Source organism: Gordonia amicalis NBRC 100051 = JCM 11271 (assembly GCF_000332995.1).
GTDB lineage: Bacteria > Actinomycetota > Actinomycetes > Mycobacteriales > Mycobacteriaceae > Gordonia > Gordonia amicalis.
On sequence record NZ_BANS01000027.1, the window covers coordinates 1 to 56,941 of the forward strand.

Genomic DNA, 56,941 nt, shown 5'->3' on the forward strand with positions numbered 1-56,941 from the left:
TCGCATGGGTTCGGCGATCCGGAGGCGGTGGGTCATGAACTGGATGACGCTGCGGTGCCCGGTCTTTCGGGGTAGGTCACGTTCGGTGGCTTCGGCGACCTGACGGTCCCCGGCAAAACTCAGTCGCGCGATGGCACGTTCGGTCTCGGCGGCGACATCGACCAGTTCGGCATCCGAGCATTGCGTCAGATCGACGGTCTGTAGTTCGGCGGTGATCCGATGGAGTTCACTCACCAGTTCCTTTGCGCGCGAGGGCGGGCCGTCGGCGACACCGGACTCGGAGATTTCGGTCAAGACGGTCACCCCCCGGAAGCCGTTGATACGAATGTATGTTCGACTGTACGCGCAATCACGCTGCCGTGCAACGGCTATCGCCGCCATTCCGGCCATCCCGCATTGTCGGTGGGGTCTGGTATGGGCTCCCCGTCCGGGTCGGAGGTGTCCGACCGGTGGCTCGAGAAATTGGCCCTTACGGTATACCGGTAGGGGGTATATTGTCGACGGCATGAGTGCAACGATGACCCATTCCGGGCGTGAAGCGAAGATGCACGAAGGTCACCAGCATGCTGGTGGCGAACACGGCGGTCACGCCGACCATGTCGGGCAGTTCCGCCGACTGTTCTGGATCATGCTGGTCCTCGCGGTACCGACGGTGGCATTCAACGAGATGTTCGCCCATCTGATCGGCTACTCGTTACCGCATCACGGGTGGGTCATGTGGATCTCACCGGTGCTGGGCTCAGTCATCTATCTCTGGGGCGGTCGCCCGTTCCTCATGGGCGCGGTCGGGGAGATGCGTTCCCGCGCCCCGGGGATGATGCTGCTGATCGGGCTGGCCATCACCGTCGCGTTCGTGGCGTCGTGGGGTGCGAGTCTGGACCTGCTGTCCGCCGAGCTGAACTTCTGGTGGGAGTTGGCGCTCCTCGTCGTGATCATGCTGCTGGGGCATTGGGTCGAGATGCGTGCGCTGGCACAGACGACATCGGCTCTTGACTCGCTGGCCGCGTTGCTACCCGACGAGGCAGAGAAGGTCGACGGCGCCGGAACGGTCGCCGTCGCCGTCGGCGAGCTGGTGGTGGGCGATGTGGTGCTGGTCCGGCCGGGCGCTTCCATCCCGGCCGATGGTGAGATCCTCGACGGTGCCGCCGACATCGACGAGTCGATGATCACCGGTGAGTCGCGCCCGGTGCGACGATCGGTCGGGGAGCACGTGGTCGCCGGCACGGTAGCCACCGATTCGGCGGTTCGGGTGCAGGTCACCGCAATCGGTGACGACACGGCGCTGGCCGGGATCGAACGGCTCGTCGCTCTGGCCCAGGCCTCGTCGTCGCGTGCCCAACGACTTGCCGATCGCGCCGCCGGGTGGCTTTTCTGGTTCGCCGGCGCCGCGGCTGCTGCCACCGCCGTGGTCTGGACCGCGGTCGGAATGCCGGACTCGGCGGTCGTGCGTGTCATCACGGTGCTCGTCATCGCCTGTCCACACGCGCTGGGTCTTGCCATCCCCCTGGTGGTGTCGATCGCGACAGAGCGTGCCGCGCGTGGGGGAGTGCTGATCTCCGACCGGCTCGCCCTCGAGAGCATGCGGTCGGTCGACGCCGTCCTGTTCGACAAGACCGGGACCTTGACCCGCGGAACCCCGACGGTCCGTGGCGTCGAACCCGCCGACGGCCGCACGGCCGACGAGGTCCTGGCGCTGGCCGCGTCGGCGGAGGCCGACAGTGAGCATCCGCTCGCTGTCGCGATCGTCAAGGCCGCACGAGATCGGGGACTGAACGTCTCGCCGGCACAGGATTTCGCTTCGTCACCGGCCGTGGGTGTCTCGGCACGAGTGAACGGAGTCGTCGTGGCGGTCGGCGGGCCGAGGCTGCTCGACAGTTACGCGGCCGTGGAACTCCCGGTCGCCGGGACCTGGCGGAACGACGGGGCGATCATCCTGCACGTCGTCGCCGACGGTGAGGTTGTCGGCGCCCTCGCGCTGACCGACGAGGTGCGTCCGGAATCGCGTGACGCCGTCGACGGCCTGCGTCGGCGTGGGATCGAGGCGGTGATGGTCACCGGGGACGCCCGTGCCGTGGCCGACGACGTGGCTCGCCAGCTGGGGATCGAGCGCGTCTACGCGGGTGTCCGGCCCGAGGACAAGGCCGAGAAGGTGGCCGAATTGCAGCGCGAGGGCAAGCGGGTCGCGATGGTCGGGGACGGGGTGAACGACGCTCCGGCGCTCGCGCAGGCTGACGTGGGTATCACCATCGGCGCGGGTACCGACGTCGCCATCGCCTCCGCGGGTGTGATCCTGGCGTCCTCGGACCCGCGGTCGGTGCTGTCGGTGATCGAACTGTCGCGGGCGAGCTACCGGAAGATGGTGCAGAACCTGTGGTGGGCGGCCGGGTACAACCTGATCTCGGTTCCGCTCGCCGCAGGCGTGCTCGCGCCGGTCGGATTCGTGCTGCCGATGGGCGTCGGCGCGATCCTGATGTCGTTGTCGACGGTCGTCGTCGCGCTCAACGCTCAATTGCTACGCCGACTCGATCTGTCCCCAGGTGGGCAACCGTCCCGGTGAACTGCGACTGAATGAACTGACCGAGCGCTTCCTCTGAGCCCGGACCTGCTGTCCACCGGCGGGATCCGGGCCCTTCGTCGTCGGCCGGGATGGCTCCGACCGCCGGTTTGCCATCCGAAATGGCGAGATTACTCGAGTGATGCCACTCACATGGGGACATTTGTCCAAGGTGCGCACCCGTTTGTTCGGTGATGAGACCCGTTGTGTGGCAGTGGGTTTCGATTTCGTATATGACAGCGGCCGTTTCGGATGCCGAAACTGCAGTTGTCGATTCCTGGAATCGTGCCGCAAGACGCGCAAATTGATATTTGCTGGCCGGTGACACGACGAGAAATAGGAGGTTGAAAATGTCTCGTCTTCGGGCACCCGCCCCGTTCCTGCTCATCGATGCGAAGATTTGTGACATCCACTCATGAATTGCAGCGTCCCTACCCACGCCACACCTCAATCATGTGGCACATCGGCAAATGTGTCGCGGCGTCGTCGAGGCGGCACCATCAAACAATTGTCGTCGGCCTTGATCGGGGTGACCATGACCGCGAGCGTCGTGGTGACCGGATTCGGCGGCGTCGGCGTCGGCGCTGCGATCGCGTCGCCGACCGTTCCCACTTTCAATCTGTTCATTCCCGGGACATGGGAAACGGATGCTGCTGCTGATCCGACCCGCGCCACCGGCGCGCTGGCGGCGGTCGCCGACTCGATCTCGCGCCGGCACGGCGACTCGGCCACCATCTACTTCCTGCCGTACATGGCGCGCGCCTTCGACAACGGCCGGACATACGGTGACAGCAAGGCCACGGCGATCGCGAATGCATCGCGAGTGCTAGCCGACCGTGCGGAGGCCGACCCGGATCTGAAGTTCACGATCAGTGGCTACAGCCAGGGTGCCGACGCCGCCGGCGACCTGGCCGAGGCCATCGGCAATGGTGAAGGACCGATCCCTGCCGACAGGGTTCTTGCCGTCGGTCTCCTGGCCGACCCGGGTAACGGAACCGCCGGTCAGAAGACGGTCGGCCCGACGGCTCGCGGCACGGGGATCGCCGACCCGCGCCCGAGAGGGATGGGGGACCTGTCCGGCAGGGTGACGAGTATCTGTGCCCCGGCCGACCTGTACTGCTCGATAGACAAGCGACGTCATCCCGGCCTGGGGAAGATCGGCACGGTTCTCAGCGAGGGGGCGGAGGAGGTTGCGGACGCGGTCGAGACCGCCATCGACGTCATCGGCACGATCACGAAGATCGACTACGCCGCGCTCGGGGCCGAGATCGGCCGATTGCCGCAGCTCATCGGGATGGGAGACCTCCGTCAGGCCCACCGGGTGGCGGGCCGTCTGAACACTCGGATGCGTCCGTTCGTCAAGCTCGCGGACATGGTGGACTACGCGCGAACGGCACGGGTCCTCGACCTCATCCCGGACCGGACCGGTCTCGCGAAGGTCGGCGCCTCGATCTGCCGGGTGCTCGATCGCGTCGACATCGTGCGTGCCGCGGACCTCGTCGGCGAGGTTCAGGAGCTCACCTGGACTGCGGCAGGGGCGGTGGGGGCACGAGTCGGTGCCGCGTCGCTGCCCACATCCGAGGTCTCGGTCGAGGAGGTCCTGGGCCTGGGGAAGAAGTTGGTGTCGCTGGTCTCGGACTCGTCGGTCGAGGCATCCGGCAACGGGGTGGGCGAAGAGGAATCGGGCACCGGGGTGTTGTCCGAGCTGATCTCGCCCCACTTCAGGGATCTCGGCAAGGAGCTGGCCGAGATCCTCACGAAGCAGGCCATCACGGACCCGGCGTCGTTGATCCGTGACGCCGTCACGGCGAAGGACTTCTACTCGGGCAACGCGCACACGAACTACGCGAAGTTCGTCGTGGACGAGGTCGGTCGCAGCGCGATCGGTTGGCTCGGGGTATGGCTCGCCGAGGCCATCGACAAGGCCGGCTCGAGGTCGGAAGCCGGTTCCCGGTAGGGGTCAGCACGAGTCGGCGGCGTCTGCACGGGCCCTACTGCCCGATTCTTCGAGGGCCTTTGTCGCGAGCTCACACTGATCGCCCACCTGGATGACAACGGCCATTGTCGGTTTCCATCGGTCGTTGTCATTATTGCAATGATTGTTGTCGCAAATTTCGGGCCACTAACGAACTGGGTCGAATGTCCATTGGGTGATTAGTTCAAACGATCTACAAAAAGGGCGACAGATGTATTCAGAATAGTGGAACGAATGACCTAGATGCGGTGATCGAATTCACGTCGCTAATGTCGAGAAACCGGCAATAACAATCGCCAGAAGATCTAAATTACTCCTCGGTAGCAATAGGCTGCCCCCCGCAGAACGATGGACGGAAGATGACTGACAACCAGACCCCCACCAGTGCCCCTCTGACCGACGAGCGCAACCGAAAGAACCGCAAGCGCAAGGCCATCCTCGCCTCGGGCGCGGTCCTCGGCGTCGGCGCCGTGGTCACCCTCGCCGCGTGGAACGACACCGTGTTCAGCAACGGGACCTTCGGTATCGGCGACACCGCCTGGAACGTGCAGGGCAGCGTCAACGGGACGGACTTCCTGGAGTACGAGACCAGCCCCGGTGGCACCGTCGCGTTCACTGTCGACCCCGCGGTCGACGCGTCGAACCTGATGCCCGGACAGACCGCGAAGGGCAAGTTCTGGCTGAAGGAGACCAAGGGCAATCTGGATGCCACGATCACGATCCAGCCGACTGTGGTCGATCCCGCTGCCAACTCCCTCGCTGCTGCCCTCCGGGTGACCATCACCGCCGACGGTGTGCCCGTGGTCTCGAATCAGGCGCTCAGCGCCTCGGGAACTGCGACACCGTTTGTCATCGTCGCAGGTGACACCGCTGAGCTCGAGTTCCAGGTGACCCTGCCGGCGAATGCCAACCCGAACGCGATCACCAACACGACCACTCAGGCGATCTGGGAGATGAAGGCACAGAGCGCGGAAGCCTGATGAGCTGCCTCGATCCGGTGGCGTGGCGATCCTTCCCACCCCGACTCGTCGCCGGATCGAGGCTTTCGTCCGTCCCGTAGTTGTGTTGCCCGCCAACGAATCCTGGCCCCGAGACCTCAGAGAGACGGCCCGATGACGACCACCGCGAAGCCCGGCACCGACGAGTCCGAGACGTACACGTCGGGGATTCGGGATTCGTGGACCGCGACCGCACCGAGGCGGATCGGGACACCCGATTCGATCGCGGCCTGGCCATCGACTCCTCGGATGTTCATCCCCGCGTCGGACGCGGTCACCCAGCCGCTTCACCTCGTCACACCCCCGGCGACAGCGGTCCCGGGGGAGCCTGCCGAAACACCGGTCGCCGCATCCGTTCCCCGGTCCGGCGCGCACTCGGCGATCGCCAAGCTCGGAGATTGGGTGCTGAACATCCTCGCGGTCTTCGGCGTGCTGTGCATCGCGCTGACCATCCTCGCCTTCGTCGGCAATTACACGATCATCCTGTTCAAGACCGGCTCGATGGATCCGACGATCCCGCAGGGGTCGGTCGCTGTCGTCCACGAGATTCCGGCCACCGAGGTGAAGGTCGGCGACGTCATCACCGTCGATCGTGAACCCGGCCTGAAGCCGATCACCCACCGCGTCATCGCGGTAGAGCAACTGGGCGGCGGCGAGGCGCTCATCTCGATGCAGGGCGACGCCAATCCCAATCCTGATCCGGAGCCGTACCGCGAGAGCACGGTGCGCAAAGTCGTCTGGCACATACCGGGTCTCGCGAAGCAGGTCGTCTGGTTGTCGAATCCCTACGTTCTGGGCGGCATCACCCTGGGCGCCGCGCTCCTCGTGCTGTGGGCGTTCTGGCCGAGAGCCGAGACCGCTCGACGCAGACACTGACCGGCACCTCACCGGCACACCACAACCACGGAAACACAACGGCGTATGAGCATGCATCTCACCAAGCGCAGCAAGATCCTTGTCGCCACCGTCGGCGTCGTCGCGATCCTCGGCGTCATCGCGCAGGCCACCGGCGTGCTGGCCGCGTGGAACGACAAGGTCTGGGGGAACTCGAGTTTCACGCGGGCTGCCAATCTCGAGGGGTATGCCCGGTCGACGACCGCACACGCATACACCAATCGTGCGATCACCAGTGGCGAGTTCACGGCGACGAACGCCACCCACACCCACGTGAATCCCGGCTCCACCCTGATTCCCAGCGCGACCGGCTGGACCCATGCCTCGAGTACCGGAATCCTGCTGCTGGGAACGGTGGCGGCGGACGGCCGGTCGTCGGCGACGTACACGATGAACGGCAGTGTCGTGACGGCCACCGCTGCGTCGAACGCCAAGAACATCGAGCTCTTCCCGACCGGCTTTGCCTCTGTGCTGAACACCGACAACAGCCAGTATTCGGCCTCGGTGAGCTGCTCGTCCAGCAACTGGGGCGGGACCGTCTCCACCAATGCAGTGGCCCCGGCCGGAGGCAACTTCCGGGTCGGGCTCACCAACTCCTACGCTGTTCCGGCCGCGAACCAGACCACCACCATCGATTCGCTCGCCGTCGGGTTTCGAGTGCAGGGAACCCTCAAGAGCGTGGTGACCACTACCGCGAAACATGCACTGTCCACCCTGATCCTCGACGTGGACATCAAGACCGCGATCACACAGGCCACCGTGTGGACGGTCACTGTGCAGTTCGTCCGCGCCGAGTGCGGCATCGGTGAACCGCTTCCGAGCGCCGGCGTCCAGACTGCGGCGGCACGGATAGCCCGCCTCGCCCCGAGTTCGTCGAGCACAGCGCCCTCGGAGTCGGCGGTGAGTTCCAGTGCGGAGAGTTCGGAACCGGCGAGTCCCGACAGTGAATCTGCGTCCTCGGGGTCGGAGAGTTCCTCGGCAGCCGACTCGGAGTCCAAGGGTTCTTCGTCGGCGACACCCTCCGCCGGCGAGAGTGCAGATGCCCCGGTTCTGAAGGAGGGGCCGACGACACCGACCGACGTCGACGTAGGGAGTAGTTTCCCGGTGATCGCCACCGACGGCACCGATCTCGGTACGGCGACCTTCCAGAAGATAGAGTCCACCGCACCGTCGGACGGGGCCCGGGCGACGATCGCGGTCAAGATGACGGTCACGACATCCGACGCCGAGGGCGACGGACGGTTGTCGTCGATCGCCTGGGACGACTTCGCCCCGCTGGTCGGGGGAGTGCAACAGGCGGCCGGAGAAGCCGCTGCCGAGGGGCCGCCGCTACCGGCGCAACTCGAGCCGGGTGGGACCTACACCGGATGGGTGGCGTTCACGGTGCCGAGCGCTGCGGGTAGCGCCATCTGGAAGGTCTCGGGCACATCGGGATTCACGTTCGTCCTGCCGGAGCCCACGGTCCCGGTGACGTCGACGACCTCGCAGCCCGCACCCGTTGCCGAGGCACCGGAGACGGGCGCACCGGAAACGAGTGAGCCGGCCGCCGACGCACCGGAGGCCGACGCGTCCGTGCCCGAGGACTCCGACCCGGTACCCACCCCGGAGAAGACCAGCTCAGGGTCGGGTTTCGACGATTCGTCGGCCTCTTCCGGAAGTGAGTAGCCCGCCTCTGATCCCGTTGTGTCTTTGCCCGCCAAGCGGGCCGAAACACAACGGGATTCGCTATCACAATGAGTTGTCTCCAGGATGGTCTGTCTGCACCAACCCGGCGAGAGCGCTTGCCAGATAGTCGTCTTCGGCCTCGTTGCCGGGCAGGTCGAGTGCGCGTCGGTAGGCGTCGGCCGCACCGTCATGGTCGTCCAGCTCTTCGAGCGTGAGCGCGCGTGCGACGTGGAACGGGCGATACCGGTCGAGAGCGGGGTTCGACGCCAGGCGGTCGAGCATCGCCAGTCCGCGCGTCGGACCGAACGCCCGGCCGACGGCGACGGCTCGTCCCACCCGCACAACCGGTCCCGGGTCGTGGGTTTCCAGCATGCGATACAGAACCGCGATCTGCGCCCAGTCGGTAGCGTCTGAGGTCGCCGCCTCGGCGTGGACCGCAGCGATTGCCGCCTGGACCGTGTACGCGCCCGCGCCCCGTTCTGCGGCAGCCGATTCCGCCAGCATCGTTCCTTCCTCGATGAGCCGTGCATCCCATCGGGTCCGGTCCTGGTCGGACAACGGAATCGGACGACCCGAAGGCTCCACCCGTGCCGGCCGCCGCGACTCGGTGAGCAACAGCAGCGCGAGCAGCCCGGACGTCTCGGCGCGGGGGAGTAGGCCATGCAGAGTCCGCGCGAGCGAGATGGCCTCGACGGTGATGTCGTCGCGGATGTGCTCGCTGCCCGTGGACCGTGCGTAGCCTTCCGAATACGTCAGGTACACAACTCGTAAGACGCCACCGAGTCGTTCAGGTAGGTCATCGGGACGCGGCGGATGGAAGGGGACACCGAGTGTTCTGATCCGGTTCTTCGCGCGCACCAGCCGTTGCTGTGCGGTGGGAACCGGGATCAGGAGTGCGTGCGCGACCTCGGGTGTGGTGAGACCGGCGACGAATCGCAACATGAGAGCGATCCGATCGTCGACCCGCAGCACCGGGTGGGTGTAGGCGAAGAACATGCCGAGGCGTTCGTCGGGTAGTGGCATCGGCACGGTGTCGGCCGGGTCACCGAAGTCGGCCGGAATGGGTGCGCGATCCGAATCGGTCTGCAGCTGCGCGAGTTTCCCGGCGAGCACGTTCTCCCGCCGCAAGGCGTCGAGCACCCGACGTTTGGCAGTCGTCGTCAGCCACGCCTCCGGCGACTCGGGGACGCCGGTCCGCGGCCAGGTCACCAACGCCTGTGCCAGAGCATCCTGCAAGGCGTCCTCGGCACGATCGAGGTCGCCGAATCTCTTGGTGAGAGTGGCGATGACGCGCGTGCGGACGTCGCGGTCGACAGCGGCCACCGCTCGACGGGTCACGAACTCCGCGCCCGTCGAGCGGTCCGATGGTCCGGTCACGGCTCAGTACGGTGCGAGCGGCCGGATCTCCACGTGCCCTCCCGGCGCCGAACCAGGGCTTCGACGGGCCCAGTCGATCGCCTCATCGATGTCGGCGACGTCGATGACGTACACGCCGCCGACGAACTCGCGCACCTCGGCGAACGGACCGGACGATGCCACGACACGTTCGCCGCTCCCATCCGTGTGCACGACTGCGCGTTCGTCCTCGAGGGCGAACGAGCTGACCACGACGCCGGCCTTGGTGATCTCCTCGTCGAAGGCGAAGAACTCTTCGGGCGTGGCGCCGCCGTCCTCGCCGCACGCCGGGGCGTCGACATGTCCCATGAGCAGCAGTGCGTACTTCATCGTTCCTCCAGTCATCTGCCGCCGGACCGGAGTGGCCCGACACCATGGTGACGTACGGATGACTCGGATATCGACAGCCGCAGACAACTGGTTATCCCGACGGACTGGCTCCCGACGCGGTGACCTGTGAAACGAAAAGTGGGAGGTCCGAAAACGGACCTCCCACTCGTCGGGGTGGATGACGGGACTCGAACCCGCGACAGCCAGGATCACAACCTGGTGCTCTACCAACTGAACTACATCCACCATCGGCGCCGGAAACCTGGGCTTTCACCCGGGCCTCAGAGCCAAGAACACTCTAGCGGGTCGATGCCTCAGAACTCCAATCGGTTTTCTGACCTGGGCTTTCAGGTGGGCCCGAGGTCCTTGACGATGTTCGCCAACGCGTCGACGTCGGGGCCGGGCGTCGGCACGAACGCCGCCGCGCGGTAGTAACGGAGCTCGCGGATCGACTCGCGGATGTCGGCGAGTGCGCGGTGGGCGAGGCCCTTCTCGGGCTGGCCGAAGTACACGCGCGGGTACCAGCGGCGGCACAGTTCCTTGATGGAACTGACGTCGACCATCCGATAGTGCAGGTAGGCGTCGAGTTCGGGCATGTCGCGGGCGATGAAACCGCGGTCGGTGGCGATCGAGTTGCCGGCCAGCGGGACGGCTCCGGGCGTCGTCACGTGTTTGCGGATGTAGTCGAGGACCATCTTCTCGGCCTCGGCGAGAGTGACGGTGGACTTGCGTACCTCGTCGGTGAGGCCGGAGTCCGCATGCATCTTGGTCACGACGTCGGGCATCGACGCGAGAGCCTCGTCGTCGGCGTGGATGACGACGTCGACGCCGTCACCCAGGATGTTGAGGTCACCGTCGGTGACCAGGGCCGCGATCTCGATCAGCTTGTCCGATTCGAGTCGGAGGCCGGTCATCTCGCAATCTATCCACACCAGTTTGTCCTGCACCCGACAACCTTAGCCAACCGTCACGACAAGCCCGCGTGAGACGCGGAACAGCGAACCGACCCGGGCTATCGTGTCCCTCGTGACCGAAGCCCTCAGCCCTGCTCAGACGATCGCCGCCGGCTACGCCTTCACCTCGACCGCGCTCGAACTGGGGACGGTGTCGGTGGACGGTCAGGTCGATCCCACCGCCTCGGTCCGCATCCCGCTCGCGATGATGAACCGGCACGGCCTGGTCGCCGGGGCCACGGGTACCGGCAAGACGAAAACGCTGCAGTTGCTGGCCGAACAGCTCTCCGCCAACGGGGTGCCCGTGGTGATGGCCGACATCAAGGGCGACCTGTCGGGACTGAGTCGCGAGGGCGTCAGCAGCGACAAGATCGTCGAACGCGCACAGCAGACCGGCGATGCCTGGCGGCCGGCCTCCCATCCGGTGGAATTCGTCTCGCTCGGGTCCACCGGCATCGGTGTGCCCATCCGGGCGACGATCACGTCGTTCGGTCCGATCCTGCTCTCGAAGGTGTTGGGACTCAACGACACCCAGGAGTCCACTCTCGGGCTCATCTTCCATTGGGCGGACAAGAAGGGCCTGCCGCTGCTCGACCTGAAGGATCTGCGGTCGGTCATCGCCTTCCTCACCGGCGACGAGGGCAAGGCGGAGCTGAAGAACATCGGCGGGGTCTCCCGCCAGACCGCGGGCGTGATCCTGCGTGCGCTCACCAATCTCGAGGCCGACGGCGGCGACACCTTCTTCGGTGAGCCCGAGGTGGAACCCGCCGACCTGATCCGGCTCGCGGCCGACGGCCGCGGCATCATCACGCTTTTCGAACTCGGTGCGCAGGCCGCCCGTCCGGCGCTCTTCTCGACGTTTCTCATGTGGATTCTGGCCGACCTCTTCGAGTTCCTGCCGGAGGTCGGCGACCTCGACAAGCCGAAGCTGGTCTTCATCTTCGACGAGTCGCATCTGCTGTTCGACGACGCGTCCAAGGCGTTCGACGACCAGGTCGTGCAGACGGTGAAGCTGATCCGTTCGAAGGGCGTGGGCGTGTTCTTCTGCTCTCAGCTGCCCACCGACATCCCCAACGAGGTGCTCTCGCAGCTCGGCGCCCGTATCCAGCATGCGTTGCGCGCCTTCACCCCTGACGATCAGAAGGCGCTGAGGAAGACGGTCAAGACCTATCCGGTGTCGGAGATCTACCAGCTCGAGCAGGTCCTCACGTCGCTGGGTACGGGCGAGGCCGTGGTGACGGTGTTGTCGGAGAAGGGTGCGCCGACGCCGGTCGCGTGGACGGTGGTGCGCCCGCCGCGTTCGTCGATGGATGCCATCGGGGCGGAGGCGATCACGGCTGCGGCCACGACGAGTCCGTTGTACGCCAAGTACGGGCAGTCGATAGATCGCGAGTCGGCCTACGAGATGCTCGCCGCGAACACCCTGTCACCCGGGGAGTCCGCCGACGCGCCGGCCCCCGTGCCGGTACCGTCACCCGCCCCTGCACCGAAACGGGCTCCGGCACCGACACAGGCACCGAAGCCGGCACCCGAGGAGCCGGACATCATCACCGAGGTGCTGACCAGCAAGCCGGTCCAGAGCTTCCTCCGTTCGGCGGCCAGTGCCGCGGGACGCGAGTTCAGTCGCGCGATCTTCGGTACGGGTCGACGTCGCCGGCGGTGAGGAGTCTCGCTACTCGGCGCTGAACTTCCGGTAGAAACCGCCGACGATGGGCGCGACCACGGCGCGCGGGGTGTACCCACCGGCGACCGACATCGCCTTGGACAGCGTTCCCGGCACGACACGCATCTTGTTGTGCGCCAACGCGTCCAGGCTCATCTCCGCGACCTTGGCCGACGAGTGCCAGAGGAAATCGGGGACGACCTTGTCCACGATCGACGCCTCGTCGGGCGACGGGGTGTGAGTCCGGACGGGTCCTGGCGCGAGAAGCGTGACGTGGACGCCCTGCGCGGAGACCTCGCCGCGCAACGACTCGCTGAAGGTGTTCACGAAGGCCTTCGACGCCGCATAGGTGGCGTTGTTGGGGATCGGCATGTTGCCGGCTGCCGAGCCCACCATGAGAATGCCGCCGGAACCGCGCTTGACCATTTGGGGGAGCACCGCGAGGGTCAGGTCGTGAACGGCGTTGACGTTCAGCAGGACCTGGGCCCGTTCGTATTCGGCGTCGAGGTCGGCGACGGGGCCGAAGGTGGCGATGCCGGCGTTGTTGCACAGGATCGAGATCTCGCGGCCGGCGAATTCCGCGGCGAGGACCGCGACATTGGTGGGGTCGGACAGATCGACGGCGCGGACCTCGACGGCCACCTGATGCGCTGTGCGCAGCTCGCCGGCGAGTTCTTCGAGGAGGTCGCCGCGACGGGCGACGAGGATGACCGAATGGCCGCGGGCGGCCAGTGCCCGGGCGAGCTCGCGGCCGATGCCCGACGAGGCTCCGGTGACGACGGCGCGGGCGTTTGCTGAAGGCGGCGGTACCGGCATGGGGCAATCGTAGCCGTCGCTGTGCTCCGGCCCGGAAAGCCGGAGCACAGCGACGTCGATGTCGTGCGAGGTCAGTCGATACCGGCGGCGACCTCGGTGCCCTGCCGGATCGCGCGCTTGGCGTCGAGCTCGCCCGCGTAGTCGGCCCCGCCGATCACATGGGTCGTGACCCCGGCGAGGGTCAGCGGATCGATGAGCTCGCGCACCGATTCCTGGCCGGCGCAGATCACCACGTTGTCGACCTCGAGGACCCGGGTCTCCTTCACGTTGCCCTCGTCGTCGCGGAAGCTGAGGTGTAGTCCCTGGTCGTCGAGCTTGTCGTAGGTTGCGCCGCTGATCTGCTCGACGCCCTTCATCTTCATCGTGGCGCGGTGCACCCAGCCGGTCGTCTTGCCGAGCGTCTTGCCCTGCTTACCGGACTTGCGCTGCACCATGTAGACCTGACGCACGGCGGGCAGGGGACGGGGCTTGGTGACGAAACCGGGCTTCTCCGGATCGTCGGTGACGCCCCATTCCTGTTCCCATTCCTTCAGATTCAGCGTCGGCGACTCGTCGGTGGTGAGGAATTCGCTGACGTCGAAGCCGATACCGCCGGCACCGATGACGGCGACGCGCTTGCCGATCTCGCGGTGGCCGAGCACGGCGTCGGCGTAGGACATCGCCATGGGGTGGTCGACGCCGGGGAAGTTCGGGATACGCGGCACGACGCCGGTGGCGACGATGACGTCGTCGAATTTCTCGGCGATGATCGTGTCCGCGTCGACCCGGGTGTTGAGTCGGACGTCGACGCCGAGGACCTCGAGTTTGCGGGTGAAGTAGCGGATCGTCTCGTTGAACTCCTCCTTGCCCGGGATGCGGGCGGCGATGGAGAACTGGCCGCCGATGGACTTGCCGCCCTCGAAGAGAGTCACCTTGTGGCCGCGTTCGGCGCTCGCCACGGCGGCCGACAGGCCGGCCGGTCCGGCGCCGACGACGGCCACCCGCTTGGCCTTGCGGGTCGGGCTGAGGATCAGCGTGGTCTCACGCCCGGCGCGCGGATTGACCAGGCACGACACCTTCTTGCCGACGAAGGCGTGGTCGAGGCAGGCCTGGTTGCAGCCGATGCAGGTGTTGATCTCGTCGGCGCGTCCCTCGCGGGCCTTGTTCGCCAGATGCGGGTCGGCGAGGAACGGGCGGGCCATCTGGATGGCGTCGACGCGGCCGTTGCCGAGGATCTCCTCGGCGAACTCTGCGGTGTTGATGCGGTTGGCGGCGATCAGCGGGATGGACACCTCGTCGCGGAGACGCTCGGTGAACTTCACGAATGCGCCACGCGGGACCGAGGTCACGATGGTGGGGACCTGTGCCTCGTGCCAGCCGATGTCGGTGTTGATCGCGTCGACGCCGAACTCCTCGGCCTTGCGTGCCATGAGGGCGATCTCGTCCCAGGTCTGTCCCTTGCGGATCAGGTCGGCGACGGACTGGCGCAGGATGATCGGGAAGTCGCGGGGAACCTGACGCCGGATCTCCTTGATGACCTCGACCAGGAAGCGCTGCCGGTTCTCGGTGTTGCCGCCCCACTTGTCGGTGCGGTCATTGGTGTGGGGGCAGAGGAACTGGTTGATCAGGTAGCCCTCGCCGCCCATGATCTCGATCGCGTCGTATCCGGCCTTGCGCGCCAGCTTCGCCGACTGGCCGAAGGACTTGATCACATGCCGAATGATCGGCTCGGTCATGCGCAGGTGCTTGAACGGGTGGATCGGCGAGGGCTCCTTGCCCGGCGCGACCTTGAAAGGGGTGTACCCGTAGCGTCCGGCGTGGATGAGCTGCATGGCGATCTTGCCGCCCTCGTCGTGCACCGCCTTGGTGACGCGCTGGTGACGCTTCCAGTCGACGACGTTGGTCATCTTGCCGCCGGCGAAGGCGAGCAGACCGGTGCGGCTGGTGCCGAAACCGCCGGTGATGATCAGTCCCGCACCACCTTTGGCGCGCTCGGCGAAATAGGCGGCCAGTTTGTCGGTGTCCCAGAGCCGATCCTCGAGACCGGTGTGCATCGACCCCATCACGAGACGGTTCTCGATGGTCATGCCGCCGATCTGGAGCGGGGTGAACAGATGCGGATAATGCGGATTGGGTTGTGCCGTGTGGGCTGACATGGCGCGACCTTTCATCTCGGTGTCGTCGTATCGCTTCGGGTGGGTGTTGCTTTCGTGCAGTTGCCGTCGGGTGACGTGATCACCTGCCGGCGAGTTCGCGTTCGAGTGCGGGGATGACCTCGTCACACCACTCGATGTAGCTCTCCTCCTGGCGGATGCCGCCGCGCAAGACGAGGTACCGGTGCAGCTTGCGGCCCGTGAGGGTATCGGGCTCGGGGTAGTAGTCCGCCTGGAAACCCTTGTACAGCTTCAGCAGCGCGAGGTGTTCGTCGCGGTGTGCCTTGAACTCGCCGATGATGGCGGCGAGGTCGCCGAACTCCGCGGCGCGAAGCTTCACGCCGATGTCGCTGCGCAACGGTTGCCGGGGAGTGGGACTCATCGCCCACTGCGCCAACGCATCCCGGCCGGCGTCGGAGATGGTGTAGACCTTCTTGTCCGGACGGCCGTCCTGGCTGATCGACTCGACGCTGACCAGTCCGTCGTCGAGGAGCTTTTTGAGCGTCCGGTAGATCTGCTGGTGGGTGGCCGACCAGAAGTAGCCGATGGACCGGTCGAATTGCTGACCGATCTCGTAACCCGTGCCGGGCCGCTCAGCCAGCGACACGAGGATCGCATGTTCGAGCGCCATGTGGGCACGCTAACACTGCAACAGTGCACTATGCAACAAGGTGTATATGAGTCTTGTTGCATATGCGCGGGGGGCGTGGCCGGGGTGAGGAGAGCGGGCGAGCCGTGAGTACCGCAAACTATTGCGCATGACCGAACCGGGGACGAGATCCCAGAACTTGCTGTCGTGGACGCTCACGACGAACACCGTGGTGGCACCGGAGGAACGCCTGACGTGGCCGCGGACCGTGAGCATCGGACTGCAGCATGTGGTCGCGATGTTCGGCGCGACCTTCCTGGTGCCGGTGCTGACCGGGTTCCCGCCGTCGACGACCCTGTTCTTCTCGGGTGTCGGCACCATCCTCTTCCTGCTGATCACCCGCAACCGGCTGCCCAGCTACCTCGGCTCGAGCTTCGCGATCATCGCCCCGGTCACGGCCGCGGTCGCCTCCGACGGTGCGTCGTCGGCTCTCGGTGGCCTCGTCGCCGTCGGCGCTCTACTCGTCATCATCGGCCTGATCAGCCACTTCGCCGGTGTGAAGTGGATCGAGACGCTGATGCCGCCGGTGGTCACCGGCACGATCGTCGCATTGATCGGACTCAATCTCGCTCCGGCCGCGAAGAACAATTTCGTCGCCGACCCCGTCCTCGCGACCATCGTGCTCGTCCTGCTCGTGGCGTCGGCGGTGCTGTTCCGCGGGTTGCTGGGTCGTCTCGCGATCTTCCTCAGCGTCGCCGTCGGTTATCTGCTGGCACTCCTGCTCGACTGGGTCGACTCCGACAACGACTACATCGACACCTCGGGGATCGGCGACGCCGCGTGGATCGGCCTGCCCGACTTCCAGACCCCGACCCTCGACCTCGGCGTGCTGCCGCTGTTCCTGCCCGTGGTCCTGGTGCTCGTCGTCGAGAACATCGGTCACGTGAAGTCGGTCGCGATGATGACCGGCAAGGACTACGACGACACGATGGGCCGTGCGCTCGCCGCCGACGGTCTGGCAACGATGCTCGCGGGCAGCGGTGGCGGGTCGGCGACGACCACCTACGCCGAGAACATCGGCGTGATGTCGGCGACCAAGGTGTATTCGACGGCGGCCTACTGGGTGGCCGGTGCGGCCGCGATCCTGCTCGGCCTCTCGCCGAAGATCGGTGCCGTGATCGCCGCCATCCCGCCGGGCGTCCTGGGCGGCGTCACCACCGCGCTCTACGGTCTGGTCGGCATCATCGGCGTCCAGATCTGGGTGACCAACAAGGTCGACTTCTCCAAGCCCATCAACCAGTTCACCGCCGCGATTCCGCTCATCATCGGCATCGCCGACTACACCTGGCAGATCGGCGATCTGGTGTTCGCGGGGATCTCGCTGGGTTCGGTGGCCGCACTGGTGATCTATCACTCCATGCGGATCATCGGTGGCTGGCGGGGGACGGTGGTTCCCGACAAGAGCTGATCGACCGATGGACGGCGGTCACCACGGGAGTCGCAGTGGTATGTCGGGGATGGGGCCCGGCAGGTCCACGTCGCCGTCGGCGCGGTCGTTGAGCAGATACAGCCACCACAGCGGGGCGAACGCGGCACCGGGTGGAGGTGGCGGGAGCTCGGGCACATCGGGCTTTCGCGGGACATAGAGCTCGGGCGGTTGACCGGTGATGACCTTCACCATGTTCCGGAAGGCCGTCGAGTCCGGGTCGTTCCAGTAGCCGCCATGTGTCTTGACCCCGCTGTCATACCGGCGGCCGTCGATCTCGACGGTGCCGGTGTCCAACCGCCGCACGCCGGGTGCGGAATCGGGGTCGGAGCCATGTGGATTGCCGGGTAGGGATTGCGCATAGTGGATCGGATCGCCCGGGAAGGTCAGTGAATAACGTTCGACGCCGCCCGGGTGGGGCAGATCGTGCACTCCGGTGCCGGCCGACGACGCATAGATGACGCGATCCGGTGTCAGTCCGAGTTGTTCGGCCGTGCCGACGACCGATCCGCCGTACGAGTGGCCTATGTAGGTGGTGCTCGCCCCGGGCGCATGGTGGGCGATCTCGGCGTCGAGTTCGGATCCGAACAGTGCGAGCCGATGCGCCATGGCGGCGGCGAAGGCCGGACTCGTGGCGGCGCGAAGATCTCTCGGCAGATCACCGTCGAGGTAGAGGAACACCGGCCCGTTGGTCTGGGCGGCGAGTTCGGCTGCGGCACGACGGTTGTCGCCGCCGGCGGTGTCGACGGTGGTGCCCGTTCCCGGGACGTACGTGGCGACGTTCCTGATACCGGGACGCAGAGATCCGATCATCTCGACGGTGCGACCCCGCGGTGTGTTCACGAAGGTCACGAACTGCCGCTCGACCAGGCCGTCGTCACCGGCGTGAGGCACCGGAGCGGTCGGATCGCTTGTCTGCGTCAACATGTCTCGCAGCGTTCGCGCTCGACGGCCCTCGCCCCGGCCGGCCTGGATCTCGTCGACGAGGGCGTTGCGGATGTTGATCTCGTTGGCCTGAATGCGGAGGTCGAAGGGAACGCCCGGAAGGTTGCCCATGACATGTGGATTCGCCTGCACCAGGCGGCGAACGTCGTCGGGTGCCATTCGTTCGAGAACGGTGCGGATCTGGGAGGGCGTCAAGCTCTCGAGGGTGCGTACCGCGGCGTCGGCGTCCATCGTTCGGTTGCCGGGCAGGGTGACCTCGGGTTGGCCGTCGACCATCGATGCGAGATCGGCGGCGAACCCGACGAGTCGGGCGCCGTAGCGTTCGTCGAGGGTGTCGATCGTGGTGAGTCCCGAGTCGATGCTGTCGGTGAGCTCGGCGGCGGTCAGGTCGCGAAGGGGATCGGGATGGGTGACGGTCCCGTCGTCGGCGACGAGGAACCCGTCATCGGTCGCGGCGTCGACGAGTCGCAGGACGTGATCGCGGGCGTGGGTGAGATCGGTCCCGGCGTCGGAGGCCTCGTCGGCGATCATCTGCAGGACGTTGCGGACCTCGCCGGCGTGATCGTGCTCCTGCCAGATCCGTCGATGTGCGGCGTCGTGGGTTCGGCCACGCCAAGCCGCGGCGGAATCGAACCTCGCGACGGCGCGGTCGAGTCCGGTGTCGAGGGTCTCGGCGGTGACTGCGGCCGCCGTTCCCGCGTCGCAGAAGGACTGCGGGTCCCACCTGCGTAACGCCGAGATCGTCGGGCGCATCAGCGATTCCGGAGCGAGTCGAGCTTCGACGCGGCTCGGGTGTCGGTGGTGATCGTCGTCGACACGAAGGCGTCGAGGATCTCGCTCATCGCGATCAGACGGTTTCCGATCGACTCGGCGGCGCGTCGTGCGGGTTCGGCCGTGTCGCGAAGTGCATGCGCGACCCGACTCGACGAGCCCCGGGCGTCGCCGATGGCCGCGGTGTCGATCGCGTGGACGGCGATGCCGTTGGCGCGCCACGAGGTGACGACTCCCTCGATCTCGGCCGGCGACACCCCGAAAGTGTCGTCGGGCGTCCGGTTTCCGCGGTCGGGCGATGGAATCCGAAGTGGGAGAGTGGGAATGGTGAACGGGAGCGTCATGATCCTCCGTGGCGTGATCCTCGAGGACTGCGACCACCCGGAGAGGTGGTGCGATTCTTGGACGCGCGGCGCGCCTCGCCGGTTCCGAAAAGGGTTTCGCCGCGAAAGTGTCCGGGGGCTACGTTTGGGGACACTCAGCCACACCGGACGGGAGACACCGATGCCGCAGCAGGCCTGGCGTACGAGAGCGGAGCGGGCTGACGACGTCGCCCGCGTCCACGAGATCAACGCCGACGCCTTCGAGAGGCCGGAGGAGGCCGAGCTGGTCGACGTACTGCGAGCCGACCCGGCGTGGATCGACGGACTGTCCATGGTCTCCGTCGACGACGACGATCGACCGGTCGGCTACGCACTGTTGACGCGGTGTCACATCGGTCACGCCCCGGCGCTCTGCCTCGCGCCCTGCTCGGTGGTCACTGCGCACCAGCGCACGGGTGCCGGTTCGGCAACGATCATCGCGGCCCTCGACGCCGCGCGTGCGATGGGGGAGAGCACCGTCGTTGTGCTCGGTCACGCTGACTACTACCCGCGTTTCGGCTTCCGACGAGCCGTCGACCACGGCGTCCGGCTGAGCATCGAGGTGCCCGAAGAGGCCCTGATGGTGCTCAGCCTCGACGGCAGCGACGTCCCGTCCGGGACGGTCCGCTACGCGGCTCCGTTCGGACTCTGAGCGACCCCTGGTAGTGCAGAGAAGGTAGTACGAAAAGAGCAGTTAACAGACTGTTTTCGGGGACTATTGTCAGATTCGTGCCCCTGCACGACGTCGATCCGGCGATGAAACGGAGCTTCGTCTACCGGGCCAACGAGCGATTCGGACGGTCACGGTGGGGCAGAGGCTATGCCCTCCGCTACGGCCACCGGCTCGATCCGCACATCTATCGAGCCACCGGGGGGCGCTATTTGTGGATCATCGGCGCGATGGCCACCGCTCCGCTCGTGACCACCGGCGCCAGGTCGGGGCTGAGGAGAGAGGTTCAGCTCGCGTACTTCCACGACGGGCCGGACGTCATCCTCATCGCGTCGAACGGCGGCGGGGACAGGCATCCGCACTGGTATCACAACCTGAAGGCACACCCGGAGTGCGAGCTCGGAGACGAGAGATTCCGCGCTGCCGAAGTCATCGACACCGACGAACGCGATCGCCTCTTCGGACTCGCCGACCGTGTCTTCTCCGGCTACACCGAGTACCGGGTGAAGGCTGCATCGATCGGCCGTCAGATTCCGATCTTCCGGCTCGAGCCGCGCTGACATCCGCACGGAGGACGTGACTCCGACCGGAGGTCGGCACAAATGTGATGGTGCCCCCGGCAGGACTCGAACCTGCGACCTAGGGATTAGAAGGCCCTTGCTCTATCCACCTGAGCTACGGAGGCTGACCGGCGCACGTGGCGTCGGGCACATGGAGTTTACGACATGACTCCACACCCGCTGCAGGTGTGCCGCACACCACGGCGTCACCAGGTCGGACGGTGTGTCATCCGTGCCCGGACCTACAGTTGAGTAATGACCCGCACGTCGACGTCCGCCTCGCCGGATCAGAATCGCGACGCGATGAACGAACCGCGCGGCGTCGTCTCCGCGGTCCTCTGGGCGTTGGGATGGCTCGCCGCGATCGTGGCCGTCGCCGTCACCGCCGTGTCCGCGTCCACCGCCCTCAAGCTGACCGGCGTCCCCGACCCGGGGCCGCTCACGACCTACGGTCTTCCGACGCTCACGGCGATCGGTGAGTTCGCGGCCGCGATCGCCCTTGGGTGTGCAGTGTTCGCCGCGTTCTTCGTGCCACCGCAGTCCGACCACGTGCTCGACGTCGGCGGCTATCGCGCCATCCGGATCGCAGCCTCATCGGCACTGGTGTGGTCGGTGTGCGCGCTGCTGCTGATGCCGCTCTCGGCGTCGGAGGTCAGCGGGTCGCCGCTGTCGGAGGCGATCAAACCGGCCAACCTGATCAATGCATACGGCCAGGTCGCCGAGGTGCGCACCTGGTTCTGGACGGCGGTGTTCGCCCTGGTCGCCGCAGTCATCGCGCGGATGGTCCTCAAGTGGGGTCCGACGGTCGCGGTCATCGTGTTCATGATCTTCAGCCTGATGCCGTCGGCGCTCGCCGGGCACTCGTCGTCGGGCGGCAACCACGACATCGCCACCAACAGCCTCATCCTGCACCTGGTCGGGGCGACGCTGTGGCTCGGTGGTCTCGCCGCCGTCGTGGTCTATGCGCTCGCGTCGGGCCGTTGGCGTGCACTGGCTGTTCGACGCTTCTCCCGGGTCGCCTTCTGGTGCATCATCGTCGTCGGCCTCAGCGGCGTGATCAACGCCGCTGTCCGCGTGCCCCTCGATCAGCTCTTCTCCGACACCTACGGTCAGCTCGTCCTCGCCAAGGTCGCGGCGCTCGTCGTGCTCGGAGCTCTCGGTGCGTGGCACCGCCGCGTGACCATCGCGCAGCTCGAATTGGAGGAACGGCCCTCGCTGTTGGTGCGGTTCGGACTCGTGGAGTTGGCCGTCTTCGCGGCCACCTTCGGTCTGGCGGTAGGCCTGAGCCGGACCCCGCCGCCGGCCCTGGACACTGCGAACGTCTCCGCGGTCGAGAACACCATCGGCTACGACATCGACAGTCCGCCGACCTTCGCCCGGTTCTTCACCGACTGGCGTTTCGACCTCATCTTCGGTCTCGCCGCCATCGTCCTGGCACTCGTGTACATCCGCGGCGTCGTGCGGTTGAAGCGCCGCGGCGACGACTGGCCGATCGGCCGCACCTTCGCGTGGCTCCTCGGATGTCTGCTGCTTCTCCTGGCGACCTCGTCGGGTCTCGGTCGATACGGCCCGGCGATGTTCAGCATCCACATGATCGCCCACATGCTGATGTCGATGATGATCCCCGTGCTGCTGGTCCTGGGCGGTCCGGTGACCCTGGCACTCCGCGCGCTGCCACCCGCCGGCCGCGGCAACCCACCCGGGCCGCGCGAGTGGATTCAGGCAGGTGTCCACTCGGCGCCGTCGCGCATCCTCACGCACCCGCTGATTGCGGCCGTCATGTTCGTCGGCAGCTTCTACATCCTCTACCTCGGCGGCCTGTACGAGGCGGTGGTCCAGTACCACGCGGCACACCTGCTGATGAACCTGCACTTCCTGCTCAGCGGCTACCTGTTCTACTGGCTCGTCATCGGCATCGACCCCGCGCCCCGTCAGGTGAAACCCGTGGCCAAACTGGGGATCGTGCTGGGCTCCTTGCCTTTCCACGCCTTCTTCGGGGTGGCACTGATGATGACCACCGCCGTCATCGCCGAGAGCTACTACCGCGGCCTGCACCTGCCGTGGACCTACAACCTCTTCGACGACCAGCGCGTCGGCGGCGGAATCGCCTGGGCTGCGGGCGAGATCCCCCTCGTCGTCATCATGCTGGCGCTGCTGGTCCAGTGGCAGCGCAGCGACACCCGCCAGGCCAAACGCTACGACCGCAACGCGATCCGCGACCACGATGCCGAACTCGAGAGCTACAACGACATGCTCAAGGAACTCAACAAGCGCGGCTGACTCGTCACGGTCCTCAGCTCGAGCCGGTCGAGACCGCACAGACGGATGCCCCGGCCTGGACCAGCGCGGCGACGTGGAGCGGATCGAAACCGATGCCGGCGGCGGTGCGCGTGGTCGCGACGGTCAGCTCCGGAGGGCATCGGAGGGTCGTCACGAGGCCGTGGGTCGCCGCGAGTTCGTCGACGATCGCAACATTGAACTCGTTGATCGCCGCCCGGACCGGACCGAGATCCGGTGTCGCGGGTGGGGCCGTCTGCCCGGGTAGCCGCCACTGGGCGAACAGCCCGCGCTGCACGGTCTTGCTCGCCTCGATCTGGTCGCGGAACACGCCGCGTACGTAGGCGGGGTCGAGGTCCCGATCGAGGGCCAGCTGCGACACGGTGTCGAGGACGATCTGTTCGCGTGCCGGATCGTCGATGGCCGCGCCGGACGCCCACTTCGTCGCGGCCACAGTGTCCGCCAGGGCGAGGCGGCCGGCGATCGCGTCGGTCAGTCCGGACAACCCGGGGGCCGGTGCCGCCGCGGACAAGGGCGGCGCAACCAACATCGTGGCCGCCGCGATCAGACCCACCAGGAAGACTCGTGCTCGCATTTCGCGATCCTATGGGCGAAACGCCAGAGGCACCGGCGATCTGTGGGTAACCCGAAGAGAGTTCTCCACAGCCCGATCGGGTCCCCGTCTCCGACCCTCGTCCGGCGAGATGCTGATGCGGCCACACTTCCCGTGGCCGACACCAGTAGGAGACGACCATGTTTGAGACGTACACGACTGTCATAGGAACCGTTGTGTCCGAGCCCCGCCGACGCCAGACCACCACCGGCGAGGACGTGATCTCGTTCCGCGTGGCCTGCACCTCGCGCCGCATCGACAAGCGCACCGGCGAGTGGATGGACGGGCCGACGCTGTATCTGACGGTGAGCTGCTGGCGCCGACTCCTCGCCGGCGTCGGCCTTGCCATCGCGAAGGGTCGCCCGGTCATGGCCCACGGTCAGATCAAGACCAACGAATATCCCGCGGCCGACGGTTCGCGCCGCTCCGACCTCGAGATGACCGCCGTCGCAGTGGGACTCGACCTGAGCCGCTGCATCGTCACCTATCGGGGCACGCCGTCGTCGGAACGGGTCGTCGAGGCCGCGGCGCCGGTCGACGACCGGCGGGCGACGGAAACCCCGTCGGCTGCATGAGACCTCAGGCGGTCCGGTTGCGGACCAGTCGCCAGTGGTTGTGGCCGTCGGCGCGCCGGTAGGACAACTCGTCGAGGATCTGGATGGCGATGGCGAGCCCGCGGCCACGCTCGGCGACGTCGTCGGGCAGGCTCACCGCGTCGAGATCGACGCGGGCCGGGTGACCATCGTCGCTGTAGCGACCCTCGATCCGGTCCGCGGCGACCTCGAGTTCGAGTCGCAGGCTCACCCGGCTGCCGTCCCGGGCGTGCTCGATGATGTTCGCGCCGATCTCGGCCAGGGCCAGTTCGAACTGCATGGCGTCCATGTCGTCGATCGGGCAGGCGCGCAACAGATCCGCGAGCAACTCGTGAATGTGCTCGAGGGTCTCGTCCGAGGTGACCTCGTCGAGAACCCGCCTCCCGCCGGTCTCGGTCATGAGAGTGACCCGTCGGCTCTCACTCGGGACCGAACGCGGTGTCCGCGGACTCGTGAACGCGCAGAACCCGATTGAGATTGGTCAACTCGAGAACGGTGACGACCTGTTCGGTGGGAGCCGCGATCCGCAGGTCGCCACCAGCCTGTCGCGCGATCTTCAGGCCGGACACGAGGGCACCCAGACCGGACGAGTCGATGAACTCCGTACCGGACAGATCGACGACGATGCGGGAAGATCCGGCGCCGACGAGTTCGTGCAACTGATCGCGCAGCTTGGGGGCGGCGACCATGTTGAGCCGTCCCTCCGGCCTGATCGCCACGGCATCGCCGTCGACGGCACGACTCGCGAATCTCGTCATCACTACCTCTCGGTTTCAGGGTCTGCGTCGGGGCCGCGGTAGCGCACCGCCATGATGACCACGCTCAGGATCACCAGATCGAACAGTACCCAGAACAGGTTGACTCCGACCCCCAGAACGGAGATGGCGCCCCGCCACAGCTGCACGATGCCGATCACCGACGCCACCACGAGCAGCACCATCGCCGCCAACTGCGGACGAACCAGATGCCAGGGCAACGCGTCCTGGGACTGCTTGGTCTTCGGTGTCACGGCAAAGCCCAGCGGCTTGTTCAGATAGACATTGCGGAATGCGGTGGTGCAGGACCTGATCCAGACCGGGAACAACGCCAGACTGTACTGCTGCCCACGCCAGGTCGGGGTCCCGCGGGCCACCACGAGGAACAGCAGCTGGTTGACCAGCAGGAAGGGGATGAGCCGGAGGAAGAAGTCCCAGCTGTATGCCTGCACGGGGAGGACACCCAGCACGAGGTACACCACGGGTGCGGCGATGTAGGCGATCGCCGCGAAGCCGGCCAGGTAGCTCCACATCGTCGCCCAGTACATGAGTCGCTGGGTGATGGTGAGTCCCTTCTGGACCAGCGGATTCTCGCGCAACATCACCTGGATGGTGCCCTGGGCCCACCGAAGCCGTTGGGTGAGCATCGTTTTCAGGTCCTCAGGGGCGAGACCGTACGCGAGGTTCTCGTGATGGTAGGCGGAGTTCCAGCCGAGGGCGTGTAGCCGCATACAGGTCGCCATGTCCTCGGTGACCGAGATGGTCGCGAGCGGCAGCATCGGTTGCGCCTCATCGGATCTACCGACATCGACGGCGGCCACCAGTGCCCGTATCGATTCGATGGCACCGAGCGGGGACCATTCGCGATCGGCGAGCACCGCGAGGGCGTCGTAGTCGAGCGACCCGGCGCCGGCTTCCTGCTCGCTGAACTCGGTGAGGGCCTCGATCGCCTCGAGGTCGGCCCGCATCGCCTCGACGTCGGCGTCGACGAGTCCTCGTGCGGCCTCGTCCACGCGCGCCTGGAAGCGATAGGTCACGTCGGCCAGTGGTTCACGCTTCTTCAGCGCACCCCGCGCTTCCCGGACCGCGGCATTCACCTCGTCGAGCGCGGCGAGTGCGGTCGGGTTGTCACCGATCCGCCGGCGGGTCTTCCGCAGCACGGTCCGCGCGGTCCGCAGAGCGCGGTCGACGCCGTCCTCGACGGCTCTGACGTACTGGGTGATCCCGAGTTGCATCAAGGCCTCCCGACGCAGGACCGCGTTGGAGCCGCAGAAGAACGCGGCGTTCCAGCCGTCCTTGCCCTGCTGGATCGGGCCGTAGAAGAGGGGTGCTTGCGAACCCAGCGGGTCCGACGGCGGCACGTTGACGAAGTACTGCGGGGTCTGGACGAGCGCCATCTTCTCGTCGTGGAAGTAACCGAGTGTGCGGTCGAGGATCTGGGGTTCGGGAACCTGGTCGGCGTCGAGGATCAGGATGAACTCGCCCTCGGTCTGCATCAGGGCGTTGTTGAGGTTGCCCGCCTTGGCATGTCTCGGTTTGTCCAGCCAGCTCGACGACCGGGTCAGGTACTTCACCCCTGCCTGCGCAGCCTCGGCGGCGAGATCGGCGCGGTCACCGTCGTCGAGGATCCATGTGGTGTGCGGATAGGTGATGGCCTTCGCGGCGAGGGCGGTCTTCATCACGAGTTCGATGGGCTCGTTGTAGGTCGTGATGAAGACGTCGACGGTGGCCCCCGCCGGAGGAGGCGGTGGATCGGGGCGGTGCTGCAGCTTCCACATGGTGAGTCCGAAGAGCAGCGAGTCGATGAGGCTGTAGGTCTCGGCGACCACCAGGGGAACGGCTATCCACCAGGCGTCCCAGTTCACCGAGGCGAGCCAGCGCCACACGATGTAGTTGAGCCCGAGTATCGCGGCGACGACGATGAGCAGCCGTAGCCACGGCGACGGGGCGGTCCGGGCGAGGGTGGCCTCCTCGATGCTCTCGCTCATCCGGCCTCGTCGCGCCGGACCGCGATCAGGGTCACGTCGTCGACCGCAGGCCGGGCGGCGACGAGATCGTCGACCCTCGCCCGGACCTCCGCGGGAGTGCCTGCGGCGGAGAGCAACCGGAGCAGTTCGGTCGCGTCCTCGTCGACGAGATCCAGGACGCCGTCGGAGGCGATCACGAGCATGTCGCCGGGGGCGAGGTCGACGGCGGCCGACCGCCAGGTGTCATTGGGCAGGATGCCGATCGGGAGGCCGCGGCCGCGCAGGATCGTGCACCGTCCGTCGCTGCGGCGCACGGTCGCGAGTCCGTGCCCACCGTCTATGTACTCCACGTGGCCGTCCCGGGTGCGCAGACGGGCGTGGAACAGGGTCGCGTACGTCTCCGTCCCGGCGAAGTCGTCGGCGAGCTGGTCGGTAACGGTGCCGACGACCTCGCCGAGATCGGGCCCGGGGGCCTCCGTCCGGGCGGCGTCGAACGCCCGTGACGTAGCGCGCATCGCCGACTTCACGGTGGCGGTGACGATCGCGGCGGCCAGCCCTTTGCCCATGACATCGGCGACGGTGAACACGAGTCCGTCACGGCAGCGGTAGTGGTCGTAGAAGTCGCCGCCGACCGCGAAAGCCGGCAGGCACATCGCCTCGATCGAATAACCGGGCACCGCGCCGAGCGGCGGTGGGAGCAACCGCCGCTGGACCTGCGCGGCGCGTTCGAGGTCGTCGGAGTTCTCGATCTCGCGCTGTGCCCACGCCGCGAGCTCCCGGAACGCGGTGAGCTGGTCGGCGGTCAACTGCCGGGGCCGGGTGTCGTACACGCAGAAGGTCCCCACCGGGTGGCCGCCGGGCCCGTACAGCGGATACCCCGCGTAGAACCGGATCCCGCCGTCGGCGGCGATCTGGGGGATCTCGGCGAAGCAGGGGATCGCGGAGACGTCCTCGATCACCAGCGCCGGCTCGGCGGGCTGGGAGTACGCCCGCGCGACCGTCACCTGGCAGACCGACTCCTCACGCGGCTGGTCCTGGATGTCGATTCCGTCGACCGCCTTGAACCACTGGCGGTCCCGGTCGAGGAGCGAGACGGTCGACATCGGTACCCCGAACACCCCTTGGCCATGCGGGTGATCTGCGCGAACCGGTCCTCGGGCTCGGAGTCGAGCAGATTGAGCTGTTCCACCGCACGCAGGCGTGCCTCCTCGACGGCGGGCTCGATGAACGCATCGGCCGCATCGATCCCGTGGCCACCGGCCCCCGCTGTGTCCGCACCCGCCGCGTCATACCGCACGTCCGTCACCGAAGCCCCACTTTCCCGAGCGCGCGCGCCATCGCCTGGCCCGCTGCTGCTGAACTCGTCAAACCCCAATCCGCTTCCTTGTCGTGGTCGAACCAGACGAAGCCGGTGACGCCGTCGGCCTCGTCGAGATAGCTGACCAGATCGGCTATCCAGTCCGCCTTGGAGCCGCCTGCCTCGGCGCACCCGACTTCGGTGACGAGGACGGGTTTGCCCGGGGCGAGGTCCCGCAGCTGGTCGAGAGACGAACCGAACAGTTCTTTCGGCGACGTCCATCGGTGGCCGGGTACCGAACCCCAGTTGTATCCGTCGACGCCCAGCACGTCGACGTAGTCGTCGCCGGGATACCAGCGGGACAGGGGAGCGTCGGAGATCGGGACGTTGGGCGCCCACACCCACTTCACGTTCGCCGCGTTCTTCGACGCGAACAGGTCGTGGACGTGCCGCCACGCCGCGATGTACAGCTCCGGCGGGGTCCCGCCCGCCGGACTCCACGGGTACCAGTCGCCGTTGGGTTCGTGGGCGAACCTCAGGTACACCGTCGAACCCCAGGCGACGAGTTCGTCGGCCCAGCGGTACAGGTAGTCGTCGTGCGTCCCGTCGACGATCGACGACATCGAGAACGCGGACCGGTCGTAGGTGCCGTCACCGAGGTGCCGCCAGGGTTCCCAGGTGACGATCGGCTCGGCCCCGGAACCGACCACGGCGTTCAGCGCGGCGATCGGCGGGATCGCGGTGAAGTCCTCGAAGAACATGTTGACCGTGGGGGCCACTCCGGTCACCCGGGTGACCGCGGCGACGTCGGCGGGCTCGAGCGGACCGTTCGGCGTCGTGACCCCGAACCGCAGGCACGGACCGGGCGGGCCGTACAGCGGGGAGATGGTCGACGGGCACTCCCGCGGGGCCGCGGAACAGGCGCCGACCGCACCCAGAGAGGTGACGATCACACCCACGACCACAACCACGGTCCATCTGCCCACCGAGTGCATGACACTCCCATGGCGCTGCCCCCCAGTGCCGCACGTGTGCTCGCCGGCGCTGCACCCACACCCGTCGCCGGCACCAGCCGACGAGGATCATTGTTGCGACAAACCGCGCATCGCGCGCGGCATCCGGCCAAATGCGCACCGCAGGACCCGCGGCGGGGTCACCGGGCGGCGAGCCCACCGGGGCCGACCACTAGGCTGGGGGGCCATGTATGCGCATCGCCCGAGCGTGCGCCAGAGCATCCAGTGCTGACATCCACCCCGGCATCGAGCAGGTCCGAAGGAGTTCTCCGTGGCAGAGTTCATTTACACGATGAAGAAGGTGCGCAAGGCGCACGGTGACAAGGTCATCCTCGACGACGTCACCATGTCCTTCTACCCGGGCGCCAAGATCGGCGTCGTCGGTCCCAACGGTGCGGGTAAGTCGTCGATCCTGAAGATCATGGCGGGCCTCGACCAGCCGTCGAACGGCGAGGCCTTCCTCGACCCCGACGCCACCGTCGGCATCCTCCTGCAGGAGCCCCCTCTCAACGAGGAGAAGACGGTCAAGGAGAACGTCGAAGAGGGTATGGGCGACATCAAGGTCAAGCTCGACCGCTTCAACGAGATCGCCGAACTGCTCGCCACCGACTACTCCGACGAGTTGATGGAGGAGATGGGCAAGCTCCAGGAAGACCTGGACAACAACGACGCCTGGGACCTCGACTCACAGCTCGAGCAGGCGATGGACGCGCTGCGCTGCCCGCCCGCGGACTCCCCGGTCACGCATCTCTCCGGCGGTGAGCGTCGCCGCGTCGCGCTGTGCAAGCTGCTGCTGCAGAAGCCCGACCTGCTGCTCCTCGACGAGCCCACCAACCACCTCGACGCCGAGTCGGTGCTGTGGCTCGAGCAGTTCCTCGCGAGCTACCCGGGCGCCGTCCTGGCCGTGACCCACGACCGGTACTTCCTCGATCACGTCGCGCAGTGGATCTGTGAGGTCGACCGCGGCAAGCTGCACCCCTACGAGGGCAACTACTCCACCTACCTGGAGAAGAAGGCCGAGCGGCTCGAGGTCCAGGGCAAGAAGGACCAGAAGCTGCAGCGCCGCCTGAAGGAAGAGCTCGCCTGGGTTCGTTCCGGTTCCAAGGCGCGCCAGACCAAGAACAAGGCCCGCCTGTCCCGCTACGAGGAGATGGTCGCCGAGGCGGAGAAGACGCGCAAGCTCGACTTCGAGGAGATCCAGATCCCGACGCCGCCGCGTCTCGGCGACGTGGTGGTCGAGGTCTCCCACCTCGACAAGGGCTTCGAGGGCCGCGTCCTCATCAAGGACCTGTCCTTCACCCTGCCGCGTAACGGCATCGTCGGCGTCATCGGCCCCAACGGCGTCGGTAAGACCACGCTGTTCAAGACCATCGTCGGTCTCGAGCAACCCGACTCGGGCACCGTGAAGGTCGGCGAGACGGTCAAGCTGAGCTACGTCGACCAGACGCGCGCCAACATCGACCCCAAGAAGAACGTCTGGGAGGTCGTCTCCGACGGACTCGACTACATCGAGGTCGGCCAGAACGAGATGCCGTCGCGCGCCTACGTCAGTGCCTTCGGCTTCAAGGGGCCGGATCAGCAGAAGAAGGCGGAGGTCCTCTCCGGTGGTGAGCGCAACCGTCTCAACCTCGCGCTCACCCTGAAAGAGGGCGGCAACCTGATCCTCCTCGACGAGCCGACCAACGACCTCGACGTCGAAACCCTGGGTTCGCTTGAGAACGCCCTCGAGAACTTCCCCGGCTGCGCCGTGGTCATCAGCCACGACCGCTGGTTCCTCGACCGCACCTGTACCCACATCCTGGCGTGGGAGGGCAACGTCGAAGAAGGACAGTGGTTCTGGTTCGAGGGCAACTTCGAGGCGTATGAGGCCAACAAGGTGGAGCGCCTCGGCGCCGACGCGGCCCGTCCGCACCGGGTGACCCACCGCAAACTCACTCGCGATTAATCCCATCCCCGTCCGGCACGGGTGACTAGCATCGGCGATGTGACGTCACTCGTGCCGGACGCGGTGAACCACTACTTCAAGTCGCGGGCCGACGGCTCGGCGACGGACAGTGCCGAGCAGGTGGTGCGTCACCTTGACGTCGCGACTCGGCGCGACCCCGGCGAGGCTCTCGTCGAAGTCGCCGTCGACGCCGGCGGCGCGGTCGAGATCGTCGTCGTCAACGACGACATGCCCCTGCTGGTCGAGGCGGTGCTCGCCACCGTCGAGGCGCATGACCTCGCCATCGGGAAGATGGATCACCCGGTGATGCCGGTCCGGCGCGACGCCGACGGCGGACTCGAGGCGATCGACGACGTACCCGGCGCCCGCTGGGAGTCGTGGATCTTCGTCGGCGGACTCGCCGGGCATCCCGATGTCGATCCGCAGGCGCTCCGTTCCGATCTCCTCGAGGTCGTGTCCCGGGTGGGCGACGTCGATCACGACGCCACCCGGATGAGGTCGCGGATGACGTCGTGCGCGGCAGATCTGTCGGTCGCCCCGCTGGGCGGGTCGACCGGCATCTCCGACTCGGATCGTTTCGAATACTCGAAGCTCCTCGAGTGGTTCTCCGGGAACCACTTCCACCCGCTCGGTTACACGCGGGTGGGAACCGACGGTCTCGCCGACGCCGATGAACGACTCGGCGTGTGGCGTACCGACTCGATCACTCGCGACTTCCCGTCGGTCACCGCGCGACCGTTGCTGCCGCAAGCGAGTCGTGTCTACGTCGCCACCGGCATCCAGCGGTCAAATTTTCCTGTGCTGCTCCAGGTCCCGGCGTTCGATCGGCAGGGAAACCACGACGGCGAACACCGCTTCCTCGGCACGCTCACCTCGTCCGGCCTGCACCAGACCGTGCTCGACGTCCCGGTGCTGCGCACCAAGGTGCACGACGTCCTCGCAGGTGCCGGGGTCGACGAGGATTCCTTCGCCGGCCAGTCCATGATCGAGCTGCTGCAGAACTATCCGCTGGTGGAGATGTTCGCCTCCACCACCGAGGAGCTCACCAGACGCGTCACCGAGATGCTCGACGCGGTCGCGACCCGGTCGTTGCGGCTGTTCGTGCGCACGAGCGTCGACGGTAAGACCGCGGTGGCCCTCGTCTACCTGCCGCGAGACCGGTACAACACGCAGAGCCGACTGGCCCTCGAACGGGCCCTGATGGACGAATTGCACGGCAGCGCACTGGAATACACCGCTCGAGTGAGTGAGATGCCACTCGCGCTCCTGCAGGTGCTGGTGTGTATCGAGCCGGCCACCGCGTCCGAGCTCGGTTCGGTCGACACCGGATCACCGGCGCACGCCCGTATGCAGGCGGCGCTCGCGACGGCGATCCGCGGATGGGACGAACGTGTCCGTGAACTGGCCGCGGACCTCGGCGGCCGCTTGGAAAACCTCGGCGGCGGCCCCGAACTCGTTCTGCGACAATTGCCCTCGCTCTCCGACGATTACAAGGAACTCCGTGAACCGCACGATGCCCTCGAGGACCTGATACGAGTCGTCGCACTCGAACCGGGAGCACTGGCGGTGACGCTCGACGCCACCGAGGAGCGCGGGCCGAACGGCCATGCCCGTTGGCGGTTCACCCTCTATCTGTGTGGGGAGTCGGCGACCCTCACCGACGTCCTACCGGTGCTGCACAGTCTCGGCCTCGACGTTCTCGAAGAGCATCCGTACGAGATCCGCCGGGCCGACGGCACCGTCTGCTGGGCGTACGAGTTCATCGTGGAACTGGCTGCCGGGATGTCGGTGGACCTCCATCACGCCGACGACCTCGAGGAGCGTTTCACCGAGGCGTTCCGTCAGATCTGGCTCGCCGCCGCGGAAGTCGACGACTACAACGAACTGATCATCCGGTGCGGATTGGACTGGCGTTCGGCGGCGATGCTGCGCGCATACGGTCAGTACCTGAGGCAGTGTGGATTCTCCTACAGCACAGCCCATGTCGCGAACGTGCTGGGTCGTAACCGGCGGATCACGCGCGGGCTGGTCGAGTTGTTCGTGGCCTCCTTCGATCCGTCCGCCGCCGACCGTGAACGCCGGGAACGGGTGAGTGAACAACTCCGTGCGGACATCGGCACCGTGCTGAGTCTCGACGCCGACCGCGTCGTGTCGGCCTTCGCCGCCGTCATGAGTGCAACATCACGGACGAACTACTTCGTCACGGTCGGCGATCGGGATGGCGGTGACCGGGATTCCGGCGACGGCCGACCAGGCGAGTACTGCCCGGTCATCTCGTTCAAGCTGCGGCCGCGCGAGATCCCGCAGACCCCCGAACCCCGTCCGCTGCACGAGATCTTCGTGTACTCGCCCCGGGTCGAAGGCGTCCACCTGCGGTTCGGCGCAGTGGCCCGCGGCGGCCTGCGCTGGTCGGACCGCAGAGAGGACTTCCGCACCGAGATCCTCGGGCTGGTCAAGGCGCAGGCGGTGAAGAACGCCGTCATCGTCCCGCTCGGCGCGAAAGGCGGTTTCGTCGTCAAACGGCTGCCGGCACCGACCGGGGACGCCGCCGTGGACCGGGATGCGCAGCGCGACGAAGGGATCGCCTGCTATCGCCAGTTCATCGCGGGTCTGCTCGACATCACCGACAACATCGATCGCTCGACCGGGGAGGTCATCCCGGCGCGCGGTGTGGTCCGCCTCGACGAGGACGACACCTACCTGGTCGTCGCGGCCGACAAGGGCACCGCGGCGTTCTCCGACATCGCCAACGAGGTGTCGCGGTCCTACGGCTTCTGGCTCGGTGACGCGTTCGCCTCGGGCGGGTCGGCCGGCTACGACCACAAGGCCATGGGCATCACCGCGCGTGGTGCCTGGGAGTCGGTGAAACGGCATTTCCGCGAGATGGGCTTCGACACCCAGTCGCAGGACTTCACCGTCGTCGGCATCGGCGACATGAGCGGGGACGTGTTCGGCAACGGGATGTTGCTCAGCGAGCACATACGCCTCGTCGCCGCCTTCGACCACCGGCATATCTTCGTCGACCCGGACCCGGTCGCGGACCGGTCCTTCACCGAACGCCGCAGACTGTTCGACCTGCCACGGTCGTCGTGGGCGGACTACGACACCGGCCTGATCAGTGCGGGCGGCGGGGTGTGGTCCCGTGACCGCAAGTCGATACCCGTCAGTGCGGAGATGGCGGTCGCGCTCGGCATCGAGGAGGGCATCGACGAGCTCCCACCGCCCGAACTGATCCGCGCGATCCTGCTCGCGCCGGTCGACCTGCTGTGGAACGGCGGGATCGGCACCTACGTCAAGGCGTCGACGGAGTCCCATGGGAGCGTCGGTGACAAGTCGAACGACGCGATCCGCGTCGACGGTGATCAGGTGCGGGCCAAGGTGATCGGGGAGGGCGGCAACCTCGGGGTCACCGAGCGCGGCCGGATCGAGTTCGATCTCGCGGGCGGCCGGATCAACACCGACGCGCTCGACAACTCGGCAGGCGTCGACTGCTCGGACCACGAGGTCAACATCAAGATCCTGCTCGACTCTGCGGTGTCGAGCGGTGTGCTCGAGCCCGACGACCGGGACCCGCTGCTCGAGTCGATGACCGACGACGTCGCCGATCTCGTTCTCGCCGACAACATCTCACAGAACTCGGAGTTGGGGTTCTGCCGCACCTTCGAGCTGACCCGGGTGGAGGTTCACGCGCGGATGCTCGACCAGCTCTCGCGTGAACGCGGCGTCGACCTGCGGCTCGAAGCCCTCCCACAAGCGCGCGAGCTCCGTAAACGGTTCGACGGGGAGTTGCATCGCGGACTCACCTCACCCGAGTTCGCGACCTTGATGGCGCACGTCAAACTCGAGGCGAAATCGGATCTGCTGGACAGCGACCTCCCCGACAACGATGTCTTCGCCGCACGAGTGGCCCGCTATTTTCCAGAGGCGTTGCGCGAGAAGTTCGGCGAGCAGATCAACTCGCATCGATTGCGCCGCCAGATCGTCACGACCACCCTCGTCAACGACGTCATCGATCACGCCGGGATGACCCATCTGTTCCGGCTCGGCGAGGGCACCGGATGCACCACGGAGGAAGGGGTCCGCGCGTACGTCGTCTCCAACGAGGTCTTCGGTATGCGCGAGGTGTTCGAGAGTGTCAGGCACGCACCGGCGCCGGCGGCGGTCGTCGACGAGATGATGCTGTACGTCCGCCGGCTGCTGTTCCGGTCGTCGCGGTGGCTGCTCGCGTTCCGCCCGCAGCCGCTCGCCATGGCCGCCGAGATCAAGCGCTATTCCGGCCGGATCACGCAGCTGTCCGCGCTGATCGACGGCTGGCTGGGGGAGAGCTCGTTGCGCGAGATCTCCGACCGGGTGGACACATACGTCGACAAGGGCGTCCCCGCCGACCTCGCGCAGGCCGTCGCGGTCAGCCTTCACCGGTTCTGCCTGCTCGACATCATCGACGCGGCCGAGATCTCCGACCGCGGCCTCGAGGAGGTCGGTGAGCTCTACTTCGCCGTGATGGAACACTTCGGCCTCGAGGAACTGCTCACCGCGGTGTCCCGACTCGACTACGGCGACCGTTGGCATGCGCTCGCCCGGCTGGCGTTGCGCGACGACATGCACGGCGCGCTGCGTGCCCTCACGCTCAAGATCCTGGAGGTCAGCGAACCCGACGAACCGAGCGCCGACAAGATCGCGGAATGGGAGTCCTCCCAGTCGAACCGGCTGAGCCGTGTCCGCAGCATCCTGGCGGAGATCGAGGAGACCGGGACGCTCGACCTCGCGACGCTGTCGGTCGCCGCGCGGCAGCTTCGCAGTGTGATCAGGTGAGCGGCTTCGCAGTGTGATCAGGTGAGCGGCTTCGCCGCGGTGATTCGCTGATCCGTTTCGCCCCCGCCGACCCGATCTCCGGGCCTAGCCTGGGCACATGACGCGCACGGCACCGCGAATCTGTCCGCTCTGCGAGGCGACCTGCGGGTTGACCCTCGTGGTCGATTCCCACCACCATCCCGGTGACGGCGGCGAGGAGTTCGTCACCGGTGCCCGCGGAGACGCCGACGACGTGTTCAGCCACGGCTACATCTGTCCGAAGGGGGCGAGCTTCCCGCAGCTCGACAACGACCCCGACCGCCTCCGGAACCCGCTCGTCAAACGCGATGGACGATTCGTCGAAGTCGGCTGGGACGAGGCGCTCGAGCTCGCGGTCGAGCGCCTCGGGCGGGTCATCGCCGATCACGGGGGATCGTCGGTCGGCTTCTACCTCGGCAATCCGTCGGCCCACACGATCGCGGGCACGCTGTACGCGCCCCTGCTGGTCCGGGCGCTGCGCACCCGCAACGTGTTCAGCGCCGGCACGCTCGACCAGATGCCCAAACAGGCCGCCTCGGGCTACCTCTTCGGTCACGCCGGGACCTTCGCCGTCCCCGACCTCGACCGCACCGACCATCTGGTGATCATCGGCGCGAATCCCGTTGTCTCCAACGGCAGTATGACCACCGCCGCGAACTTCCCGGGCAAGCTGGACGCCCTGCGGCACCGCGGGGGTCGTCTCACGGTGATCGACCCGGCGCGGACCCGCACGGCCCGGCTCGCCGACACCCATCTGGCACCTCGACCGGGTACCGACGCCGCGCTGCTGGCCGGTGTCGTCACGTGCCTGTTCGACGAGGGACTCGTCGCCGACGACCTCGGCGGCATCGGGCCCCATGTGCAGGGTGTCGACGAACTGCGCAGGGAGATCGGTGATCTCACACCCGAGCGGGTCGCGCCGTACTGCGACGTGCCGGCGGAGGACATCCGCGGGCTCGCCCGCGCGATCGCGGCGTCGTCGTCGGCCGCGGTCTACGGGCGCCTGGGTACCACGGCGGTCGAATTCGGCACTCTCGGAAGCTGGCTCATCGACGTCGTGAACGTCCTCACCGGCAACCTCGACCGACCGGGCGGTGTTCTGTTCCCGATGGCGCCGACCGCGCCGGCACCCCGTCCGGCACACCCGGGTCGGGGCTTCCGGACCGGACGCTGGCGCAGCCGGGTGTCGGGACATCCCGAGGTGGCGGGGGAATTGCCCGCGGTCGCGATGGCCGAGGAGTTCGAGATACCCGGCGAGGGACGGCTACGAGCACTGGTGACGGTGGCGGGCAATCCCGTGCTGTCCGCGCCCGACGGGGGCCGGCTGGCGACCGCACTCGACGCCGCCGACGTCGTCGTGTGCGTCGACCCGTATCTGAACGAGACCACCCGGCACGCCGACATCATCCTGCCGCCCCCGCGCCCCTCGCAGACGCCGCACTTCGATGCGATCCTCAACAACCTGGCCGTGCGGGCCACCGTCCGCTACTCGCTGCCGGTGCTGCCGCTTCCCGACGGGCGGCCCGACGAGATCGAGATCGTCTGCCGTCTGATCCTGGGCCTGTCCGGAGTCGGCGTCGACGCCGATCCGGGTCTGGTCGACGAGCAGGTCATCGCCGCCACCCTGGCCAAGGAGGTGACCGATCCGCATTCGCCGGTCGCCGGTCGCGACGTGGAGTCGCTGGTGGCGATGCTGCCCGACGCCCCGGGCCACCAGCGCCGCCTGGACATGATGCTGCGCATCGGCGCCTACGGGGACGGGTTCGGCGCCCGGGAGGGCCTCACGTTCGCCGACGTCCTGGCGGCTCCGCACGGCATCGACCTCGGACCCATGCGGCCGCGTCTGCTCACCGTGCTCCGCACCGCCTCGGGGAAGGTCGAGTTGGCGCCGGACCCGCTGATCGCCGATCTCGCCCGGCTGCGCGCCGCCGTCGACGCCGAGAACCCGGCGGACAGCGACCCTGCGTCGCTCCTCCTCGTCGGACGCCGGCACCTGCGGTCCAACAACAGCTGGATGCACAACCTGCCCGCGCTCACCGGCGGCACCAATCGGTGCACGCTGCAGATCCACCCGGACGATGCGTCACGGCTGGGCATCGACGGGCTCGCGACGGTCCGCGGAGCAGGCGGATCACTCACCGTCCCGGTCGAGATCACCACCGACATCAAACCCGGCGTGGCGTCGATGCCGCACGGCTGGGGGCATGACGATGCCGGGTCCCGTCTCCAGGTGGCAGCCGTGGAGCCCGGCGTCAACGTGAACAACCTCAACGACGGCACACGACTCGATCCGCTGTCGGGAACCGCCGTCCTCAACGGCCTGCGGGTCGAGATCGGTCCGGCCTGAGCCGGCGGCGTCCGGCCGCCCATCGGCGAGCGCCGCGGGACGGCGTGCGTAGGGTTGAATCCGCGGCGCCCGGCGGCGTCGTACCAGGAGATCTCGGACCGAACAGGGGATGACGCACGTGCTCAACGAGGACTCGGGAACCGCGACGGCCGACGGCTACGTGGTGAAGGTCCCGGTGCGATGGTCGGACATGGACGTCTACCAGCACATCAACCATGCCCGGATGGTCACGCTGCTCGAGGAGGCGCGCATCCCGTGGCTGTTCCTCGACGGCCGCCCCACCGCGTCACTGCGTGACGGCTGCCTCGTGGCCGACCTGCACGTGAGGTATCAGGCACAGTTGCGGCACTCCGAGGGGCCGATCGAGGTCACCATGTACGTCCAGCGCCTGCGCGCCGTCGACTTCACCGTCGGTTATGAGGTCCGTCCCGCCGGTGCCGACCCCGAATCGAAACCGGCAGTCGTCGCCAGTACCCAACTCGTCGCGTTCGACGTCGGCGCGCAGCGCGTCGCACGGCTCACCCCGGAGCAGAAGGACTATCTAGACCGGTTCCGGCGCGCCGACGACACGTCAGCGACGCCGCGCTGATGGAACGTTTCATCCAGATCGCGGAATCGGATCGGTCCAACGCATCGGCGTTCCTCGCGCATGCCCGAAGGCTCGACGACGCCGCCGTGGTGCGGGTCGTGGCGCGCTCCGACGGCCTGGTCGGCCTGTGGACCCACACGGGGTTCGAGGTACTCGCGACCCGCGCGGTCTCGGGACGCGTGGCGCCGGCCGACATCGTCTGCGACGCCGCGTCGTTGCACTCGGCGCTCGTCGCCGCACCCGCGGGCGCGCAGATCGATCCCGGGTTCTCCCTCGACAGTGCCTGGCGCGGTGCACTTCCCGTATCCGCCGGCTACCGGCACGTCGACGACGTGCCCGCGCGCAGCATCGTCGGTCTGGCACGTGACGGTGCCCGCGTGGCGCGCGACGAGGGCAGCGCTCATGGACCCGCCACGGGATTGCTCGACCAGGACGTGCTCGAGGTCTCGACCGAGGACGGCGCGTTACACGCGGCGGTCACCATGCGGTCGCTCTTCGCCCTGACCGGGATGGGGTTCATCCGTGACCGCGATGGGCGCGCGGTCACCGAGACCTCGCCCGTCGAGGACATCGATGCTGCTGAGCCGGTCCGGATCCGATTGTCGGCGGCGTGGATCCGGATAGACGCCCGGTACGGCTCGGTGTACCAGCGTCGTCATCGCGACCTGTCGGTCACGGTTCTCTGACCGGTCCTCAGACCAGCCAGGCGGCGGCGTCGGGTGCCAGCATGCCGTCCACCAGCGGCGAACTGATCAGCAGCAGTTCACCCGGTGGCAGCGGCACCGGCACCTCGCCCGCGTTCAAGGCGCAGATCAGGAATCCCTCGGACCGCCGGAATGCCAGGCAACCCTCCGGGGCCTCGTACCATTCGATCGATTCGCCGGCGAATTCCGCTCGATCGTAACGCAATTCGATGGCTGCCCGGTACAGCGACAGCATCGAGCCGACATCCTCGAGCTGTGCCTCGGCGGTCAGCGACTGCCACGACTCCGGCATCGGCAGCCAGGTGTCGGCCGACGAGCTGAAGCCGAACGGTGGCTCGGTGCCCTGCCACGGCAACGGGACACGGCATCCGTCGCGGCCGCGTTCGGTGTGACCCGACCGCTCCCACACCGGATCCTGGAGGACCTCCTCGGGTAGGTCGTCGACGTTGGGGAGACCGAGTTCGGAGCCGTTGTAGAGGAAGATCGTTCCTGGCAGGGCCATCTCGACGACGAGCATCGCCCGCGCACGACGCGTCCCGCGTGCGAGGTCGGGTTCACCGGTCTCCGGGTCGACGGGGGCGTAGCGCGTCACCTCTCGTTCCACGTCGTGGTTGGACAGCGTCCACGTCGGGGTGCCGGACACCGAGAGGACGGCGTCGAGCGAGTTCTCGATGGCCTCGCGGATGGCGCCGGACTCGAAGGGCGCCTTGGCGAGTCGGAAGTTGAAACCGAGATGCAGTTCGTCGGGACGGAGGTACTCCGCGAATCGTTCGTTGTCGTTGACCCAGATCTCGCCGACGTTCGCGGCACCCGGGTACTCGTCGAGCACCTTTCGGATCTTGCGGTGGATGTCGTGTACCGCATAGTTGTTGAACCGCGGATCGTCGTCGTCGTTGGTGAGCAGAGCGGTGGTGGTGAGATCCATGTCGGGCAGATCCGCGGGCTTTGCCATCCCGTGCGCCACGTCGATCCGGAAGCCGTCGACGCCGCGATCCAGCCAGAACCGCAGCGTCTTCTCGAGATCCTCGAAGACCTCGGGATTCTCCCAGTTCAGGTCGGGCTGTTCGGCGGCGAAGATGTGGAGGTACCACTGTCCGGGGCTGCCGTCGGCCTCGGTGATCCGGGTCCATGCCGGCCCGCCGAAGATGCTGTGCCAGTTGTTCGGTGGCTCATCGCCGTTCTCTCCGCGACCGTCCCGGAAGATGTAGCGGGCGCGCTCCGGACTGCCCGGACCGGCGGCCAGTGCTGCGCGGAACCACTCGTGCTGATCGCTGGTGTGGTTCGGGACGAGGTCCATGGTGACTCGGATGTCGCGCTCGTGGGCCTCGGCGATGAGCGAGTCGAACGTCGCGAGATCGCCGAAGAGCGGGTCGATGTCGCGCGGATCGGCGACGTCGTACCCGTGGTCGGCCATCGGCGAGGTCATGATGGGACTCAGCCAGATCGCGTCGATGCCCAGCAGCTCGAGATATCCGAGTTTGCCGATGACACCGGCCAGATCGCCCACGCCGTCGCCGTTCGCGTCGCAGAACGACCGCGGGTAGATCTGGTAGAAGACCGCGGACTTCCACCAGGTGGTGTCGGTCGGATCCAGCTGCGGCACGATCGCCGGCGCCAAGTCCTCTTGTGGGTCCGCGGATTCCGCGGGCTCGGTCTCGAACGGTCCGGCTGCCGCGTCGGTTTCGGCGTCGGGATCGAGTTCGGCGTCGGCCTCGGCCTCGATGGCCTCCTCGTCGAGGGCCTCGGGATCGGTCGTCGCGGGATCGATCACCTCGACACCGGCCACGGCATCCGGTGCGTCTCCGGCGATCTCGGGGGTGTCGTCCGACGAGTCACTCACGTTGCCCTCGGTACCCGAGGTCTCCGGTACGACGGTGTGTGCGCCGTCGGGCTGACCCCCGTCAGATGGCTCGGCGGGGACAACATCTGGTGTCTCATCGCTCACCGTGGTCATTCTGCCTTACCTGAGTTTTCGGCGAGAAATCCAGGTCAATCGGCGCGTCGTCGGCGTGTCGAGAGTACGGGTGGCGAACGGCAGAAGGTTTCTGCGAGACCTCAGATCGGCGAGTTCATCATCGACTGGGCGGCCATCTCCATGTAGTCGACGAGCGCCTGCCGATGCGGCGGGTCGAGGGTCTCGTCGTCGATGGCGGCGATCGCGGTGTGCATGCACCGCAGCCAGGCGTCGCGCTCGATCGGGCCGACGCGATAAGGGTTGTGGCGCATGCGCAGCCTCGGATGGCCGCGTTCGTCGGAGTAGGTCCGGGGGCCGCCCCAGTACTGCTCGAGGAACATCCGGAGCCGTCGCTCGGCGGGTCCGAGGTCCTCTTCGGGGTACAGCGGGCGCAACACCTCGTCCTTCGCCACCTCGGTGTAGAAGACCTCGGTGAGCCGTCGGAACGTCTCCGAGCCGCCGATCTCCTCGTAGAAGCTGCGCGGGGACGGGTCGGGGGAGTTGCCGGATTCGCCAGTCACAGCCGCCATTGTCCCCACGACCGCGGAGTGCCTCAACGTGACGCGCTGCCGGCCTGGTCCCCGGCGGGCCGTCTTGCGTCGGATTTTCCCTGCACGACGTCGGCGTCCGTGGTGAACTGTGCAGGTCAACCTGTTCACGCGGGCCTGGCGGGAGGTCGAATGACGCACAGGTCACATTCCACGACGACCGAGGTGACGAGGCTCCACGGCGGACCGGCCTCGCAGGCGGCCGGGTCACGAACGTGGACACGCCGCCGGGTGCTGCTGCTCAACGCCACGTACGAGCCGCTCAGCGCGGTCACCGTCCGCCGCGCCGTCGTCCTGATCCTGCGTGGACGTGCCGACACGGTCCACGCCGACGAGTCCGGGGGAGCGTTCCACTCGCCCGCGACGGCGGTGCCGGTGCCGACGGTGATCCGGCTGCGGACCTATGTGCGGGTCCCGTACCGCGCGACGGTGCCGTTGACCCGCTCCGCGCTGATGCACCGTGACCGGTTCCGCTGCGGATACTGCGGCAGACCCGCGACCACCATCGATCACGTCGTCCCACGTAGCCGGGGCGGCGCGCACAACTGGGAGAACTGCGTCGCCTGCTGTGCGTCGTGCAATCACCTCAAGGCGGACCGGTTGCTCGGCGAACTGGGCTGGTCGTTGCGGACGCGGCCGATCGCCCCGAGAGGCCGGCACTGGGGCCTCATCGCCGCGGTCAAGGACATCCATCCGGCGTGGATGCAGTACATCGACGCGGGTGCCGCGTGATGCGGGGGGAAGCCACTCGAAACGCCGGCCGGAATGTCGCCGGGAAGTGTCTACGACGCGCTGTAGGGGCCCCTGCACCGGTCGGTCTGATGTGGGCTAGATTGATCACCGATGACCTGTGCCGACAACCGGCCGGGTCCGGCGCGACCATCGAAAGGGTGACATGGACAGCCTGATCGTCCCCATCGGAGTGCCAGTCACGATCGTGACGGTGCTCTTCGTCGTGCTCTGCGTTGTCGCGATGGTGTTCTCCGGCGGGGTCAAGTACCCGAAGGTCAAGGAGTACACCCTCGATCAGCAATGGGAGCATGCACCGCTTCTCTTCAGTGCCACCGACATCGAACCGATGGCACTTCCGCGGCACGCGGAACCCGGCGACGTTGATGGGAGCTCGGCAAGTGGCAAGTGGTGAGGTTTCGCACGCGAAAGTGAGTGCAGAGGTCGCGGCCCGGTCGGCGGCGGAACTTCCGCTGGGCGCCGTGGTCACCAACAGCGGACGCATCTCGGCGGCCCGCTACCCGGGTGATGCGCCGTCGACGCCGCCCTTCAGCAAGAAGGACCTGATCGCTCTCGACGACACCCTGAAGGCCGCGAGCGAGAAGGCCCTCGTGCGTTTCTCGGTCTACGTCGGGGACCTCGACGGTGACCTCGACGCGAGTGCCCGGGCCATCCTTGCAAAGTCGCCCGAACCCGCGCACGGAACGCTCATCGCGGTGTCGCCGAACACGCGCGACGTCGTCATCGTCTCGGGTCGCGAGGTGTCGAGCCGCGTCAACGACCGCGTCGCCGCACTCGGTGTGACCGCTGCGGTCACCGGCTTCCGTCAGGGCAACCTGATCGACGGCCTGATCGCGTCGCTGCGTGTGATGGCGACCGCCGCCGCAGCCGGCTGATCCGGCCACCGGAACCACGCACGAGGCCGCCCCACTTCCGGTGGGGCGGCCTCGTGCGTCTGTCTGTGCGGACGCGTCGGTGACGCGTTCGGTGCGGGTCAGCGGTACATACGGACCAGCGGGCAGGTGAAGGGGTCACGGTCGCTGAGCCCGACCTGGTTGAGGTAACGGATCACGATCCCGTAGGACGCGATCAGTGAGGTCTCGGTGTACTGGACGCCGTGACGCTCGCAGTGGGCACGAACGAGCGGTTGCACCTTGATGAGGTTGGGTCGAGGCATGCTGGGGAACAGATGGTGTTCGATCTGGTAGTTCAATCCGCCCATCATGAAGTCGGTGAACCGTCCTCCCCGGATGTTGCGCGACATCAGGACCTGCCGGCGTAGGAAGTCGACGCGCATGTCCTTGGGCACCAGCGGCATGCCCTTGTGGTTCGGGGCGAACGACCCGCCGAGCAGGAGTCCGAACACCGCGAGCTGTACCGCGATGAAGGCGATGGCCTGCGCCGGGGTCATCACGATGAACGGGACCGCGACACCGAGGGCGAGCCGGAGCACGATCAGCGAGATCTCGACGGCACGGTGGGGAACGGCGTTTCGTGCGGCGAGACCCTGAAGACTCGCAACGTGGAGCGCGGCCCCTTCGAGCGTCAGCAGCGGGACGAAGAACCAACCCTGCCGGCGGGTGAACCAGCCGTACAGACCCGACCGCTGCCCGGCGATCTCCGGCACGAAGGCGATGGGGCCGTCGGCGATGTCGGGGTCGACGCCCACCTGGTTCGGGGCCTTGTGATGGCGGTTGTGTTTGTTCTTCCACCAGTGGAACGACAATCCGGCTCCGGCGGCGGCGAGGACCCGTGCGCTCCACTCGTTGGCACCGGCCGAGGCGAACATCTGACGGTGGGCGCCGTCGTGGCCGAGGAAGCCGAACTGGGTGCTCACCACGGCGAGCACGGCGGCGGGTACGAGCTGCCACCACGTGTCGCCGAGTGCGACCACCACGGCCCACACGCCGATGAAGGCGGCGACGGTCAACGCCATCCGGGTGATGTAGAAACCGCGGCGACGGTCCAGTAGCCCCGATGCGCGGACCTCCGCCGCCAGTTCTGTGTAGGAACTGACGAACTTCGTGTCGCGGGCAGGTGACACCGATGAAAGGGACAAGAGTGCGTACCTCTGGCCTTCTGATTGTTGCCAGGTACGCCGGAGAGATCAGCTTTCGGAACTGAGGCGCGTCACGAGAGACATGAACCGGAATTGCGATGCATCAAGGGGCGAGTCCCATCATGCCATGCTTCCGGGCGAGAAGTCCGGCCCGCGCCGATCGCGCGCGGGCCGGAATCGGCTCACGGCCGCGTCGCGGTTCCCTCGAGCACCTTGTCGTCGGCACCGGTCCCGGCGTGGTCGAGTTCGTCGTCGACCATGTTGGTCTCGTCGAACGGGGCACGCCCCGAGAGCACCTCGTCGATCTGGTGCTTGTCCATGGTGTGCGTCCACGAGCCGACGAGCAGGGTGGCGACTGCATTGCCCGAGAAGTTGGTGACCGCGCGCGCCTCGGACATGAACCGGTCGATCCCGACGATCACCCCGACACCGTCGAGCATCTCGGGGCGATGTGCCTGGAGTCCGCCAGCGAGGGTGGCCAGTCCGGCACCGCTGACGCCTGCCGCCCCCTTCGACGCGATGATCATGAACGCGAGCAGGCCGATCTGTTCGCCGACCGAGAGCGGATCGCCCATCGCGTCGGCGATGAAGATCGACGCCATCGTCAGGTAGATCGCGGTGCCGTCCAGGTTGAACGAGTAGCCGGTGGGCACCACTACACCGACGGTCGTCTTCTCCACGCCCAGGTGCTCCATCTTCGCGATCAGGCGGGGCAGTGCCGACTCCGACGACGACGTCGCGAAGATCAGCAGGTACTCGCGGGCCAGGTAGCGGACGAGACGGAAGATCGACACGCCCGCGATCGTCCGGAGCATCACCCCCAGAACACCGAAGACGAACACCACACAGGTCAGGTAGAAGGCGAGCATCAGGGTCAGCAATTGCTGTACGGCAGCCCAGCCGGTCTGTCCGACGACGTTCGCGATGGCACCGAAAGCACCGATCGGCGCCACCCACAGCACCATCGTCAAGACCTTGAAGACCAGCTTCTGGAAGTACGAGACCGCCGTCAGGATCGGTTCTCCGGTACGTCCCATCGCCTGGATCGCGAACCCGACCAGCAGCGCGACGAACAGTGCCTGCAGGACGCTGCCGTCGGTCAGTGCGGACAGCATGGATTCCGGGATGATGCCCTGGATGAAGTCGATGGTTCCGCCGGACTCGTGGGCCTCTTTGGCCAGTTCCTCGCCCTTGCCCGACATCGACGAGATGTTGAGGCCCTCACCGGGTTGGATGAGATTGCCGACGACCAGCCCGATCGCGAGCGCCACCGTCGACATCACGAGGAAGTAGACGAAGGCGAGGCCGCCGACCTTGCCCACCGTCGCCGCTTTACGGACCGATCCGATGCCCAGCACGATGGTGCAGAAGATCACCGGCGCGATCATCATCTTGATCAGGCTGACGAACATGGTCCCGAGCACGCCGAGTTCCTTGCCGACCGACGGTGCGACGAGTCCGACGACGACGCCGGCCACCACCGCGACGATGACCGCGATGTAGAGCCAGTGCGTGCGATCGCGTTTGACCGGCGGTGCGGTCTTCGTGGCGTCACCCGCCGCCCGGTCGTCACCGGCCGGACCGTCACCGGCGTTCTGATCTGTGTTCATCGGCAGTTCTCTCCTCGTTTGCCGGGGACTTCGGTGGTTAGGATTGTGAACCGGTGTGGTGACGCCGGTCACGATTCTGTTCATTACGTTCAGACGATCCGGCGAGGGATATCCCCGAACGGGGTCTGACGAAACACGTCTGAGGAAACGAGGGCCGGGCATGCGGTGGTATCCGCGAACGCTGGCCGGTCAGGTGGCGGCGCTCGCGCTGATCGTCGTGGCCGTGGTGGTCGTCGGGGGCAGCGTCCTGGCCGCGGTCGATGCGCGTGTCGACGGGGATCGCGCTGCGCGTGCCGAGGTCACCGCCGTGGCCGTGAGCCTCGCGGAGTCACCGTCGACGGTGTCCGCACTGACCTCGCCGGACCCGAGTGCGATCCTGCAGCCGGTCACCGACCGAATCCGGAATGCGACCGGTATCGCGTTCATCACGGTGCTCGGTCCGGACCGCACCCGCTACACCCACACCGACCCGGCCCTGATCGGCGCGCCCTACATCGGCAGCATCGACGCGGCCCTCCGCGGCGAGACGATGACCGAGACGTATACCGGGACCCTGGGCCCCTCCATCCGCACCATCGCGCCGGTGCAGACGGCCGACGGTCGGGTCGTCGGCATGGTCGCGGCGGGCATCACCCAGCGTTCCCTCACGTCGACGTGGCGCGGGGAACTGCCGCTGATCGCGGTCACCGCGTTCGCAGCACTGATGACTGCCGTCGTCGGGGTCTGGTGGATCCGGCGGCGCCTCCTGAGACAGACCGGTGGGCTGGCACCGGACGAACTCCGGCTCATGTACGACCATCACGATGCGGTGTTGCGCGCGGTCCGCGAGGGGCTGATCGTCGTCGAGGACGGCCGACCGGTTCTGGTCAACGACGAGGCGCGGCGTCTGCTCGGGGTCGGGACCCACACGCCCGCAACCGATCTGCCCTCCTTCCTGACCGGCGCGGACGGTGCGGCCACCGACGAGCTCTATGCCGAGGGCGGGCGGGTCCTACTGGTCAGCAGGTCGCCGGTGTCCGGGCGACGCCGCTCGTCGGTCATCACGATCCGCGACCGGACCGAATTGGCCGAGACCATAGGCGAACTGGACTCGATGACACGATTCGCCGAGGCCCTCCGCTCTCAGGCACACGAGGCCGCCAACCGACTCCACACGTTGGTCGCGCTGGTCGAGATGGGACGTCCGGCGGAGGCGATCCGGCTGGCGACGACGGAACTCGAACTGTCGCAACAGCTCATCGACCGGATGACCCAGGCGGTGGCCGAACCGGCGCTCGTGGCGCTGCTCCTGGGCAAGAGTGCGCAGGCGGCCGAACGGGGAATCGCGTTCTCGCTCACCGAGGATTCCCAGATGAGTGACGACACCACCCAGATCTTGTCGCCGGGCGAGATGATCACCGTCGTGGGCAACCTCGTCGACAACGCCCTCGATGCGTGCGATCCGGCCGACCCGTGGGTGGAGGTCGGTGTCGTCGGGGACCAGCACGCGCTCGAGATCGTCGTCGCCGACAGTGGTTCCGGGATGGACGACGACCTCTGCCGCCGGGCGACGGCCCGGGGATACTCCACCAAGTCCGGTGGCGACGAGGCAGGCCGCGGACTGGGTCTGGCACTGGTCGCCCAGGTGGTCGCGCGACATCATGGGACGCTGACCGCGGAGAACACCTACGGGTCCGTGGTCACGGTGCGGATAGGGGCGGTGCCGTCAGGTGCGGGGGTGACGCGGTGATCCGCGTGCTGATCGTGGAGGACGAATCGCTCATCGCCGCGGCGCACCGGGACTATCTCGGCCGCATCGGCGGATTCGAGGTCGTCGGTGCGGTGACCACCGCCCAAGAGGCGTTGCGCACCACGAAGACCCATGCCGTCGACCTGGTGCTCCTCGATCTCGGTCTGCCCGACGCCCGGGGCACCGACCTCGCCTCCGCACTGGCCGGGGTGCGCCCGGCGCCCGACATCATCGCGATCACCGCACAACGCGACCTGCAGACCGTGCGCACCGCGATGTCCAGTGGGGTGTTGCTCTACTTGCTGAAACCCTTCACCTTTGCGGCTTTCCGCGAGAAGATCGAGCAGTATCTGCGGTACCGGGAAGCGCTGGCCGGGGACACCGATGCGGTCAGCCAGCGCGACGTCGACCGGGCATTGGCGCAGCTCCGAGCCGTGGACCCCCGACGCTCGGCGAAGAAGGGAGCCGCGCCGCAGACCGAGGATGCGGTCTGCCGCGCGGTGCGTGACAGTGTCGACGGACTCACCGCCTCGGAGGTGGCCCGCGCGCTCGGTTCGTCGCGGGTCACCGCATGGCGATACCTCGAGCGGCTCGCCGACGACGGTGTGCTCAATCGCGACACCCAGTACGGTTCGGCCGGCCGACCACGGGTCCGGTACCGGTGGCCGGCCCGACGGTGATCGGCATCGATGAACCCGCAGGTGACGGGGGTGCTGGACGGGCGGAGTAGACTGGACCTCACCGGATCGCACGTTGAAGGAGTCACCGTCGGCGGCGCCGGGTCACCGCGGCCGCATCCAGACGGCGACCGAGTCAGGCGCACGCCATGATCACCACGACCCGAATTCTCGATGCACTTCCACGAAGTCGCCTGTTCGGACGCATGCGCGATTATCACCGCGCACGCCCTGGTCACTCCTCTAGACCACAGACGATCGTGAGCGGAATCCAGGAACAAGACCCTCGCGACGTACCGGGCGACATCCTCGCCGAATGGGACGTCCAGTTCCACGCCGCCACCCGTGCCGATCCGAATGAGGTCATCGGTGATGTCCTCGCGTGCCGGGTCCTCCGCCGAGCACGACACTCACGGACGACGGTTCTCGATCCCGACTCGCACCCGGTGATCCTGCTCGCCGACGATGTACCCAGAGACCATGCCGGAGACGTCTGGGAGAAAGTCATGAGGACTGTCCAGGGGGGCGGAACCCTGTCAGATGTCCTGTTCGAAAACCAGAGACGGGAACCCTGATGTCTACACGCCTCGATCTACCTCCCATCGCCCGCCGGCTCAACGAGCGACTACTCGCGTCCAAGCAGGCTTACCGAACCGATGACGACACCGCCGCCATGGTCGGTGACCTGCGTTCGCTGATCGTCGATGCGGTGACCGAACTGGAGAATGACGTGATCATCAACAACAACCGATCTCACAGTGCCGCAACGCAATCGATCGGCCTTGCGACCCCCTCCACCTCGGAAGCCGGAACCACCTGGCGGGCCGGGATCGAAGAAGGGCTGGAGTCATGACCGTCATCATCGGGCTCATCCTTCTCGTCGCCGCGGTGATCGCGACGGCGGCGGGCTTCTTCGCCAACAACGGCACCGCAAACGAACTGCCTTCGGACAGCTTCGCCGTTTTCGGTTACCACGTGACCGGAACGACTGGCGCCCTCTTACTACACGGCGTCGCCTTGGGTGCTCTCGCCATGCTCGGACTGGCGTTGATCCTGGCCGGGGCGCGACGGTCCTCGCGCCGCGGACATGCGGCACGACGCGACCTCCAACGATCGGAACGGCGTGTCGCGGCCGCGGGCCAGGAGGGGGTCGCGGACCACACGAGGGGCGCCGTCGCCGCAACGTCGTCGAACGGGTCGCGTCACGGGCCGCGAACTTGGCGCCATCCGTTGGGTAGCAGGGCATGAACGCGCCGACCGCGCACCCGCCGCGCCAGTAGCGGTTGCGGCTCAAGCCGGCCGATTCGGTCCGGGGATCGGTCGACGGCGCGTGGTGGCCGCGGACACGCGACCTGGTGACCGAGCTCCCGGACATCGCCCAGGCGATGGACTTCCGGTTGCCCCACCTCGAACGCGTGGGTTATCAGATCGCCGACTGGGATGTCCCAGCCGGCAGAAAGATCCCGGCCTGGGACACCCATGAGACGCCATCACCGATCGGCTGATCGGGCGGAGGCGTGAGGTGAGCCGATGGGGCGAGGCCGATCGCTTGTTCCTCAGCCCTGCGCGTCGAACTCGCGTGCCCGCAGCGAACGCGCCACGCCGTCACGGCCTTCGGAGATCAGCCGCTTGAGGGCGGGCGGATGATCACCGGCCAGGAACTCCTCCGCGAGATCGAGGGCCCGCTGGCTCATCGCCCAGCTCGGGTACAGGCCGATGACGACGGTCTGGGCGACCTCGCTCGAGCGTCGGGCCCACACCTGCGGGACCGCCTCGAAGTACTTCTCGACATACGGCTCGAGCAGCTCTCCCTGGCCCGGACGCGCGAAACCCTCGATCATGGTGCGGGTGTAGATGTTCGACAGCGAGTCGTCGTCGATCGCCTGCAACCATGCGTCGGCCTTGGCCTCGGGAAGAGGGCGCGCCGCGCGTGCCGCAGCGGCCTGCCTGGTGCCGGTGGCGGTGTTGTCGCGCTGAGCCTCGGCGTCGATGATCGGCGCCGAACCGGCTTCGGGGTCGATCGCGCCAGCGGTCGCCAACGCGCGCACCAGTTTCCAGCGGAGGTCGGTGTCCACGGCCAGCCCGTCGAGACCGTGTTCGGCCGGGTCCGCCCCGGCTAGGAGGGCACCTGCCACGTCGGTCTGGTCGTCGTTGAGCTTGCCGGCCAGCCAGGTGTTGACGAAGGCGAGCTGATGGTCGGATCCGGCATCGGCACCCCGGGCCAGTTCCAGCAGGCGGGCGCTGAACGCGGGCCGGCCGGTCGTGGCCGCCCAGTCGGGATCGGCGTAGGACTCGATGGCGGTGGTCGCCTGCATCAGAACACGCTGCACCACGCCGATCTCGGTCTCGGAAGCGATACCGCGCTGCACGAGTTCGACGAAGTCGCGGGCACGCATCTCGGCCTGTCGGGTCATCTCCCAGGCCGCCGACCACACCAGGGTGCGCGGCATCGAGTCGGTGATGTCGCCGATGCGGGCGGTCGCGGTGGCCAGCGACTCGGGATCGAGCCGGATCGAGGCGTAGGTGAGGTCACCGTCGTTGAGCAGCACCAGATCTCCGCGGTTCACGCCGATCAGGCCGGGCACGTCGGTGCGCTCGCCGTCGACGTCGAGTTCGACGCTGTGGGTCTGTTCGATCGCACCCGAACCGTTGTCGGCGTAGACGCCCACGCGCAACCGGTGCACGCGGGTCTCGCCCGCGCCCGGGGCGGCGCCGTCCTGGACGATGGTGAACCGGGTAAACGCCCCGGACCCGTCGACCTCGAAGTCGGGACGCATGACGTTGATGCCCGTGGTGCGCAGCCACTGGTCGCCCCAGTCCGACAGGTCGCGACCGGACGAGCGCTCCAGTGCGCCCAGCAGATCCGAGAAGGTTGCGTTGCCGAACTTGTGGGCGGCGAAGTAGTCGCGCAGGCCGGCGAGGAAGTCCTCCACGCCGACGTAGGCGACGAGCTGCTTGAGCACCGAGGCGCCCTTGGCGTAGGTGATGCCGTCGAAGTTGACCTCGACGGCGGCGATGTCGGGGATGTCGGCGGCGACCGGGTGGGTCGAGGGCAGCTGATCCTGCCGGTAGGCCCACGACTTCTCGACGTTCGCGAACGTCGTCCAGGCGTTGGTGTACTCGGTGGCCTCCGACTGGCAGAGCACCGAGGCGAAGGTGGCGAAGGATTCGTTGAGCCACAGGTCATCCCACCACTGCATGGTGACCAGGTCGCCGAACCACATGTGCGCCATCTCGTGCAGTACGGTCTCGGCGCGACGTTCGTAGAGGTACTTGGTGACGCGTGACCGGAAGACGTAGTCCTCCAGGAAGGTCACCGCGCCGGCATTCTCCATCGCGCCCGCGTTGAACTCGGGTACGAAGAGCTGGTCGTACTTCCCGAAGGCGTAGGGGATGCCGAAGTTCTTGTGGTAGAAGGCGAATCCCTGCTTGGTCTCGGTGAACAACCGGTCGGCGTCCATGTGCTCGGCGAGCGAGGCACGGCAGTAGATGCCCAGCGGGATGTCGCCGTGGTCGTCGGAGTAGACGTCGGTCCACTCGGCGTACGGTCCGGCGATCAGCGCGACGAGGTAGGTGCTCATCGGTGCGGTCTCGCGGAAGCGATGGATTCCCGGTTCGGCGGCGACGGTCTCCACATGTGCGGCGTTGGAGATGACCTTCCAGTCCTCCGGGGCCGTGACCGTGAGCGTGTAGGTCGCCTTCAGGTCGGGCTGGTCGAAACAGGCGAACATGCGCTTGGCGTCGGCGGTTTCGAACTGGGAGTACAGGTACACCGAGTCGTCGGACTGATCGACGAAGCGGTGCAGTCCCTCACCGGTGTTGGAGTAGGCGCAGTCGGCGACCACGGTGAGGGTGTTCTCCGCGGCCAGGCCGGGCAGCACGATGCCGACGGATTCGTCGAAGTCGGAGACGTCGAGCTCGACGCCGTTGAGGGTCGCCGAGTGCAGCGTGGATGCGACGAGGTCGATGAAGGTCTCGGCGCCCTCGGTCGCGGTGAACGTGACCGTGGAGGTGGAACGGAACGTCTCGGTGCCGGGCGCACCCATCCCGTCGGTGAGGTCGAGTTCGATCCGGTAATTCGACACGTCGACGATCGCGGCGCGTTCGCGGGCCTGGTCTCTGGTGAGGTTCGGAGCAGTCACATCGGCCAGCTTATCGAGACCGACGGTGCTCAGCCGTTCGACAGCAGACCGACAGGCTGCAGGATCGTCTTCGACAGCGTGGCGAGGTCGTCGGTGATCCCGGGCCGCGCGCGTAGATCCGGGGCCTGGACGATGTCGCCGGCCACTCCGATGAACGCCCGGGTGAGGGCTGCGGCGTCGGCCTCGGACAGTTCCGGCGTCCGGGCACGGATCGCGGCGACCCATTCGGCGATGTACGCGCGCTGGGCCGAACGCAACGCATCCTGGTCCGCCTCGGGGAGGTAGACGATGTCGCGGGTCAAGACGGGGATGGTCCGCCCGTGGACACCGAGTGCCTGCTCGACGTGGATCGAGATCAGCACGTCGAGGGCGTCCCCGGGATCGACGCCGGTGAGGGCGTGGGTCGTCAGGTAGAGCATGCCCTCGACTCCCCGGACCAGGACGGCCCGCAGGATCTCGGTCTTGCCCGGGACCTGCTGGTAGAAGGTGGCGACGGAGATGTCGGCCGCCCGCGCGATGTCGTCGATCCGGACGTCGTGGAAACCACGCTCGGCGAACAGATCCGTCGCCGCGTCGAGGATGCGTTCGTGCCGGCCGGCCGGACGCCGCGTGATCGGAACCGCCGGAGTGGCGTCCGGTTTCGTCTCGGGCAGTGAGCAGTCGACGATCGAACGCGCGACGGCGCGCTGGATCTGCATCACATGTACAGGGGCCATCGTCCCGCGGATGACGGAGGTGTTGGAGTACAGGCTCAGGACGGCGAAACCGAGTAGCCGTCCGTCGTCGAACGACAGATCCGGCCGCGCGGCGGCGACCTTGTCGGCGATGTAGTCGCTGAACCTCGTGAAGTAGCTCCGCATCTGCTCGAGCTGGGTGGGGTGGAGGTGGCGTTGCTCCCGGCGCCAGAGGATGGACACGTCGTGGTTGGCAGTCAGATCGCCGAGGCGATCGAGAAAGCGCCACAGTTGGGGCTCGGGTGCGCCGGCATACTCGTCGGCCTCGCGCACGAGTTCATCCATCAGGTCGACCTGGGTGAGCAGCGCCTGCACGAGGATGTCGTGTTTGCCGGGGAAGTGGCGGTACACCGCGGGTCCGGTCAGACCGACGGCGGCACCGATCTGTTCGATGCTGACATTGCGGTACCCAGCGTCCTGGAAGAGGACCGTCGCAGCCCGGATGATCTGTTCCGCCCGCGGACCCCGGGGACTGGAATGCCCGCTCGCCGGCCCGGGACCGGAGTCCGGATCGAGCGGCGGCGGCGACATGGACGTTTCCTCTCCGAGAACGATGGCAAAATCGTCCCCCGAGAAAACCGTAACCGGATTCGTCGCGAATTTTCGCCGCACACATCACAAACGGGGAACAGCCGGGCCCGTATGGATGTTGAGCCGGGTTGGCGGTGCCGCCGGTACGGTCCAGATCGACCACAACTTCTGAGAGGACGCCGAGGATGTCAGAGCAGACGATGTCAGAGCAGGCCCAGTCCACCACCGATCGTGTCGATTTCTGGTTCGACCCGCTCTGTCCGTGGTGCTGGATCACTTCCCGGTGGATTCTCGAGGCCGAGAAGGTCCGGCCGATCGACGTGAACTTCCACATCATGAGCCTTGCGGTTCTCAACGAGGGCAAGGACATCCCCGAGGAGTATCGCGAGGCGCTCAAGGGTGCGTGGCGCCCGGTCCGCGTCATCGCGGCCGCCGCGGCACACAAGGGCGACGAGATCCTCGCCCCGCTCTACACCGCGATGGGCACACGAATCCACAACCAGGGGATCAAGGACTTCGACGAGGTCATCGCAGGCGCGCTCGCCGAGCTCGGACTCGACGCCTCGCTGGCGCAGGCCGCCGACTCCGAGGAGTTCGACGACGCCATCCGCAAGAGCCACCACGAGGGCATGGACAAGGTCGGCGACGACGTCGGCACACCGACGATCCACGTGAACGGCGTCGCCTTCTTCGGCCCGGTGCTCTCCCGCATCCCACGTGGAGAGGACGCCGGCAAGGTGTGGGACGGTGCGCTCGCACTCGCCTCCTACCCGCACTTCTACGAAATCAAGCGCAGCCGCACCGAGGGTCCCGAGTTCGACTGACACACGACAGCCCAACCGACTGACAACCGATTGGGCCCGGTTGGCGCAAAACTGGAACCGGGGTGGCGGGAGGGTATGAGCACCCGGTCCCGCCACCCCAGAGTTTCTTCTGGCGCCGGTCCTCAGGCCTTGGCGGCCTCGGCGTAGATCGGCAGGAGCACTGCGGCCGCGTCGACCATCATCTTGGGATCGACCAGCAGGTGCTGGGTGGCCACGTGCATGTCACGGACGTAGCGACCGAGCTCGCTGGTGCGTCCGATGCTGCGGCTGCCGCCCCAGCGGTGCGCGAAGGCCACGACCTGGTCGGTGACCTCGTGAATCCACGCGAGCATTTGGCTGCCCCGCGCGAGGTCTTCCGGCGTGACCGAGCCGCCGACGAACTCGTTGGACAGCTTGTACATGATGTCCGAGCGGGTCGGGGTGCCCCCGAAGGTCGGGATCGTGTACTCGGCCGGAACGAAGTTCTCCGAGATGGAGTAGTCGTGGCTACCGGTTCCGGCGAGGCCCCAGACGTCCCAGTTGTACTTCAGGTCGACCTGGTCCTTGGGCATCATCGCGACGCGTGCCTGCGGCTGGCCGTTCTCGCCGAGGATCGGGTTGCCGTCGGCGTCGGCGACGAAGAAGCCGGCACCCATCCAGTTGGCGTGATCGGAACCGCTGGCGAAGGAGAAGTCGCCGTTGATGATGTACCCGCCGTCGACCTGGACACCGGGATGCCGCGGCAGGAGCTGACCGGCCATGATGAAACCGCCCGGCTGCGCCAGCAGCTTCTCGATGACGGTCGGCTCGAGGTAGCCGAGCACCTCTGCGGTGGCCCAGGACGACGCCATGTACGCCCATGCGGTCGAGGCGTCGGCCTTGGCCATCTCCTCGTAGAGATGCATGCCCTGGCTCGGGCTCAGGCCGCCTCCGCCGAGATCGGTGGGCACGAGCGCCATGTGGAGCTGCTTGTCCTCGAAGGCCTGGGCGACCGCGGGGGTGAGCTTGCGCTCGCGCTCCATCGTCTCGGCCTCGGCGCGGATCAGCGGGGTGATCTCGCGAACCCGTGCGAGGTAGTCGGCCGCGTTCGCCTCGGAAGTCTCGCCGGTGGTGGTTTCCCGGCTCAGGGTCTGGGTCATGACAATGCCTTTCGGAAGTGGGGGGTCGAGGTGGGGGTCACTCGTTGGCGCCGGCGGTCATCTGACCGAAACGCACCATGTCGGCGACGAACGGCTGGTGGGCGAGCAGGCCGCCGTCGACGCGGATCGCCTCGCCGTTGATCCCGCGCGAGTCGTCCGACGCCAGGAACAGGTACGCCTTGGCCAGCTCGGTGGGGCCGTTGAGGTCCGGGTTGGGGGTGTGGCTGATGTAGATGTCCTTGATCACCTGCGGGAGCTGTTGTGCCGGAGGAGTTGTCGTGGTTCCCGGCAGGATCGCGTTGCAGCGCACGCCCTCCTTGCCGTACTGGGTGGCGGTGAACTTGGTCAGCGCGATCAGTGCGGCCTTGCTCGCGCCGTAACCGGTGAGGCTGCTGTCGCCGGCCATGGCGTGCGTGGACGAGGTGTTGATGACCGAGCCGCCGTTCTTGCGCAGGTGCGGCAGGGCGTGCTTGGTCATCAGCATCGCGGCCCGAACGTTGACGGCCATGACGTTGTCCCACGCCTCGATGGTCATGTTCGCCACGTCGACGTCGTCACCGGGAAAGATGCCCGCGTTGTTGACGACGACGTCGATCGT

At 67.2% G+C, this 56,941-nt stretch carries 48 protein-coding genes, 2 tRNA genes and 2 pseudogenes (1 of these 52 cut by a window edge); 26 read left to right on the forward strand and 26 right to left on the reverse strand.

The window, feature by feature from the left end; all coding sequences use genetic code 11:
• Positions 1–303 (reverse strand): annotated as a pseudogene (locus tag GOAMI_RS13635) (HNH endonuclease); the annotation flags it as partial.
• A gap of 325 nt (positions 304–628) precedes the next feature.
• Between GOAMI_RS13635 and GOAMI_RS13640 the strand changes: the two are divergent.
• From GOAMI_RS13640 to GOAMI_RS13650, 3 genes are all read left to right on the forward strand, one after another.
• A complete protein-coding gene (locus GOAMI_RS13640) occupies positions 629–2,557 on the forward strand; it encodes a heavy metal translocating P-type ATPase (protein ID WP_006437125.1) in 1,929 nt (642 codons plus the stop codon).
• A gap of 505 nt (positions 2,558–3,062) precedes the next feature.
• A complete protein-coding gene (locus tag GOAMI_RS13645) occupies positions 3,063–4,511 on the forward strand; it encodes a cutinase family protein (RefSeq protein ID WP_247603028.1) in 1,449 nt (482 codons plus the stop codon).
• Positions 4,512–4,888: 377 nt separating this feature from the next.
• The gene (locus tag GOAMI_RS13650; protein WP_006437128.1) at positions 4,889–5,509 is read left to right on the forward strand and encodes a SipW-dependent-type signal peptide-containing protein; all 621 of its coding nucleotides are present in this window, start codon (positions 4,889–4,891) and stop codon (positions 5,507–5,509) included.
• A 116-nt stretch (positions 5,510–5,625) separates the two neighbouring features.
• On the opposite strand, the gene GOAMI_RS23490 is transcribed toward GOAMI_RS13650, so the two are convergent.
• Entirely contained in the window at positions 5,626–5,784 is a 159-nt protein-coding gene (locus GOAMI_RS23490; protein WP_182156435.1) for a hypothetical protein, read from the reverse strand.
• Here GOAMI_RS23490 and GOAMI_RS13655 point away from each other — a divergent pair.
• A complete protein-coding gene (locus GOAMI_RS13655) occupies positions 5,777–6,403 on the forward strand; it encodes a signal peptidase I (protein ID WP_006437129.1) in 627 nt (208 codons plus the stop codon). The two genes, GOAMI_RS23490 and GOAMI_RS13655, sit on opposite strands and share 8 nt — an antisense overlap.
• Before the next feature lie 45 nt (positions 6,404–6,448).
• Positions 6,449–8,086 (forward strand): hypothetical protein, encoded by a 1,638-nt coding sequence (locus tag GOAMI_RS13660; protein ID WP_006437130.1) that lies wholly within the window; start codon positions 6,449–6,451, stop codon positions 8,084–8,086.
• 63 nt (positions 8,087–8,149) lie between these two features.
• On the opposite strand, the gene GOAMI_RS13665 is transcribed toward GOAMI_RS13660, so the two are convergent.
• The 4 genes from GOAMI_RS13665 to orn all read right to left on the reverse strand — a co-directional run bounded on the left by GOAMI_RS13665 (position 8,150) and on the right by orn (position 10,758).
• Positions 8,150–9,463, reverse strand: coding sequence for an RNA polymerase sigma factor (locus tag GOAMI_RS13665; protein WP_006437131.1), 1,314 nt, complete (start codon positions 9,461–9,463; stop codon positions 8,150–8,152).
• Between the two features lie 3 nt (positions 9,464–9,466).
• Entirely contained in the window at positions 9,467–9,826 is a 360-nt protein-coding gene (locus tag GOAMI_RS13670; RefSeq protein WP_081598247.1) for a YciI family protein, read from the reverse strand.
• Between the two features lie 158 nt (positions 9,827–9,984).
• Positions 9,985–10,057 (reverse strand) — tRNA-His (locus GOAMI_RS13675).
• 101 nt (positions 10,058–10,158) lie between these two features.
• On the reverse strand, positions 10,159–10,758 hold the full coding sequence (gene orn / locus GOAMI_RS13680; RefSeq protein WP_006437133.1) for an oligoribonuclease: 600 nt from the start codon (positions 10,756–10,758) through the stop codon (positions 10,159–10,161).
• Between the two features lie 70 nt (positions 10,759–10,828).
• Between orn and GOAMI_RS13685 the strand changes: the two genes are divergently transcribed.
• Positions 10,829–12,427 carry a helicase HerA-like domain-containing protein gene (locus GOAMI_RS13685; RefSeq protein WP_006437134.1) on the forward strand — a complete coding sequence of 533 codons (1,599 nt, stop codon included), beginning with the start codon at positions 10,829–10,831 and terminating at the stop codon, positions 12,425–12,427.
• A 9-nt stretch (positions 12,428–12,436) separates the two neighbouring features.
• Here GOAMI_RS13685 and cmrA read toward each other — a convergent pair whose 3' ends face one another.
• The 3 genes from cmrA to GOAMI_RS13700 form a co-directional block, all read right to left on the reverse strand.
• Positions 12,437–13,243: a mycolate reductase gene (gene cmrA / locus GOAMI_RS13690; protein WP_006437135.1), complete on the reverse strand. Its 807-nt coding sequence runs from the start codon at positions 13,241–13,243 to the stop codon at positions 12,437–12,439.
• 71 nt (positions 13,244–13,314) lie between these two features.
• Positions 13,315–15,378 carry an NADPH-dependent 2,4-dienoyl-CoA reductase gene (locus GOAMI_RS13695; RefSeq protein ID WP_006437136.1) on the reverse strand — a complete coding sequence of 688 codons (2,064 nt, stop codon included), beginning with the start codon at positions 15,376–15,378 and terminating at the stop codon, positions 13,315–13,317.
• Positions 15,379–15,457: 79 nt separating this feature from the next.
• Positions 15,458–16,006 carry a PadR family transcriptional regulator gene (locus GOAMI_RS13700; protein WP_006437137.1) on the reverse strand — a complete coding sequence of 183 codons (549 nt, stop codon included), beginning with the start codon at positions 16,004–16,006 and terminating at the stop codon, positions 15,458–15,460.
• A 127-nt stretch (positions 16,007–16,133) separates the two neighbouring features.
• Here GOAMI_RS13700 and GOAMI_RS13705 point away from each other — a divergent pair, with 127 nt between their 5' ends.
• Complete coding sequence (locus tag GOAMI_RS13705) at positions 16,134–17,432, forward strand: uracil-xanthine permease family protein (protein WP_006437138.1); 1,299 nt, start codon at positions 16,134–16,136, stop codon at positions 17,430–17,432.
• An 18-nt stretch (positions 17,433–17,450) separates the two neighbouring features.
• On the opposite strand, the gene GOAMI_RS13710 is transcribed toward GOAMI_RS13705, so the two are convergent.
• Positions 17,451–19,148 (reverse strand): hypothetical protein, encoded by a 1,698-nt coding sequence (locus GOAMI_RS13710; RefSeq protein ID WP_006437139.1) that lies wholly within the window; start codon positions 19,146–19,148, stop codon positions 17,451–17,453.
• Positions 19,148–19,510 carry a hypothetical protein gene (locus tag GOAMI_RS13715; RefSeq protein WP_006437140.1) on the reverse strand — a complete coding sequence of 121 codons (363 nt, stop codon included), beginning with the start codon at positions 19,508–19,510 and terminating at the stop codon, positions 19,148–19,150. The genes GOAMI_RS13710 and GOAMI_RS13715 overlap by 1 nt, the downstream gene beginning before the upstream one ends.
• A gap of 160 nt (positions 19,511–19,670) precedes the next feature.
• On the opposite strand from GOAMI_RS13715, the gene GOAMI_RS13720 reads away from it, so the two are divergent.
• Positions 19,671–20,180, forward strand: a complete 510-nt coding sequence (locus tag GOAMI_RS13720; RefSeq protein ID WP_040004835.1) for a GNAT family N-acetyltransferase — start codon at positions 19,671–19,673, stop codon at positions 20,178–20,180.
• A 77-nt stretch (positions 20,181–20,257) separates the two neighbouring features.
• Positions 20,258–20,758 carry a nitroreductase/quinone reductase family protein gene (locus GOAMI_RS13725; RefSeq protein ID WP_006437142.1) on the forward strand — a complete coding sequence of 167 codons (501 nt, stop codon included), beginning with the start codon at positions 20,258–20,260 and terminating at the stop codon, positions 20,756–20,758.
• Between the two features lie 48 nt (positions 20,759–20,806).
• Here GOAMI_RS13725 and GOAMI_RS13730 read toward each other — a convergent pair.
• A tRNA-Arg gene (locus GOAMI_RS13730) sits at positions 20,807–20,883 on the reverse strand.
• A 130-nt stretch (positions 20,884–21,013) separates the two neighbouring features.
• On the opposite strand from GOAMI_RS13730, the gene GOAMI_RS13735 reads away from it, so the two are divergent.
• Positions 21,014–23,038: a bifunctional copper resistance protein CopD/cytochrome c oxidase assembly protein gene (locus GOAMI_RS13735; protein WP_006437143.1), complete on the forward strand. Its 2,025-nt coding sequence runs from the start codon at positions 21,014–21,016 to the stop codon at positions 23,036–23,038.
• Between the two features lie 13 nt (positions 23,039–23,051).
• On the opposite strand, the gene GOAMI_RS13740 is transcribed toward GOAMI_RS13735, so the two are convergent.
• The gene (locus tag GOAMI_RS13740) at positions 23,052–23,630 is read right to left on the reverse strand and encodes a chorismate mutase (protein ID WP_006437144.1); all 579 of its coding nucleotides are present in this window, start codon (positions 23,628–23,630) and stop codon (positions 23,052–23,054) included.
• A 158-nt stretch (positions 23,631–23,788) separates the two neighbouring features.
• Between GOAMI_RS13740 and GOAMI_RS13745 the strand changes: the two genes are divergently transcribed.
• Positions 23,789–24,223 carry a single-stranded DNA-binding protein gene (locus GOAMI_RS13745; RefSeq protein WP_006437145.1) on the forward strand — a complete coding sequence of 145 codons (435 nt, stop codon included), beginning with the start codon at positions 23,789–23,791 and terminating at the stop codon, positions 24,221–24,223.
• Positions 24,224–24,227: 4 nt separating this feature from the next.
• Here the strand turns inward: GOAMI_RS13745 and GOAMI_RS13750 are convergent, their stop codons facing one another.
• The 5 genes and pseudogenes from GOAMI_RS13750 to GOAMI_RS13770 all read right to left on the reverse strand — a co-directional run bounded on the left by GOAMI_RS13750 (position 24,228) and on the right by GOAMI_RS13770 (position 29,255).
• Positions 24,228–24,641: an ATP-binding protein gene (locus GOAMI_RS13750; protein ID WP_006437146.1), complete on the reverse strand. Its 414-nt coding sequence runs from the start codon at positions 24,639–24,641 to the stop codon at positions 24,228–24,230.
• 19 nt (positions 24,642–24,660) lie between these two features.
• A complete protein-coding gene (locus GOAMI_RS13755) occupies positions 24,661–24,999 on the reverse strand; it encodes an STAS domain-containing protein (protein ID WP_040004836.1) in 339 nt (112 codons plus the stop codon).
• 2 nt (positions 25,000–25,001) lie between these two features.
• Complete coding sequence (locus GOAMI_RS13760; protein WP_006437148.1) at positions 25,002–26,984, reverse strand: glycosyltransferase family 2 protein; 1,983 nt, start codon at positions 26,982–26,984, stop codon at positions 25,002–25,004.
• Positions 26,981–28,209 (reverse strand): annotated as a pseudogene (locus GOAMI_RS13765) (PP2C family protein-serine/threonine phosphatase). The gene GOAMI_RS13760 and the pseudogene GOAMI_RS13765 overlap by 4 nt, the downstream one beginning before the upstream one ends.
• Before the next feature lie 56 nt (positions 28,210–28,265).
• Positions 28,266–29,255 carry a glycoside hydrolase family 26 protein gene (locus GOAMI_RS13770; RefSeq protein WP_006437150.1) on the reverse strand — a complete coding sequence of 330 codons (990 nt, stop codon included), beginning with the start codon at positions 29,253–29,255 and terminating at the stop codon, positions 28,266–28,268.
• A 289-nt stretch (positions 29,256–29,544) separates the two neighbouring features.
• Here GOAMI_RS13770 and ettA point away from each other — a divergent pair, with 289 nt between their 5' ends.
• The 5 genes from ettA (at position 29,545) to GOAMI_RS13795 (ending at position 39,670) form a co-directional block, all read left to right on the forward strand.
• Positions 29,545–31,218: an energy-dependent translational throttle protein EttA gene (ettA, locus tag GOAMI_RS13775; protein WP_006437151.1), complete on the forward strand. Its 1,674-nt coding sequence runs from the start codon at positions 29,545–29,547 to the stop codon at positions 31,216–31,218.
• Positions 31,219–31,257: 39 nt separating this feature from the next.
• On the forward strand, positions 31,258–36,030 hold the full coding sequence (locus GOAMI_RS13780) for an NAD-glutamate dehydrogenase (protein ID WP_040004837.1): 4,773 nt from the start codon (positions 31,258–31,260) through the stop codon (positions 36,028–36,030).
• A gap of 97 nt (positions 36,031–36,127) precedes the next feature.
• On the forward strand, positions 36,128–38,395 hold the full coding sequence (locus GOAMI_RS13785) for a molybdopterin-dependent oxidoreductase (protein WP_006437153.1): 2,268 nt from the start codon (positions 36,128–36,130) through the stop codon (positions 38,393–38,395).
• A 109-nt stretch (positions 38,396–38,504) separates the two neighbouring features.
• A complete protein-coding gene (locus GOAMI_RS13790) occupies positions 38,505–38,984 on the forward strand; it encodes an acyl-CoA thioesterase (RefSeq protein ID WP_006437154.1) in 480 nt (159 codons plus the stop codon).
• Positions 38,984–39,670: a DUF8010 domain-containing protein gene (locus GOAMI_RS13795; protein ID WP_006437155.1), complete on the forward strand. Its 687-nt coding sequence runs from the start codon at positions 38,984–38,986 to the stop codon at positions 39,668–39,670. The genes GOAMI_RS13790 and GOAMI_RS13795 overlap by 1 nt, the downstream gene beginning before the upstream one ends.
• 7 nt (positions 39,671–39,677) lie before the next feature.
• Here GOAMI_RS13795 and GOAMI_RS13800 read toward each other — a convergent pair whose 3' ends face one another.
• Positions 39,678–41,642, reverse strand: a complete 1,965-nt coding sequence (locus GOAMI_RS13800; protein WP_006437156.1) for a glycoside hydrolase family 13 protein — start codon at positions 41,640–41,642, stop codon at positions 39,678–39,680.
• A 101-nt stretch (positions 41,643–41,743) separates the two neighbouring features.
• Positions 41,744–42,172, reverse strand: a complete 429-nt coding sequence (locus GOAMI_RS13805; RefSeq protein ID WP_006437157.1) for a globin — start codon at positions 42,170–42,172, stop codon at positions 41,744–41,746.
• Positions 42,173–42,322: 150 nt separating this feature from the next.
• Between GOAMI_RS13805 and GOAMI_RS13810 the strand changes: the two genes are divergently transcribed.
• From GOAMI_RS13810 to GOAMI_RS13820, 3 genes are all read left to right on the forward strand, one after another.
• Positions 42,323–42,922 carry an HNH endonuclease gene (locus GOAMI_RS13810; protein WP_040004838.1) on the forward strand — a complete coding sequence of 200 codons (600 nt, stop codon included), beginning with the start codon at positions 42,323–42,325 and terminating at the stop codon, positions 42,920–42,922.
• 163 nt (positions 42,923–43,085) lie between these two features.
• Positions 43,086–43,334: an aa3-type cytochrome oxidase subunit CtaJ gene (gene ctaJ / locus GOAMI_RS13815; protein WP_006437159.1), complete on the forward strand. Its 249-nt coding sequence runs from the start codon at positions 43,086–43,088 to the stop codon at positions 43,332–43,334.
• Entirely contained in the window at positions 43,321–43,815 is a 495-nt protein-coding gene (locus GOAMI_RS13820; protein WP_006437160.1) for a DUF5130 family protein, read from the forward strand. Before ctaJ ends, GOAMI_RS13820 begins: the two co-directional genes overlap by 14 nt.
• Positions 43,816–43,913: 98 nt before the next feature.
• Here the strand turns inward: GOAMI_RS13820 and GOAMI_RS13825 are convergent, their stop codons facing one another.
• Positions 43,914–44,978, reverse strand: a complete 1,065-nt coding sequence (locus tag GOAMI_RS13825; RefSeq protein ID WP_006437161.1) for a fatty acid desaturase family protein — start codon at positions 44,976–44,978, stop codon at positions 43,914–43,916.
• Positions 44,979–45,160: 182 nt separating this feature from the next.
• The gene (locus GOAMI_RS13830; protein WP_006437162.1) at positions 45,161–46,588 is read right to left on the reverse strand and encodes a C4-dicarboxylate transporter DctA; all 1,428 of its coding nucleotides are present in this window, start codon (positions 46,586–46,588) and stop codon (positions 45,161–45,163) included.
• Between the two features lie 160 nt (positions 46,589–46,748).
• Between GOAMI_RS13830 and GOAMI_RS13835 the strand changes: the two genes are divergently transcribed.
• The 6 genes from GOAMI_RS13835 to GOAMI_RS13860 all read left to right on the forward strand — a co-directional run bounded on the left by GOAMI_RS13835 (position 46,749) and on the right by GOAMI_RS13860 (position 50,499).
• Positions 46,749–48,317, forward strand: coding sequence for a sensor histidine kinase (locus tag GOAMI_RS13835; RefSeq protein ID WP_006437163.1), 1,569 nt, complete (start codon positions 46,749–46,751; stop codon positions 48,315–48,317).
• Positions 48,314–48,997 (forward strand): response regulator, encoded by a 684-nt coding sequence (locus tag GOAMI_RS13840; RefSeq protein ID WP_006437164.1) that lies wholly within the window; start codon positions 48,314–48,316, stop codon positions 48,995–48,997. Before GOAMI_RS13835 ends, GOAMI_RS13840 begins: the two co-directional genes overlap by 4 nt.
• 257 nt (positions 48,998–49,254) lie before the next feature.
• Positions 49,255–49,569 carry a hypothetical protein gene (locus GOAMI_RS13845; RefSeq protein WP_238063699.1) on the forward strand — a complete coding sequence of 105 codons (315 nt, stop codon included), beginning with the start codon at positions 49,255–49,257 and terminating at the stop codon, positions 49,567–49,569.
• Positions 49,569–49,847 carry a hypothetical protein gene (locus GOAMI_RS13850; protein WP_006437166.1) on the forward strand — a complete coding sequence of 93 codons (279 nt, stop codon included), beginning with the start codon at positions 49,569–49,571 and terminating at the stop codon, positions 49,845–49,847. Before GOAMI_RS13845 ends, GOAMI_RS13850 begins: the two co-directional genes overlap by 1 nt.
• The gene (locus tag GOAMI_RS13855; RefSeq protein ID WP_006437167.1) at positions 49,844–50,242 is read left to right on the forward strand and encodes a hypothetical protein; all 399 of its coding nucleotides are present in this window, start codon (positions 49,844–49,846) and stop codon (positions 50,240–50,242) included. Before GOAMI_RS13850 ends, GOAMI_RS13855 begins: the two co-directional genes overlap by 4 nt.
• Before the next feature lie 35 nt (positions 50,243–50,277).
• Entirely contained in the window at positions 50,278–50,499 is a 222-nt protein-coding gene (locus GOAMI_RS13860) for a DUF5994 family protein (protein ID WP_006437168.1), read from the forward strand.
• 51 nt (positions 50,500–50,550) lie between these two features.
• On the opposite strand, the gene pepN is transcribed toward GOAMI_RS13860, so the two are convergent.
• Entirely contained in the window at positions 50,551–53,136 is a 2,586-nt protein-coding gene (gene pepN / locus GOAMI_RS13865; RefSeq protein WP_006437169.1) for an aminopeptidase N, read from the reverse strand.
• 29 nt (positions 53,137–53,165) lie between these two features.
• The gene (locus GOAMI_RS13870) at positions 53,166–54,401 is read right to left on the reverse strand and encodes a TetR/AcrR family transcriptional regulator (protein ID WP_006437170.1); all 1,236 of its coding nucleotides are present in this window, start codon (positions 54,399–54,401) and stop codon (positions 53,166–53,168) included.
• A gap of 200 nt (positions 54,402–54,601) precedes the next feature.
• On the opposite strand from GOAMI_RS13870, the gene GOAMI_RS13875 reads away from it, so the two are divergent.
• Positions 54,602–55,225 carry a DsbA family oxidoreductase gene (locus GOAMI_RS13875; RefSeq protein ID WP_040004844.1) on the forward strand — a complete coding sequence of 208 codons (624 nt, stop codon included), beginning with the start codon at positions 54,602–54,604 and terminating at the stop codon, positions 55,223–55,225.
• A gap of 122 nt (positions 55,226–55,347) precedes the next feature.
• On the opposite strand, the gene GOAMI_RS13880 is transcribed toward GOAMI_RS13875, so the two are convergent.
• Positions 55,348–56,343, reverse strand: coding sequence for an acyl-CoA dehydrogenase family protein (locus tag GOAMI_RS13880; RefSeq protein WP_006437172.1), 996 nt, complete (start codon positions 56,341–56,343; stop codon positions 55,348–55,350).
• A 37-nt stretch (positions 56,344–56,380) separates the two neighbouring features.
• Positions 56,381–56,941 carry the 3' portion of an SDR family NAD(P)-dependent oxidoreductase gene (locus GOAMI_RS13885; protein ID WP_006437173.1) on the reverse strand. 270 nt of this gene lie beyond the right edge of the window, so only the last 561 of its 831 coding nucleotides appear in the window; its start codon lies beyond the right edge, outside the window; it ends in the stop codon at positions 56,381–56,383.

What these genes read in the sequence shown, in the direction of transcription:
- GOAMI_RS13640 (WP_006437125.1), top strand. Translation starts at nt 629, where the DNA reads ATGCTGGTCCTCGCGGTACCGACGGTGGCATTCAACGAGATGTTCGCC.
- GOAMI_RS13650 (WP_006437128.1), top strand. Translation starts at nt 4,889, where the DNA reads ATGACTGACAACCAGACCCCCACCAGTGCCCCTCTGACCGACGAGCGC.
- GOAMI_RS13655 (WP_006437129.1), top strand. Translation starts at nt 5,777, where the DNA reads ATGTTCATCCCCGCGTCGGACGCGGTCACCCAGCCGCTTCACCTCGTC.
- GOAMI_RS23490 (WP_182156435.1), bottom strand. Translation starts at nt 5,784, where the DNA reads ATGAACATCCGAGGAGTCGATGGCCAGGCCGCGATCGAATCGGGTGTC.
- GOAMI_RS13660 (WP_006437130.1), top strand. Translation starts at nt 6,449, where the DNA reads ATGAGCATGCATCTCACCAAGCGCAGCAAGATCCTTGTCGCCACCGTC.
- GOAMI_RS13670 (WP_081598247.1), bottom strand. Translation starts at nt 9,826, where the DNA reads ATGACTGGAGGAACGATGAAGTACGCACTGCTGCTCATGGGACATGTC.
- cmrA (WP_006437135.1), bottom strand. Translation starts at nt 13,243, where the DNA reads ATGCCGGTACCGCCGCCTTCAGCAAACGCCCGCGCCGTCGTCACCGGA.
- GOAMI_RS13695 (WP_006437136.1), bottom strand. Translation starts at nt 15,378, where the DNA reads ATGTCAGCCCACACGGCACAACCCAATCCGCATTATCCGCATCTGTTC.
- GOAMI_RS13700 (WP_006437137.1), bottom strand. Translation starts at nt 16,006, where the DNA reads ATGGCGCTCGAACATGCGATCCTCGTGTCGCTGGCTGAGCGGCCCGGC.
- GOAMI_RS13705 (WP_006437138.1), top strand. Translation starts at nt 16,134, where the DNA reads ATGACCGAACCGGGGACGAGATCCCAGAACTTGCTGTCGTGGACGCTC.
- GOAMI_RS13710 (WP_006437139.1), bottom strand. Translation starts at nt 19,148, where the DNA reads ATGCGCCCGACGATCTCGGCGTTACGCAGGTGGGACCCGCAGTCCTTC.
- GOAMI_RS13715 (WP_006437140.1), bottom strand. Translation starts at nt 19,510, where the DNA reads ATGACGCTCCCGTTCACCATTCCCACTCTCCCACTTCGGATTCCATCG.
- GOAMI_RS13720 (WP_040004835.1), top strand. Translation starts at nt 19,671, where the DNA reads ATGCCGCAGCAGGCCTGGCGTACGAGAGCGGAGCGGGCTGACGACGTC.
- GOAMI_RS13735 (WP_006437143.1), top strand. Translation starts at nt 21,014, where the DNA reads ATGACCCGCACGTCGACGTCCGCCTCGCCGGATCAGAATCGCGACGCG.
- GOAMI_RS13740 (WP_006437144.1), bottom strand. Translation starts at nt 23,630, where the DNA reads ATGCGAGCACGAGTCTTCCTGGTGGGTCTGATCGCGGCGGCCACGATG.
- GOAMI_RS13745 (WP_006437145.1), top strand. Translation starts at nt 23,789, where the DNA reads ATGTTTGAGACGTACACGACTGTCATAGGAACCGTTGTGTCCGAGCCC.
- GOAMI_RS13750 (WP_006437146.1), bottom strand. Translation starts at nt 24,641, where the DNA reads ATGACCGAGACCGGCGGGAGGCGGGTTCTCGACGAGGTCACCTCGGAC.
- GOAMI_RS13755 (WP_040004836.1), bottom strand. Translation starts at nt 24,999, where the DNA reads ATGACGAGATTCGCGAGTCGTGCCGTCGACGGCGATGCCGTGGCGATC.
- GOAMI_RS13760 (WP_006437148.1), bottom strand. Translation starts at nt 26,984, where the DNA reads ATGAGCGAGAGCATCGAGGAGGCCACCCTCGCCCGGACCGCCCCGTCG.
- GOAMI_RS13770 (WP_006437150.1), bottom strand. Translation starts at nt 29,255, where the DNA reads ATGCACTCGGTGGGCAGATGGACCGTGGTTGTGGTCGTGGGTGTGATC.
- GOAMI_RS13785 (WP_006437153.1), top strand. Translation starts at nt 36,128, where the DNA reads ATGACGCGCACGGCACCGCGAATCTGTCCGCTCTGCGAGGCGACCTGC.
- GOAMI_RS13790 (WP_006437154.1), top strand. Translation starts at nt 38,505, where the DNA reads ATGACGCACGTGCTCAACGAGGACTCGGGAACCGCGACGGCCGACGGC.
- GOAMI_RS13795 (WP_006437155.1), top strand. Translation starts at nt 38,984, where the DNA reads ATGGAACGTTTCATCCAGATCGCGGAATCGGATCGGTCCAACGCATCG.
- GOAMI_RS13800 (WP_006437156.1), bottom strand. Translation starts at nt 41,642, where the DNA reads ATGACCACGGTGAGCGATGAGACACCAGATGTTGTCCCCGCCGAGCCA.
- GOAMI_RS13805 (WP_006437157.1), bottom strand. Translation starts at nt 42,172, where the DNA reads ATGGCGGCTGTGACTGGCGAATCCGGCAACTCCCCCGACCCGTCCCCG.
- GOAMI_RS13810 (WP_040004838.1), top strand. Translation starts at nt 42,323, where the DNA reads ATGACGCACAGGTCACATTCCACGACGACCGAGGTGACGAGGCTCCAC.
- ctaJ (WP_006437159.1), top strand. Translation starts at nt 43,086, where the DNA reads ATGGACAGCCTGATCGTCCCCATCGGAGTGCCAGTCACGATCGTGACG.
- GOAMI_RS13830 (WP_006437162.1), bottom strand. Translation starts at nt 46,588, where the DNA reads ATGAACACAGATCAGAACGCCGGTGACGGTCCGGCCGGTGACGACCGG.
- GOAMI_RS13835 (WP_006437163.1), top strand. Translation starts at nt 46,749, where the DNA reads ATGCGGTGGTATCCGCGAACGCTGGCCGGTCAGGTGGCGGCGCTCGCG.
- GOAMI_RS13850 (WP_006437166.1), top strand. Translation starts at nt 49,569, where the DNA reads ATGTCTACACGCCTCGATCTACCTCCCATCGCCCGCCGGCTCAACGAG.
- GOAMI_RS13855 (WP_006437167.1), top strand. Translation starts at nt 49,844, where the DNA reads ATGACCGTCATCATCGGGCTCATCCTTCTCGTCGCCGCGGTGATCGCG.
- GOAMI_RS13870 (WP_006437170.1), bottom strand. Translation starts at nt 54,401, where the DNA reads ATGTCGCCGCCGCCGCTCGATCCGGACTCCGGTCCCGGGCCGGCGAGC.
- GOAMI_RS13875 (WP_040004844.1), top strand. Translation starts at nt 54,602, where the DNA reads ATGTCAGAGCAGGCCCAGTCCACCACCGATCGTGTCGATTTCTGGTTC.
- GOAMI_RS13880 (WP_006437172.1), bottom strand. Translation starts at nt 56,343, where the DNA reads ATGACCCAGACCCTGAGCCGGGAAACCACCACCGGCGAGACTTCCGAG.